Source organism: Pullulanibacillus pueri, from assembly GCF_014639255.1.
GTDB classification, from domain to species: Bacteria; Bacillota; Bacilli; order Bacillales; family Sporolactobacillaceae; genus Pullulanibacillus; species Pullulanibacillus pueri.
Map to the genome: position 1 here is coordinate 1 of NZ_BMFV01000006.1, position 57,671 is coordinate 57,671.

At 41.7% G+C, this 57,671-nt stretch carries 50 protein-coding genes; 12 read left to right on the top strand and 38 right to left on the bottom strand.

Translation table 11 applies throughout. The features are described from left to right. Positions 1-102 precede the first annotated feature (102 nt). The 5 genes from IEV91_RS05360 to IEV91_RS05380 all read right to left on the bottom strand — a co-directional run bounded on the left by IEV91_RS05360 (position 103) and on the right by IEV91_RS05380 (position 3,683). Positions 103-291, bottom strand: coding sequence for an SE1561 family protein (locus IEV91_RS05360; RefSeq protein WP_188496392.1), 189 nt, complete (start codon positions 289-291; stop codon positions 103-105). A 75-nt stretch (positions 292-366) separates the two neighbouring features. Beyond that, on the bottom strand, positions 367-1,224 hold the full coding sequence (locus tag IEV91_RS05365) for a YfkD famly protein (protein WP_373284396.1): 858 nt from the start codon (positions 1,222-1,224) through the stop codon (positions 367-369). 148 nt (positions 1,225-1,372) lie between these two features. Further along, positions 1,373-1,924, bottom strand: coding sequence for a Rossmann-fold NAD(P)-binding domain-containing protein (locus IEV91_RS05370; protein WP_188496393.1), 552 nt, complete (start codon positions 1,922-1,924; stop codon positions 1,373-1,375). Positions 1,925-1,936: 12 nt separating this feature from the next. Further along, on the bottom strand, positions 1,937-3,280 hold the full coding sequence (locus tag IEV91_RS05375) for an MATE family efflux transporter (RefSeq protein WP_229745419.1): 1,344 nt from the start codon (positions 3,278-3,280) through the stop codon (positions 1,937-1,939). A 19-nt stretch (positions 3,281-3,299) separates the two neighbouring features. Beyond that, positions 3,300-3,683: an OsmC family protein gene (locus IEV91_RS05380; protein WP_188496394.1), complete on the bottom strand. Its 384-nt coding sequence runs from the start codon at positions 3,681-3,683 to the stop codon at positions 3,300-3,302. A gap of 141 nt (positions 3,684-3,824) precedes the next feature. On the opposite strand from IEV91_RS05380, the gene IEV91_RS05385 reads away from it, so the two are divergent. Both IEV91_RS05385 and IEV91_RS05390 read left to right on the top strand, forming a co-directional pair. Continuing rightward, on the top strand, positions 3,825-5,039 hold the full coding sequence (locus tag IEV91_RS05385) for an MFS transporter (RefSeq protein ID WP_188496395.1): 1,215 nt from the start codon (positions 3,825-3,827) through the stop codon (positions 5,037-5,039). A gap of 81 nt (positions 5,040-5,120) precedes the next feature. Next, a complete protein-coding gene (locus IEV91_RS05390) occupies positions 5,121-5,579 on the top strand; it encodes a TlpA disulfide reductase family protein (RefSeq protein ID WP_188496396.1) in 459 nt (152 codons plus the stop codon). 364 nt (positions 5,580-5,943) lie between these two features. Here the strand turns inward: IEV91_RS05390 and IEV91_RS05395 are convergent, their stop codons facing one another. The 7 genes from IEV91_RS05395 to IEV91_RS05425 all read right to left on the bottom strand — a co-directional run bounded on the left by IEV91_RS05395 (position 5,944) and on the right by IEV91_RS05425 (position 14,355). After that, positions 5,944-6,732 (bottom strand): SDR family oxidoreductase, encoded by a 789-nt coding sequence (locus tag IEV91_RS05395; RefSeq protein WP_188496397.1) that lies wholly within the window; start codon positions 6,730-6,732, stop codon positions 5,944-5,946. A 14-nt stretch (positions 6,733-6,746) separates the two neighbouring features. Then, positions 6,747-8,762, bottom strand: coding sequence for an FAD-dependent oxidoreductase (locus IEV91_RS05400; protein ID WP_188496398.1), 2,016 nt, complete (start codon positions 8,760-8,762; stop codon positions 6,747-6,749). Between the two features lie 2 nt (positions 8,763-8,764). Beyond that, positions 8,765-9,901, bottom strand: a complete 1,137-nt coding sequence (locus tag IEV91_RS05405) for an acyl-CoA dehydrogenase family protein (RefSeq protein WP_188496399.1) — start codon at positions 9,899-9,901, stop codon at positions 8,765-8,767. 21 nt (positions 9,902-9,922) lie between these two features. Further along, complete coding sequence (locus IEV91_RS05410; RefSeq protein WP_188496400.1) at positions 9,923-11,509, bottom strand: AMP-binding protein; 1,587 nt, start codon at positions 11,507-11,509, stop codon at positions 9,923-9,925. Further along, on the bottom strand, positions 11,503-12,837 hold the full coding sequence (gene aroA, locus IEV91_RS05415) for a 3-phosphoshikimate 1-carboxyvinyltransferase (RefSeq protein WP_188496401.1): 1,335 nt from the start codon (positions 12,835-12,837) through the stop codon (positions 11,503-11,505). Before aroA ends, IEV91_RS05410 begins: the two co-directional genes overlap by 7 nt. A gap of 215 nt (positions 12,838-13,052) precedes the next feature. After that, entirely contained in the window at positions 13,053-13,472 is a 420-nt protein-coding gene (locus IEV91_RS05420; RefSeq protein ID WP_188496402.1) for an acyl-CoA thioesterase, read from the bottom strand. A 394-nt stretch (positions 13,473-13,866) separates the two neighbouring features. Next, positions 13,867-14,355: a VanZ family protein gene (locus IEV91_RS05425; RefSeq protein WP_229745420.1), complete on the bottom strand. Its 489-nt coding sequence runs from the start codon at positions 14,353-14,355 to the stop codon at positions 13,867-13,869. A 462-nt stretch (positions 14,356-14,817) separates the two neighbouring features. Here IEV91_RS05425 and IEV91_RS05430 point away from each other — a divergent pair, with 462 nt between their 5' ends. Next, entirely contained in the window at positions 14,818-16,737 is a 1,920-nt protein-coding gene (locus IEV91_RS05430; RefSeq protein ID WP_373284399.1) for a heavy metal translocating P-type ATPase, read from the top strand. 318 nt (positions 16,738-17,055) lie between these two features. Continuing rightward, positions 17,056-18,279 carry an MFS transporter gene (locus IEV91_RS05435; protein WP_188496404.1) on the top strand — a complete coding sequence of 408 codons (1,224 nt, stop codon included), beginning with the start codon at positions 17,056-17,058 and terminating at the stop codon, positions 18,277-18,279. Positions 18,280-18,324: 45 nt separating this feature from the next. Here IEV91_RS05435 and IEV91_RS05440 read toward each other — a convergent pair whose 3' ends face one another. The 8 genes from IEV91_RS05440 to IEV91_RS05475 form a co-directional block, all read right to left on the bottom strand. Further along, positions 18,325-19,185, bottom strand: coding sequence for a putative RNA methyltransferase (locus tag IEV91_RS05440; protein WP_204871253.1), 861 nt, complete (start codon positions 19,183-19,185; stop codon positions 18,325-18,327). A gap of 140 nt (positions 19,186-19,325) precedes the next feature. Beyond that, the gene (locus tag IEV91_RS05445; RefSeq protein ID WP_188496405.1) at positions 19,326-20,906 is read right to left on the bottom strand and encodes an FMN-binding glutamate synthase family protein; all 1,581 of its coding nucleotides are present in this window, start codon (positions 20,904-20,906) and stop codon (positions 19,326-19,328) included. Positions 20,907-21,009: 103 nt separating this feature from the next. After that, the gene (locus IEV91_RS05450; protein ID WP_188496406.1) at positions 21,010-22,653 is read right to left on the bottom strand and encodes an acetolactate synthase large subunit; all 1,644 of its coding nucleotides are present in this window, start codon (positions 22,651-22,653) and stop codon (positions 21,010-21,012) included. Positions 22,654-23,032: 379 nt separating this feature from the next. Next, positions 23,033-23,878, bottom strand: a complete 846-nt coding sequence (locus tag IEV91_RS05455; protein WP_188496407.1) for a YihY/virulence factor BrkB family protein — start codon at positions 23,876-23,878, stop codon at positions 23,033-23,035. Positions 23,879-23,953: 75 nt separating this feature from the next. Continuing rightward, on the bottom strand, positions 23,954-24,646 hold the full coding sequence (locus tag IEV91_RS05460) for a YtxH domain-containing protein (RefSeq protein ID WP_188496408.1): 693 nt from the start codon (positions 24,644-24,646) through the stop codon (positions 23,954-23,956). Between the two features lie 301 nt (positions 24,647-24,947). Further along, positions 24,948-26,084, bottom strand: a complete 1,137-nt coding sequence (locus IEV91_RS05465; protein ID WP_188496409.1) for a conserved virulence factor C family protein — start codon at positions 26,082-26,084, stop codon at positions 24,948-24,950. Positions 26,085-26,093: 9 nt separating this feature from the next. Then, the gene (locus tag IEV91_RS05470; RefSeq protein WP_188496410.1) at positions 26,094-26,591 is read right to left on the bottom strand and encodes a low molecular weight protein-tyrosine-phosphatase; all 498 of its coding nucleotides are present in this window, start codon (positions 26,589-26,591) and stop codon (positions 26,094-26,096) included. Between the two features lie 44 nt (positions 26,592-26,635). Further along, positions 26,636-27,043 (bottom strand): secondary thiamine-phosphate synthase enzyme YjbQ, encoded by a 408-nt coding sequence (locus IEV91_RS05475; protein ID WP_188496411.1) that lies wholly within the window; start codon positions 27,041-27,043, stop codon positions 26,636-26,638. Between the two features lie 245 nt (positions 27,044-27,288). Here IEV91_RS05475 and IEV91_RS05480 point away from each other — a divergent pair, with 245 nt between their 5' ends. From IEV91_RS05480 to IEV91_RS05490, 3 genes are all read left to right on the top strand, one after another. Continuing rightward, a complete protein-coding gene (locus IEV91_RS05480; RefSeq protein WP_188496412.1) occupies positions 27,289-27,621 on the top strand; it encodes a BsuPI-related putative proteinase inhibitor in 333 nt (110 codons plus the stop codon). 100 nt (positions 27,622-27,721) lie between these two features. After that, positions 27,722-29,512 (top strand): M3 family oligoendopeptidase, encoded by a 1,791-nt coding sequence (locus IEV91_RS05485; RefSeq protein WP_188496413.1) that lies wholly within the window; start codon positions 27,722-27,724, stop codon positions 29,510-29,512. 257 nt (positions 29,513-29,769) lie between these two features. Continuing rightward, a complete protein-coding gene (locus tag IEV91_RS05490; protein ID WP_188496414.1) occupies positions 29,770-30,573 on the top strand; it encodes an arginase family protein in 804 nt (267 codons plus the stop codon). A gap of 114 nt (positions 30,574-30,687) precedes the next feature. Here the strand turns inward: IEV91_RS05490 and IEV91_RS05495 are convergent, their stop codons facing one another. Beyond that, positions 30,688-31,203 carry a type 1 glutamine amidotransferase domain-containing protein gene (locus IEV91_RS05495; RefSeq protein ID WP_188496415.1) on the bottom strand — a complete coding sequence of 172 codons (516 nt, stop codon included), beginning with the start codon at positions 31,201-31,203 and terminating at the stop codon, positions 30,688-30,690. Positions 31,204-31,500: 297 nt separating this feature from the next. Here IEV91_RS05495 and IEV91_RS05500 point away from each other — a divergent pair, with 297 nt between their 5' ends. Further along, a complete protein-coding gene (locus IEV91_RS05500; protein ID WP_188496416.1) occupies positions 31,501-33,105 on the top strand; it encodes an APC family permease in 1,605 nt (534 codons plus the stop codon). Positions 33,106-33,276: 171 nt separating this feature from the next. Here the strand turns inward: IEV91_RS05500 and IEV91_RS05505 are convergent, their stop codons facing one another. Next, positions 33,277-33,861, bottom strand: coding sequence for a Maf family protein (locus IEV91_RS05505; RefSeq protein WP_188496417.1), 585 nt, complete (start codon positions 33,859-33,861; stop codon positions 33,277-33,279). 332 nt (positions 33,862-34,193) lie between these two features. Here IEV91_RS05505 and IEV91_RS05510 point away from each other — a divergent pair, with 332 nt between their 5' ends. Both IEV91_RS05510 and IEV91_RS05515 read left to right on the top strand, forming a co-directional pair. Beyond that, positions 34,194-35,702 (top strand): sodium-dependent transporter, encoded by a 1,509-nt coding sequence (locus tag IEV91_RS05510; protein WP_188496418.1) that lies wholly within the window; start codon positions 34,194-34,196, stop codon positions 35,700-35,702. A gap of 1 nt (position 35,703) precedes the next feature. Next, complete coding sequence (locus IEV91_RS05515) at positions 35,704-35,814, top strand: methionine/alanine import family NSS transporter small subunit (protein WP_188496419.1); 111 nt, start codon at positions 35,704-35,706, stop codon at positions 35,812-35,814. Positions 35,815-36,100: 286 nt separating this feature from the next. Here the strand turns inward: IEV91_RS05515 and IEV91_RS05520 are convergent, their stop codons facing one another. From IEV91_RS05520 to IEV91_RS05575, 12 genes are all read right to left on the bottom strand, one after another. Next, complete coding sequence (locus tag IEV91_RS05520) at positions 36,101-36,919, bottom strand: carbohydrate ABC transporter permease (RefSeq protein ID WP_188496420.1); 819 nt, start codon at positions 36,917-36,919, stop codon at positions 36,101-36,103. Continuing rightward, on the bottom strand, positions 36,920-37,822 hold the full coding sequence (locus tag IEV91_RS05525; RefSeq protein WP_373284400.1) for a carbohydrate ABC transporter permease: 903 nt from the start codon (positions 37,820-37,822) through the stop codon (positions 36,920-36,922). A gap of 162 nt (positions 37,823-37,984) precedes the next feature. Beyond that, on the bottom strand, positions 37,985-39,265 hold the full coding sequence (locus tag IEV91_RS05530) for an ABC transporter substrate-binding protein (RefSeq protein ID WP_373284397.1): 1,281 nt from the start codon (positions 39,263-39,265) through the stop codon (positions 37,985-37,987). Positions 39,266-39,420: 155 nt separating this feature from the next. Further along, positions 39,421-40,980: a response regulator gene (locus IEV91_RS05535; protein WP_188496421.1), complete on the bottom strand. Its 1,560-nt coding sequence runs from the start codon at positions 40,978-40,980 to the stop codon at positions 39,421-39,423. A 33-nt stretch (positions 40,981-41,013) separates the two neighbouring features. Then, positions 41,014-42,483 carry a sensor histidine kinase gene (locus IEV91_RS05540; protein ID WP_188496422.1) on the bottom strand — a complete coding sequence of 490 codons (1,470 nt, stop codon included), beginning with the start codon at positions 42,481-42,483 and terminating at the stop codon, positions 41,014-41,016. Next, complete coding sequence (locus tag IEV91_RS05545; RefSeq protein WP_188496423.1) at positions 42,476-43,483, bottom strand: sugar-binding protein; 1,008 nt, start codon at positions 43,481-43,483, stop codon at positions 42,476-42,478. The genes IEV91_RS05540 and IEV91_RS05545 overlap by 8 nt, the downstream gene beginning before the upstream one ends. A 393-nt stretch (positions 43,484-43,876) precedes the next feature. Then, a complete protein-coding gene (locus IEV91_RS05550; RefSeq protein WP_188496424.1) occupies positions 43,877-44,251 on the bottom strand; it encodes a DnaJ family domain-containing protein in 375 nt (124 codons plus the stop codon). A gap of 81 nt (positions 44,252-44,332) precedes the next feature. Beyond that, complete coding sequence (locus IEV91_RS05555; protein ID WP_188496425.1) at positions 44,333-45,670, bottom strand: bifunctional folylpolyglutamate synthase/dihydrofolate synthase; 1,338 nt, start codon at positions 45,668-45,670, stop codon at positions 44,333-44,335. Continuing rightward, on the bottom strand, positions 45,667-46,968 hold the full coding sequence (locus IEV91_RS05560; protein ID WP_188496426.1) for a bifunctional folylpolyglutamate synthase/dihydrofolate synthase: 1,302 nt from the start codon (positions 46,966-46,968) through the stop codon (positions 45,667-45,669). The genes IEV91_RS05555 and IEV91_RS05560 overlap by 4 nt, the downstream gene beginning before the upstream one ends. A 116-nt stretch (positions 46,969-47,084) precedes the next feature. Then, positions 47,085-47,576, bottom strand: coding sequence for a hypothetical protein (locus IEV91_RS05565; RefSeq protein ID WP_188496427.1), 492 nt, complete (start codon positions 47,574-47,576; stop codon positions 47,085-47,087). Positions 47,577-47,925: 349 nt separating this feature from the next. After that, positions 47,926-49,284, bottom strand: coding sequence for an MFS transporter (locus IEV91_RS05570; protein WP_188496428.1), 1,359 nt, complete (start codon positions 49,282-49,284; stop codon positions 47,926-47,928). 240 nt (positions 49,285-49,524) lie between these two features. Beyond that, positions 49,525-50,304: a DUF4931 domain-containing protein gene (locus IEV91_RS05575; protein WP_229745421.1), complete on the bottom strand. Its 780-nt coding sequence runs from the start codon at positions 50,302-50,304 to the stop codon at positions 49,525-49,527. 349 nt (positions 50,305-50,653) lie between these two features. Here IEV91_RS05575 and IEV91_RS05580 point away from each other — a divergent pair, with 349 nt between their 5' ends. Together IEV91_RS05580 and IEV91_RS05585 are read left to right on the top strand one after the other, a co-directional pair. Next, positions 50,654-51,265, top strand: a complete 612-nt coding sequence (locus IEV91_RS05580) for a biotin transporter BioY (protein WP_188496429.1) — start codon at positions 50,654-50,656, stop codon at positions 51,263-51,265. A gap of 88 nt (positions 51,266-51,353) precedes the next feature. Then, the gene (locus tag IEV91_RS05585) at positions 51,354-51,668 is read left to right on the top strand and encodes a CHY zinc finger protein (protein WP_188496430.1); all 315 of its coding nucleotides are present in this window, start codon (positions 51,354-51,356) and stop codon (positions 51,666-51,668) included. A gap of 53 nt (positions 51,669-51,721) precedes the next feature. Here the strand turns inward: IEV91_RS05585 and IEV91_RS05590 are convergent, their stop codons facing one another. The 4 genes from IEV91_RS05590 to IEV91_RS05605 form a co-directional block, all read right to left on the bottom strand. Further along, positions 51,722-52,048, bottom strand: coding sequence for a periplasmic substrate-binding domain-containing protein (locus IEV91_RS05590; RefSeq protein WP_188496431.1), 327 nt, complete (start codon positions 52,046-52,048; stop codon positions 51,722-51,724). Continuing rightward, a complete protein-coding gene (locus IEV91_RS05595; RefSeq protein WP_188496432.1) occupies positions 52,045-52,872 on the bottom strand; it encodes a sugar phosphate isomerase/epimerase family protein in 828 nt (275 codons plus the stop codon). Before IEV91_RS05595 ends, IEV91_RS05590 begins: the two co-directional genes overlap by 4 nt. Positions 52,873-53,212: 340 nt before the next feature. Then, entirely contained in the window at positions 53,213-55,462 is a 2,250-nt protein-coding gene (locus IEV91_RS05600; RefSeq protein WP_188496433.1) for a DUF5689 domain-containing protein, read from the bottom strand. Positions 55,463-56,075: 613 nt separating this feature from the next. Then, positions 56,076-57,263 (bottom strand): class I SAM-dependent methyltransferase, encoded by a 1,188-nt coding sequence (locus tag IEV91_RS05605; protein ID WP_229745423.1) that lies wholly within the window; start codon positions 57,261-57,263, stop codon positions 56,076-56,078. Positions 57,264-57,671 lie beyond the last annotated feature (408 nt).

Consider the following 57,671-nt stretch of genomic DNA (forward strand, 5'->3'; position numbering starts at 1 on the left):
AGCGAGCGTTCTGAAGCGTAAATCCACACCTTCCTGATGACCAGAATTTTATACATTCTTATATTTTAATAAAAGACCCTCACCATCGTGAGAGTCTTCGCATTATTTGCCTTCCCAGTCCTTAGCAAACCGAGAAACCTTTATGCCTAATTTATTGAGCATTTCTAAGATATTCTGTAAGTCAGATGACTCAGCTGATTCATCTAATGTGCTTACAACATTTTGCAGTAATTTCACACGGTTTTTGATGTATTGAATTTGTTCTTCTTTTGTTTCAACTGATTTGCCCACTTTGTTTCGTCCTCTTCACCATTGGTTTTCTTTTCACATTAGCAAACTTCCCAATGGTTGTGCAACTCACCGGAGTTAATTGGAAACAAAATAACGGAGAGATACATAATCCTGAATGGGAATCCAAGCTCCGATGCCTTGATGGGTAACGTTTTTGACCTCAATGGATTTATGTCCTCCATTGAGTACTAAATACACTTCTCCATAAGTCACTTTACCCTTTTCATTGACTGCGGGTACATAACCAGAAAGATGGCCGACCTTTTTGGTTTCAACATGATAGACACGATCAATTTTGGTGCCAACACCTACATAAGTTTCAAATGCCAGTGGCAGGTTCGTCTTCTCAGCCGCTTCAAGCATCATGAGTTTTTTGACTTCCTTCTGGTTAGGGACTTGTGCAGTCAGTCCTCCGCTCACCTTTAATTGACGTTCTTGATTATAGCTTAGATTTTGCATCTGTTTACCGCCACGGTTATCGAGTAGGTTTTCATTCACCTTTTTATATTCCCAATTCACTGTTGTTTTACTGGATTGATAATTCAAAGCCCAATTTCCTAAATAAATTCTTGCTCTGTAACCTAAAGAAAGCTTTGAGGTGTGAATCGAGGACTCATTTAGGAGACGAATCAATGTTGGATTTTCAATTTCAACCTTTGATGTGTTAAAAAGCTCCTTGGTCATAGCACTCGGTTGCAGTTGTGGTTCATTCTGATTAGGGTTCGGGTAAGTATTTTTTTGAGCAATATCCACCACTGAATCGGGTTTTTTAATCATTTGGTCATCATTAGATTTTGCTTGCTTTTTAGATGAGTGGTCTTTCTCCTCTTGATGCTGTTTATTCTCTTTCTTCGGTTCGGGATTTTCCTTTGCTAAGGCTGGCACACTTATTAATGAAGTCATGAGACAGGCAATTAATATTTTCTTCAACACAGCACAATCTCTCCTTTTCATAAAATCAACCAGCCTTAGTTTTTTCGGACAAAGAGAGATTTATCCATAAAGAGCAACAAAAAGAGGTTATCCCAGAGAAATTAACGTGAGGATGTTTTTTCTTACTTGAATCCAACGACCCTATTTATCAAGAAGGACGTTGGTTCCATGGCTCAACTTGACCAACAATCGTACGCTCATGTCCACATTGAATGGCCTGAATCACCCCTTCGGATATTTCTCTGTTCGAAAGCCAGCGTGAGATGCCGTTTTCCTGCTTAAATCCCAATATAATGTCATGATAACGACAACCTTTAGGAAGAAGAGGGGTCCAGTTTTGACCGGGCCGACTCGCACGACTGCCTTTCACGTGATAGAGCGCCCAGTTTTCCTGATTCAACTGATCAATGTGACAGAGTATCTTCGGGATGGTTTCCGCCACTTCACGATGCATCCAAAGCACGAGCTTATGTATTGGCCCAGATTGTTCCACTGCCAATTCGATGTTTTCTAATACAGTATCTGTAGCGTTCCAGTCTAAAACTAATGTTCGGAGCCGATCAGGAAAGTCAGAAAGCGCGTGTAATTTTTGTGCTTTCTCATGAGTTCTGGAAATGCTTGTAACTTGCCAGCCGTGACTATTCATCCAGAGCGTTGCCGTACTTAACATTCCTGTGGCCCCAATGACTAAAGCATGCATAAAGTTCCCCCTCTAGTTCTCCTCTTGAAAAATACGAATCCCTCGCCATCCGCCCTTCCAATAGTAAGCAATAGCGAACACACTGCTTATCATAAAACTGACACCGATCCCCAATGCCATTCCCCCAGAACCGAGCCAATGTCCAAAAAGAAAAGCCAGCGGATAACGCAATATCCAAAAGGAAATCAGATTGAGGATAAGAATTTGAAACATGGCTCCCGCAGCCCGTACAACACCATTCAAGACAAAATTGATGCCTAAAAAGGGATAGAAGAAGGCAATGCCATGTAAATAATGGGTCCCAAAAACCACAGCCTCTGGATCATTTGTAAACCATTTGATGAGATAAGGAGCAAAACAGAAGACCAGCGTTCCAATCATTAGCGATAAGGTAAAATTAAAAATAAGCGCATAGCGTGTGATCCCCGAAACACGCCCCCATTCCTTTGAGCCAATGTTTTGCCCAGCCATGCTTGTCACTGCTACGCCTAAGGTCTGGATCGGAATCATGATTAAATTGTCAAGCCGCTGAGAGGCACCATACCCAGCAAGAACCCCTTGACCAAAATGAGCTGCCACACTTGTAATCGCTGCTGAGCCTCCAGAAATCGCCACCATTTGTAACCCTGAAGGTAACCCTAGCTTCATCAATAATTTAAAGTTTGACAGCGTCGGCAATTTTGGAATCGAAAAAGGAACCTTTGCCCTTTTGATTGAAAAATATAATCCATATAAAAAGGCAACGCCTTGAGCAATCACCGTCGAAAAGGCGGCGCCCTCAATGCCCATATTGAAGCCATTAATGAAGATAGGTACAAGTAAGGCATTGAGGACAACCGCGATAAAAACAAAACGAATAGGCGAACGACTATCGCCAAGTGCCCGCAAAACAGTACTTATAAAATTATAGCCGAATAAAAACAAGATGCCGGTAAAATTAAGCCGTAAATACATGACCGCTAAAGGTAAAACGTCCTTAGGCGCACCTAAGAGATGTAACATAGGTGCAGCAAAGAGGATGCCCAGAATACCGAGAACAATGGCGAAAAGCCCTAAAACAAAAACAAAGCCATTGAGGGCCTCTTTTAAACCTTCCTCATCAGCAGCGCCTTTTTTCTGTGAGAGCACTGTCAACGTTGCATTATTCACGCCAATGATAAAGGAAAGCACCGTAAAAATAACCGGTCCAGAAATTGCTAGGGCTGCTAGAGCTTTTGCACCGAGCAAATTCCCTACCCAAAGACTATCAATAAACTGGTACGAGGCCTGCAAAATATTCGTTAAAAAAATGGGCACCGCAAAACTCACCATTTTTTTCGGGAGACTCCCCTGAGTAAAATCAAGTTGCTTCGCCAAGCTTTAACACCTCTTCACCCTACTCAATCATTTCAAAGGACTCGGTAATTTCAATGGCATCCTGGACAGATTGCACCATAGAACAATACTTGCGAGTAAGATGAACTATTTTTTCCAGTGCCGCTTCGGTCAGCCCTGGCGCTTTAACATAGAAAGTAATGTGCATCTTTTCAATACGATCTGCCTGATCGGGGTTGCGCTTCACCTCTGCCGTTATGCGAATATCCTCTACTTCCTTGCGTTTTTTCTTCAATATTTTTTTCATCACGGTCCCACTACAGCCCACGATAGAAGCGACCATTAGCTGATAGGGACGAAATCCTTGCTGCTCATCAGCCGATATATTTAAAGGTCCAAACTCCGTTTCTAAACGAAACCCTTTTTCCGTCATTTTAAATTCCACAACTTACATCCTTTCCAATCCAAGTTCTTTTGTTTATGATAACCAATAGGTGCTTCTTTGTCAGTTAAAAGGCACAACATCTTTCATTGGTTTAACAATTGATCAACACTAACAGACTATTTCATCATACGGAGATTAACTATGACACACACAAGCCATTCCAACTATCGCCTTATTGTTCTTGTAGGGGCAGTTCTTGTATCTGGGGCAGCCCAGGGGATGCTTCTGCCTTTATTATCCCTTTTACTTGAAGACCATCAAACCTCAGCAGCCCTCAATGGCCTCAATGCTTCCGGGCTCTATATTGGTGTCTTACTGGCTTCTCCCTTTATAGAGAAACCGATGCAGAAATATGGCTATAAGCCGATCCTCATGGTCGGGCTTGGGATCACCGCCATTGCCCTGATGTTTTTTCCGATCTGGGAAAATTTCTGGTTCTGGTTTGCGCTAAGATTGTTTATTGGTATTGGCGATAACATGATGCATTTTAGTGCGCAGGTCTGGATCATGGTGACCAGTCCTAAAGAAAAGAAAGGCCGCAATGTCGCGATTTATGGCCTTGCCTTCGGAGTAGGCTTCGCGATTGGACCATCACTTTCTCGATTGCTTTCATTAGGGATATACTGGCCATTTATGATGGTCTCGCTTGGATGTCTCTTATTCTTTTTAGCAGCCCTTTTATTGACAAATGATTATCCTGATCACGGAAAGGATCAACCTGAAAAAGCCGACCAGCGCTTTACTCAGCTTAGCCGCTATAAAAAGGTGATTCGTTTAGGTTGGTCCGGCCTTTCTGCCACTTTCGCTTATGGCTTTTTAGAGGCTTCGCTTAATGGAAACTTTCCTGTCTTTGGCATTAGGAACGGATTCACCGTTGATCAGATCGCCTATCTCTTACCAATCTTTGTAATCGGCAGTCTTATCACTCAAGTCCCCATGGGAAGCCTTGGAGATCGCATTGGTCGTCGCAGCCTGATTCTCTGCGTCACACTTTTCGGAGCTGTCGGCTTTATTGCCGCCATTTTTCTTTCCAACTCCTTTATTAGTTTAGCTGTCGTTTTCTTACTCTCTGGCATGTTTGTCGGCTCTTTATATTCTACAGGAATGACTTATATCAGTGATTTGTTGCCCAATAGTCTCTTGCCTATCGGGAATATTTTAGCTGGGGTATCCTTTAGTTTCGGAAGTATGCTGGGACCTTTTATTGGCGGACTATTCATTCGCTGGCTTCCCGATGCTTGCTTTTTTGCCGGAATTGCTAGCGCGATGCTAATCGCTTTTTTCTGTACCTTAGGAAAGAAACGTTCTTCTTCACAACCGCTAGCGAGTTCTTTCAACGATAAGCTAGAGCTATAGACAATAGCCGCTGGTGAGCATACGTATAGTAAGGAGCGTTTAGGCTTTTTTTGAATAGGCTAAAGATAAGGAGCTGATGTCATGCGTATAAGAGAAAAAATGCCTGCCATCCCAGGGGCAGCGACTTGGATCAATCATGAGGTGAGTCGAGAGGAACTGATCGGAGAAAAGCCGACCCTTGTCCATTTCTGGTCAGTCAGTTGTGACATCTGTAAGGAAGCCCTACCAGTGATTAATGGCTTTCGCGACGCCTTTAAAAACAAATTAAACCTTCTCGCCGTGCATTTGCCTTTATCAGAAGAGGACCTTGATATTGAGCAAGTGAAGGTGATTGCGAAACGTTATAACATCACCCAACCTATTTTTGTGGATAACCGTCATCAATTGACAGATGCCTTTGCTAATGAGTACGTCCCCGCTTACTATCTTTTCGACACCGAAGGACGCCTACGCCACTATCAAGCTGGAGAACACCGTTTAAAACGCCTAGAAAAACGCGTCCACCGCATTCTAGAGGAAAATAAAAATGGGCTGTTTTAAGAAACGGTGAACTTATCCCTTTTCACATGGGCTCCATTCGCGTGTGTTGCTGTTGATATAGATTGCACCGCACTCACAAATGACAACCATAACTAACAAAAGGCGCACGAATCAAGGCTGAAACTAACATACCAGCGCTCGGCATGCACATAAGAGCGCGGCCCGAGGAAAGCGAGCGTTCTGGAGCGGAAATCCACACCGTCCTAATGAACAAAATGCATACTTTTTTTCTTTAGAAAAACTTAACGCCTGCCAAGTCTTAATGCGATCTTTCAAAGCTCCCCTAAGTTATAACGCTGACATTATAAAAACACCCCTTACCACGCTGGCGTGATAAGGGGTGTTTTTGTTGCTAACATTGTGTTTAAAACTCTGCTTCAGGTGGATAGTGGTTATTAATCGTGAGTCCGCCATCAATTTTGATGACTTGTCCAGTAATGAAACTGGAAGCACTACTTGCAAGGAAGAGGGAAAGATTAGACACATCCTCTGGTTGTGTAAATCTCCCTAAAGGCGTCTTAGCAATAACACCTTTACGATAGGTCTCAAAACGATCGCCTGCATAGAAGGTGAGGGAATCGGTTTCGACAACGCCTGGTGAAACACAGTTTGCCGTAATACCTTTTGGTCCTAATTCCTTTGCAAAATAACGCGTTAAGGATTCTAAAGCCGCCTTGGCAGAACCGATATTAGCATAACGCGGGAGCGTCAGTTCACTACCCATACTTGACACAGTAATGATACGACCTTCGCGTCCTTCCATTAATGGCACCGCACGTTGTACTGCTTGAAGGGTACTATTAACAACGACTTGATAGGTTTTGGTAATATGGTGCGGTTTGATATCAAGAAGATCTTTAAAAGCAGTGGCAGCAGCATTCGCGATAAAAATATCAAGAGCTCCCCACTGTTTTTCTATGTAATCAAACATGGCATCAATATCTTCGGAGGAATCCAAATCTGCCTTAAAAATAAGGGCTTGTCTTCCCAAGCGACGGACTTCTTCAGCTGTTTGTTCCGCTGCCTCGCCCTCACGGCGATAATGGATAACAATATCTGCCCCTTCTTCTGCAAACTTCAATGCTGTTGCTCGTCCGATTCCACGGGAGCTTCCTGTAATTAATGCTTTTTTCCCTTTTAATGTGTCACCCATACGACTCTCCCTTTCTAACTTTTTGTTTGGACTTTTTCACGTCCATGATCGTAGACCAGGCGATATGCTTGTTGAATCGCTTTAGCTGCATTCAGTTCACTTGCATCATCACTTCCGCCAACAAGTTGGGTAGGAACATGATCCTTTATGGCTTGATAGAGAGGAGCATTTGCGATTTGCCCTGTGCAAAGAATGACCTGATCTGCTTCAATAAATTGTCTATCCTCTTGACTTTCTACCCATAGACCTTCAGGCGTTATTTCCTTACACTCATAGCCTTTTAAGAGATCAACACCTAATCTTCTCAGCTCAGAAAGCAAAACCCAGCGTGTGGTGGGCCCAATCCCTTTCGCCGCTTTTACTGATCTCGAAACTACTGTTACATTAACCCGTTGGCTTGAGTCGAGTTCAATATGGTAGTCAGCAAAAAAATGTTTCACAGCACCAGGGACTTCATTCCGCTGCGCGATAAGGTGAGCCACATCTGAACCAATGCCGCCCCCACCTACAATCGCAATATTCTTCCCTAAGGCAACCTTGCCCGTTAAAATGTCTGAATAAGTGACCACATGAGGAAGATGAACCCCTTTGATCTGTTCAGGAACGTACGGCACTACCCCTGTTGCCAAATAGACGCGATCATAGTTTTTTAATTCATCTATCGTAGGTTGAGTCGCCAAGTTGATCTTCACTTGGAGACGCTCTAGAGACGTTTTATAAAAGCGAATCGTTTCCCGAAACTTACTCTTGCTCGGAATCTGCGAGGCGAGATAGAAATGACCACCAAGATGGTCCTTTGCTTCAAATACCGTCACATTATTCCCTTGTTCAGCAGAAGCTTTAGCCACAGCAAGCCCGGCAACACCACCGCCAACGACTGCCACATTTTCTACCTCGTGACTTTTTTCTTCAAGTGACCATTCCCACTCATGCCCTGTTTTCGGATTGACTAAGCATCCTACGGGAAGCGGCGGATGTCCTAACGTATGATCCAGACATTGCTGATTACAGGAAATACATAAATTAAGCCCAGCATGATCCCCTGCTTTGGCTTTCTTAGCAAATTCGGCATCTGCCAGCCACGGCCGTGCCGGAGCTACGAAATCCATTTGTCCTTGTTTCAACACTTCCTCCGCAACGTCAGGCGTATGAATGCGATTGGCTCCAATGACAGGGACATCCACGGCATCACGGATGGCGGACACTACATGAGCAAAGGCCGCATCAGGGACACTGGCAGCCACAGTAGGAATCTTTGATTCATGCCAGCCTACTCCTACATTTAAGGCATCAACACCCTTTTCAACAAGTTTCTTCGCAAAGAACTGTGTCTCTTCTCGTGTTGTGCTCCCTTCCATATAATCTTCTCCTGACATCCTATATATAACGGGAAAACCTTGTCCGACTTGTTCCCGAATGCCAGAGATGATGTCGAGTGGTAGGGTCATTCTGTTCTGAAAACTGCCACCATATTGATCCGTGCGTTGATTCGTCAATGGTGAAAGAAATTGATTTAACAAATAACCTTCAGAGCCCATTAATTCAACGGCATCAAATCCTACAGATTGAGCAAAAACTGCCCCATCAATAAAAGCGGCTTTTATCTCTTGAATGCCTTCCAACGTAAGTGCCTTTGGTGTCTCTTTCGTTATGCGAGACATAATAGCACTTGGGGCTACTGGCGCAAGACCCGTTTCCGAGCTCTTCGCATACCGTCCATTATGCTGCAGCTGTAGTGCTATTTTCCCTCCAGCTTGGTGAACAGCCTCGACAATGTCTTGTAGCTGATGGCGATGATCGTCATCCGTTAAACAATACATATGATCACCACTACCCTCTGGAAGAACCGCTACGCCTCCAGTGATCATCAGAGCAGCTTCTCCTTTGGCTCGTTCAACATAGAACGCTTTGACTTGATTGAGCTGCTCTCTATCTCCTTCAATCCCGAGATGCATGGAACCCATTAAAATCCGATGGCTTAATTCAAGAGAGCCTATCTTTCCCTTTTCAAAAAGTCGTGTGTGGGTCATAATTATTCACCCTTTGTTAGAAAATGCTTGGCAATGACCACTTTCTGCGTTTCTGCGGTGCCTTCTTCAAACCACTGCAAGCGGCTATCACGGTAGATTCTTTCAATCTCGCTTCCTTTGAAGTAACCAATACCTCCGAAAATTTGCAAGGCCTTATCAGTCACTCGCTTCAGCATGTCAACACTGTAAAATTTAGCCATGGAGGCTTGTGCAGGTTCGAGTGTCTCTTGATCCTGCAGCATGCCAGCGTTTTTGCATAAAAGACGAGCTGCTTCAATATCTGTTGCCATCTCCGCAATATAAGATTGAATGAGCTGACGCTTACTCAATGGTTTACCAAAGGTCACCCTTTCATTGGCTCGATCAATCGCCAAGTCTAAGGCCCGCTGAGCAAGGCCAACACATGTCATGGCTACAGAAATCCGACTGGGATCGAGAAAACCACTTAAAGCCGCAATGAGACCCTGTCCCGGTTCACCAAGGAGATTTCCCTCTGGAACACGGGCATTATTTAAAATCAGGTGCGCATGGCCTGTCCCTTTTTGTCCCATGGTTTCCGGCATTAATTTGATGGTCAATCCTGGCGTGTCTCTAGGCACCATTAAAGCAAGAGTGCCCTCATAGCCTTTGGTTCCTTCAAGACGAGCAAAAAGGAGAAAATAATCCGCAAGGTCTCCAAAAGAAATCATCCACTTTTCTCCATTGACGAGGTAGTCCGATCCTTCTTTACGCACAGTGGTTTTAATATCTGCACCAGAGCCACTATTGGGTTCTGTCAACGTAAAGGTTGTTGTGATCTCTCCTTTGACAAGTGGAATCAGAAAGCGTTCCTTTTGCTCCTCATTGACAATTGGCAAAAGCGGACGCCAAATCCCATTACATACATGGACGATCACACGTATAGACCCATGGGACTGTGAAAATAGTTCAATGATTTCAAGATACTGAGAGAACTTAAGACCTTGTCCACCAAGAGTGGTAGGAGCTGCAAGGGTTAAATATCCTCGCGCTCTTAGTTCATCCCAGACCGCTTTTCCACATTGACCTGTCTCTTCAATCCTCTCGGATAGCGCGCGAAGAGGTCCTCTGACATACTCCTTAACTTCTGCCTTTAATTGTTGAAACGCAACGTCGTTCATGTTCTCACACCCTACATTAGACTAGGCTTTTGCTGCAACCTTTTCGGCAATCATATTCCTTAATACATACTTTTGGATCTTTCCTGAAGCTGTTCGTGGTTGTTCATCAATGAATTCGAGATGCTCTGGCCAATAAATCTTGGCTACACCTTTAGCTTCTAAGAAAGAGGTGATGTCCTGCAACGTAAAGTCGCTTTTTTCTTTAAGTGTAACAAAAGCACAAATGCGCTCACCTAATCGCGGATCTGGCATCCCGACAATGGCAATATCCTTAATATTTTCATGACCATATAAAATATTTTCAAGTTCTACGACCGGAATCTTTTCTCCTCCACGATTGACGATATCCTTAATTCGACCAGTGAGATTAAGGTAACCATCTTCATCCATCGTGGCAAGGTCGCCAGTGATAAAAAAGCCTTGGTCATCAATTGCCTCTTCATACCACTCATGATGATCCAAATAGGTTTTAAAGAGTGCTGGAGATTTTACGCGATACATTCCTTCTTCGCCACGAGGCAGTTCATTCCCTGCTTCATCAGTCACTTTCATCTCTAATCCTTCGATCACTCTTCCATCAGATCCCCACTCTCTATCATCATCGGAATAAGGAGAGCCAACGGCGATCAGACAAGATTCTGTTGAACCCCAACCACCAATAACACGACACTCTAAGGCCTCGGTAGCATCATGCGCCAGTTGTCTTGGGACTGCAGCACCTGTTGCTACAAAGATTCTTAACCCTTTTGGTGGATGAGCATCACGAGAAATGTCTGCTAAAAATGGCATCGCGGCTTGAACAAAGGTCGCCCCATAGCCTTCAATAGCCGTACGTGCAGTATCGACATTCCAAACCGCTTGAAGAATTTGTTTGGCTCCTAATGATAGTGCCACGATCATGCCATACAACAAGCCTGTTTGATGGGCTAGTGGTGAAGGCACCCAAATATTATCCTCTGAGGTTAGGCGTAAGGTTCTTGTGTGGGCATGCACCGCAAAACTTAATGCGCCGTGTGTGTGGATGACCCCTTTAGGCTCACCAGTAGTTCCTGACGTAAAAAGAAGTTGAGCATTGGTATAAGTCGTCGGATGCAGTTCCTTTAGAGCCTCCAGATTAGGCTCTTCTTTTGCTAAGCCCCCTAATCTGTTTTCTTTATCATGAGGATCTCTCGTTGTGACAACAACCGTAGATTCTAAATATTGGAGTGATGGTGCCATACGATCAACCATGGGTTTGTATTTAAAGTTGCGGTATTCCTCTGGAACAATCAAAATTTTACTCTTTGATTTATTAAGAATAAAGGAGACTTCATGGTCCCGAAGTGCAGGTAAAATTGGGCAAGAGGTTGCACCGATTTTCCAAACAGCTAAAGTCGTTACGACAAATTCCCAGCTATTCGGCAAAATATAGGCAACAAAATCCCCAGGCTTAATCCCTTTATCAAGAAGACCTTGGGCTGTGCGATTGGCCAGCTCCTCGAGTTGGCCATAATTAAGAATAATAGGTGTATCGTTGCTTAAATCTACTATAGCTTCTTTTTGAGGATCAACAGTCTTAAGAGTCTCTAAGAAAAGGGGCTCTTTATCAAGAATCAATGATTTTACCATGCTGGAACAGACTCCTTTCGATTGACTTTTTGATTTTGTTCAATCTTCATATCTAGTCCTAATTGTGACATATGGTCGAGGAACTCAGGATAGGAGATTTTATAAGCATTTGGGAATGTAAGGTCACTCGCTCCCTCAGCTCGTGTTGCAGCCAAAGCAAAGGCCATTTCCACGCGATGGTCATTATAGGTTGAAATAGAAGCGGCAGTAAGAGATTCAACACCGTTAATAATGAGATCATCACCAACTTCTTGAATATCTGCACCCATTTTATTTAATTGCACCATCGCTTTGACGCGGTCAGACTCTTTTAAACGTCCCGGTCCGATATTCTTCAAGATCGTTTGCCCTTTGGAAAGAGCTGCTAACACGCTCATTGCAGGAATGAGGTCAGGGATATCCTTCATATCGATTTCTAAATCTGCAGTGGGCCGAATCCCATCATGTTGGATACGGATACTGTCATTCTCTTTATCTACACTTACAGGTACACCCATTTGTTGAACAAGTTCTAATACTTTTCCTTCAGGGTGAGAGCCTGCTTCAGAAATTCCCTCTAAAGTTAAATCACAAGGATGCAAGGCTGCTAAAACTAATAAGAACGCTGCAGAAGAGAGGTCAGGTTCAAGAGAAAGATCACATGGCTGATAGGCCTGGTTTGCTGGAACCGTCCACATTCTGCCATTTTCATGTTCAATTACCTTGACACCGAATTGACTCATCATGTCAATCGTCAAGTTAATATATGTTTTTTCAAATAAAGGCGGAATGGCTTCAATAACAGTGTCTTTAGAAGCAAAAGGCGCAAGAATGATTAAACCAGAAATCCATTGGCTCAAAGTGCCTTGAATTTTGATATGCCCACCTTCAGGCAATCCTGGATAAACGGTAACCGGTAAACGATCATTTGTGGACTCTAGCTTTACGCCCATTTCGGACAAGGCGTTAAGTAAAGGTCCCATTGGCCTTGCTTTTAATGCCTTATGGCCATCATAAGTCACTGGGCTTCCAATAGAACGCGAACCAAGTCCAAGTAAAAATTGTGATGTCGTACCTGAACTTCCGACTCTAACAGTCCCGTTTCTTGGAAGATATTTTCCACCTTCAACCACATAACCATCCTTCGTTTTTGTCACGGTGATCCCTAGGTCTTTAAGTGAATTGAGAGAATCTTTAATATGTAACGCGCCTGACTGTCCTGTAATCGTTGATTTCCCATCAGCTAAGGAACCAAAAATAAGCGCACGGTGTAAATGATACTTCGACGATGGAACACGAACGGTTCCTTGAATTTTTCCTTCGTTCTTGTTAACGATTAATCTTGCCACTTTACATACCCCCAAGATAATTTCTAGATTGGATTGCTATTTAGTTGTGAAATTTTGGGTTAACCGAAATATTGAGTTTTCTTTAATCGCTATTGCTATTTTATGATATACAGTAGCGTATAGAACTAACAATTAGTAGCTGGTTACAAAAAATATTATAGTACAAAAACGTGACAAGAAAAAAGCAATATGCTCTTTTTTTAAAAGATTCATTCTTAGCGAAGCTCTGGAACACCTTTCGGACCTTGCTGGTGCTTTAAAAGTTCATGGCGAATTTTATCCTCTAAGGGTAGTGACGTCTTGTTTTTAAAATCATATTGAAGTAAAACGGCATTGCCTCGTGCCTTCCAATGCCCAGACTCATCATGAATGGCATGCTCTACAACAAAGCTTGACCGTCCAATCCGACTAATCCAGGAGACAACGGTAACCGTCTGAGGAAAATGGATCTCTTCAAGAAATTCACAACGGGTAGAAGCCATAATAATATTCCAATTTTCGAAACTTAAATTTTGATTAAAGAGTTGAAAGAGCTCACTTCTAGCTGTCTCGAAATATGTAAAATATACTGCATTATTGACGTGTTGAAGAGCATCACAATCACTAAATCTTACTGATAAATCATATGTGTACATCTTACGACCTCCCTATAAAAAAATAAACTACTCTCCCATTATAACGCTTGAGTATGATCCGTCTATTTAAAGTCAGTAAAATCTCTATTAAGGTTTTTGCATGAGAAACTTGGCTCCACCAAGCCTTAATAGCGAAAGCCAAAGTTGGCTTCGTTGAGTTATCCATTCTGAGATTAAGGTAAACGGGCATCAGAAAGGCGCCTTGGCGACCGTTTTCAGTACAAAAGAGAACAAATGGGTTTTAATCAACTTAAATGTAGTGAGACGACTCACTTTGTCTGTAACCTATCTCCTCAATTTATCTACGAATATTTTAGAGAACAGTTATCCACAAGCTGATCATTTTATAATCTCCTAAACAAAAAAAGCACTCCAATTTGGAATGCCAAAAAAGTTAGGCCCCTCCCCTGCCTTTACGAAAAACAAGAGTAAAGAGCTTATACACAAAATGAAAAAAGATCCAGCCAAAAATGGCTCCGACAGTATTTAAAGCAATATCATCCACATCAAAAATTCTTTCCGCAAATTCAAACTGGCACGTTTCGATTACAACACTCGTTAATAAGGAAATAGTAAAACAACTTGAAAAGTAGCGTAGGTGATGAAACAACGTTGGAGCTAAGAACCCAAAAGGAAAGAAAAGCACGACATTTCCTAAGATGTTTTTCAGAATAAGCCAAATATCTCCACTGTTAAGCATTAATTTAATGCTGTCAAAAAAGACTAAATTAAACGATTTTCCATACACGTAATAATTATAAGTAAAAAGTGTCACGTAAATCAGCGTCATGATGTACGTGAAGAATAGCCCCGCACAAAAACGTTTGACTCTCCTTTTTACTAGTGGTTGTATGTCATCCATTTCTGCACTCCATTTCGCCATACTCGGCACTTCATTCTCCTTTGTTCTATTATATAGGAATTTCTTTCTAACTTTCCTGTTATCACTTTAATTTAATACAATTGAAAACTTACTTGTCCCATTGAAAACCTGGCTTTTCCAGTTCCAATCGAGGAAGACACATATTTTATGCCTTCGGTGCCTCTAAAAAAAACGAACAAAAACATACTTTCGAAGAACAACTAAGGAAATTGGATTGGCCCTCTCACGTGAGTTGATTCCTATAACAGCTTATGTTTTTTTACGGCTTTAAAAACACACCCTAACATTTTGGGCATAGAATAGGAAACTCATACTTCCCTTTTCTTATAATCATGTTATAATAATAATTAATAAAAGATGATAATTATTATAAATAAGGATTCAACAACAAAACCCTTATAAATCAAAGGATATACATATTTTTTGTTAATTGATTTTGAAATACATTCTCAATTAGAAAGGATGTTAAACATGGCTGAACTCAGCATTCATTCCAGACAACAAAAACACACATACAATTTTTTATTTATTAGGAAGCATTATGAAATGATCCTCGCGATAATAGCAGGTTTACTCATTCTATCAGGGTGGCTTCTTGAACATTTAACCGATCACTCTCAGTGGTTTATCTTCCTTCTCGCTTATATCATCGGCGGTTATGCTAAAGCCAAAGAGGGTTGGGAGGAAACGGTACATGAACGGAAATTAAACGTTGAACTCCTCATGATATTGGCCGCTATTGGTGCGGCTTGTATCGGGAATTGGCAGGAAGGGGCTGTCCTTATCTTCATCTTTGCGCTTAGTGGAGCCTTGGAAAGTTATGCAACTGCGCGAAGCTCTCATGCCCTCTCAGAATTATTGGCCTATAAACCTGAAACAGCGCGTCTTATTCTTAATGGCTCTGAGACCCTTGTTCCTGTTGAACAATTAACAATTGGTGATAAGATCCGAGTCAAACCTGGAGAGAGAGTCTCAGCAGATGGAACCATTATCAAAGGTGAAACAACGGTCGATCAATCGACAATTACGGGTGAATCGGTACCGGTGTATCTCAAAACAGGTGAAGATATGATGGCGGGAACAATGAACATTGAGGGCTCCGTAGTAGTGAGAGTGAATAAGAGGAGTCATGAAACAGTCTTTAGTCGAATTCTACAGATGGTGCAAACCGCTCAAGAAGAAAAAGTCCCTGCACAACAATTTATTGAAAAGGTCGAGCCGCACTATGTTAAAGCTGTGCTACTATTTACTGCCATAATGCTTGTCGCGCCCCCTTTCATTATGGATTGGACTTGGCACCTCACCTTCTATAGAGCGATGATTTTACTCGTTGTCACCTCTCCTTGTGCCTTAGTGGCTTCAACCATGCCTGCAGTTCTTTCAGCCATCGCTTTTGGAGCGCGCCAAGGCATCTTGGTCAAAGGAGGCGGCCATCTTGAACTGTTTAGCAGTATAAATGCTATTGCCTTTGATAAGACAGGTACTTTAACGGTAGGCCGCCCTGAAGTCACAAGGGTGCACGTTGAACCCTCTACAGATATTCAAAGCTTTCTCGCTATTGCCGGCAGTATCGAACATGAATCAACTCATCCTTTGGCAAGTGCTATTGTACGTTATGCTGAGACACAATTGGGACATAAGGCATGGGAGACAGCGCTCCAAATCCAAACAAAACCCGGTTTTGGGGTTTCAGGAATTATCAATGGTATTTCTTATAAAGTCGGTAAAGCAGCTTATATCGGAGAAGAAATCATCGAAACCTTTCTACAGGATACGGTGAAGCGACCAGAGACCGACCAAACGGTGGTCTATGTAGCAACTAAAGACAAGGTTTTAGGCTATTTTGCCTTAAGAGACCAAATGCGTAAAGAAGCCCAGGAAGCGATCAACACGCTTAATCATCATGGTATTGCAACCATCATGCTCACAGGTGATAATGAGAGAACCGCTCAAGCCATTGCTCAGGAAGCGGGTGTGACGGATGCTATTAGCAATTGTCTTCCTGATAACAAAGTGACGCATATTAAAGCATTGCAGAAAAAGCATGGCAAGGTCGCTATGATCGGTGATGGTATAAACGATACTCCAGCTCTTGCCACAGCCGATATTGGAATTGCTATGGGTGGTGGAACGGATGCTGCCTTAGAAGCTGCAGACATTGTCCTTGTCAAAAACGATCTTAAGAAAATGGTTAACCTCGTTCATTTTTCAAAAAAAATGAATCGCATCATTAAACAGAATGTCATCTTTGCGCTTGCCATGATTGCCTTTCTTATTGTGAACACATTCCTAGGTGACCTCAGTCTCACTCTAGGAGTCATCGGGCACGAAGGCAGCACCATCCTGGTCATATTAAATGGACTAAGATTGCTCCGTGGATAGTTCACATGATAAGGCTGACTCGGGAATGGCTCGGAACTTAAATTTAAATTTGAACTCCTTTTCTTTTAGGTGACTTAAATGAACAACGAAAATGGGCCCATAGTATATGGTGCTCATTTTTTATTTCACTTCAATACGAGATAATGCTCTTTTCTTTTACTACCTCCGTTTTCGCTTCTACTTCAAAACTAGAATTTCATTGCTCTCTTAAAAGCGCTATTTATTTTTTGCCAATTCAAACTAATCCTTAAGAGACTGTCATAAGATAGTAAAAATAAACTAAGGTGAGTTATTAAAGATAAATGGGGGGAGTCGATCATGCGGTATTCTAAAACATTTGGCATAGGATTGGGATTTTTCGCTTTATCCTTGGTATGGGCGATTTACAATACATTTATGCCTTTGATCCTCGGGGATTTTATCGAGAGTAATGGGATTCGCGGGGCGATCATGGGGCTAGATAATCTCATTGCTGTGATTTTGATTCCAATTATCGGAACGTGGTCAGATCGCATCACCACTCGATACGGTCAACGCTTACCCTTCCTCGCTGTTGGGATGCCCATTGCTGCTCTCTCTTTTATTCTCCTTCCCTTTGGCACCGTATCCCTTGCTCGCTTACTGGCGATCGATGTCATTTTTCTCATTGCGATGACGATTTACAGAGCCCCAGTGATTTCACTGATGCCTGACCACACCCATCCAGAACACCGTTCATCCGCGAACGGTATTATTAATTTCATGGGTGCGATAGGGAGTATTTTGGCGCTTTTTGTTATCGGAAAGCTCTTTGATCTTAACCCGCACTTTCCCTTTATCATTTCAGGTATCATCCTGCTGTTTTCCTTTTTTCTGCTTTTCTTTATCATCGATCGCAAACCTGCCTTTGCTTCTAAAGCAACAGACCACCAAGAGGCCATGGGGTTCTCGTCTCTCTTTAAAAGCTATACTCTACTTGGCAAGCCAGAACATCAGGGAGCACTCTATATTTTTATCGCTATCTTTTTCTACTTTATTGGCTACTCAGGTGTAGAGTCTCAGTTCAGTATTTACGCAACCGAATATTTACATATTACCGGTGGGGAGGCCTCTTTAACGCTTGGTTTCTTTAGCTTATCCCTCGTCGTTTCAGCTATTCCTGCTGGATTTATAGGGTCTAAGTTTGGCAAGGTACGGACAATGTTGACCGGTTTGATCTTACTCGCTGTACTCTTTCTTTTACTGATTCCCTTTCAATCATTGCTCGTCATTCGCATCACGTTACTGATTGCTGGCTTTGCCTGGTCGTTAGTCAGCGTCCCCGCCTACCCACTTGCAGCTGATCTCGGCGGATTAACAAAAATCGGCTTTTTCACTGGTCTCTACTACTTCTTTTCCATGGCCTCAGCTGTCATCGGTCCTCCGTTACTCGGTTTTATTATGGACTTGTTTGGCTATCCTGCCTTATTTATAGCCGCACCAATCTCCCTCGTTATTGCGTTGTATTTTTTAACTTTTGGCAATAAAAAATTGAAATTAGCTCGAAAAACAAGCCCAACATAGATTCAGACAATTGTGTAAGAAATAGAATAGCCAACAGCCCCTCCTCTATTCCTTTTTGCGATAAACCAGAATACCAAACTCGATTTCTGTCTCGAGTTGAGATACATTTTCAAGCTTGCGTTGATTTTTTTGTCCAGATTTATAATAATACGGGGTCATAGAAAAGAGATTGAGAATATCCTCATGAGTCGGGAGATAAATTTTGTCCCTGATGTCAAATCGCTCTAGGAGCTCAAAGCCGTCTATCTCGTTGCTATCGATCTCATTGAGATAAGGCTGATCATAAAGGACCTTCTTTAATGCCCACAAATGTCTTTCTAGTGGGATCGCCCGCACAAGAACCCCCTGTTCCTTTAATATTCGCCTCGCCTCTTCTGGGCTAAAGGGAGCAAACAAGGATAGGGCAAGATCACAGGCATTATCACCTATAGGCATATTAAAGGCACTTGCAACAGCGAGTTGAAGCGCCTTATTGCGTTTCGCCCCTGAGTCAACTGCTGGTATAGAGATATCGATCCCCATCATGACTGGTTGTATCTCATGGTCTTGTAAATAGTCATAAATATTGGCGGAGTACCAGCATTCCCCGCAACCCATATCCAAAATAACAGACTCATTCTTGACATTCCTATGTACAACTTCTGATAACTTTTGTAATAGGACCTTGTAATAGCCCTTATCAAGAAAGGCCTTTCGAGCACGAACCATGAACTTGTTATCCCCGTGAGATTTATCCTTCTTTTGTTGTGACATCAGTAGATTCACATAACCACTTTTCGCCATATCAAAATTGTGGTTGTTCCCACATCTATAGCTTCTCTTTTGTTTCAATAATTGCTCCCCACAAGTAGGGCATTTAAAAAGACTCATATTAATCTCTCCATTACTCAAATATAACCATGTCATCCATCCATACTCTCCAAATTGACCCTAGGCATACTGCTAGTATTTTAAGTTGGTTGCCTGATGACCGAAAATTTATGCTTTTAAAAAGGAGAAACCCGCCAATGGTTTCCCCTACCTTAAAGCTCATCTATACTTATTTTCTATGAAGGTTGCTTTAACCCTTCATAAAGTTGATCGAGTGTAAGGATTCTACCTTTCTCATCTTGATAAGCAATATTTTCTTCAGTGAATTCTGTTGGTGACGTGAGCCCGGCTGCCGCCGCTGTCGTAAACAAGCCTTCTCTTATGGTTAACACATAATTGGCCACACGATATTTTTTCTCATCGATCACTAGCGCCTTTTGCAGCTTCGGATCTGTAGTTGCTACACCTACAGGACACGTATTGGTATGGCAACGCTGAGCCATAATACAGCCCGCTGTAAACATAAAAGCACGCGCAATGTTCACAAGATCAGCGCCCATTCCAAGAACAACCGCGATACGGTCTGGAGTAAAAAGCTTTCCTGAGGCAATGACCTTTACCCGGTCACGAACCCCATGTGCTTTTAAAGCTTGATGCAAGGTCATGACCGCAGGTTTTACCGGTAAACCTACACTATCAGCAAGCTCCTGATAGGTGGCTCCTGTACCGCCTTCACTTCCGTCGACAGTGATGAAATCAGGCCCTCGCCCCGTCTCTTTCATGTAATTTGCAAGATGATGAACATCATTGTGATGTCCAACGACCATTTTAATGCCTACAGGAAGTCCTGAAACCTCACGAATTTTATCGATGAGATCAAACATCGACTCAAGATCATGAAATTCTTTAAAACGATTAGGACTGTCTACCGTCTTCCAAGGTTCTACGCCACGAATCTCAGCAATTTCAGGCGTTACCTTACTGCCATCTAAGTGACCACCTCTTGCTTTAGCCCCTTGTGCTAGCTTCAATTCGATGGCTTTGACCTGCTTAAGCTCCGCTTTCTTTTTCAACTCATTAAAATCAAGCTCGCCCTCGGGGGTACGAACCCCAAAGAGCCCTGGGCCAATTTGCATGATAATATCAACATCCCCCTTTAAATGATAAGGGGATAACCCACCTTCACCGGTATTCATCCAAGTCCCTGTCGCCATACCAAGACCTATTGAAAGTGCCGTTACCGCGCGATCGCCTAAGGAGCCGTAACTCATCGCAGACATCCCAACAAGTCCCTTGACCTTAAAAGGATGACGAGCATTCTCACCAATGACGACCGCATTTTCATCCGTAAGTAGCCATGGTTTAGATTGTGCTTCTTCCATATGCTCCTTGCGTTTAAACAAGTCGTCTTCTTCAATTTTATATTTTTTCGTATCAATCATGCCGCTGTTATCAACCTGAAGTTCATCCGACTGTTTGGGAAACATAGCATTACGAATAAAATAGCCTTCACGGTCAAAATCCCGTTTAGACCCAAAGCTTAGCATATTGTTTTGATACTTTGCAGGGATGATGACATTTTTATAATCTTCCCTTGAAAAAGGTTTCCCTGAATTATCATCGTCAAATAAATATTGGCGCATCTCCGGCCCGATTTTCTCAAATATGTAACGTACCTTCCCTAATAAAGGATAATTGCGAAGGACCGCATGCTGGGGCTGCTTCGCATCAAAGTAATACAAATAAGCCACCATACAAAGAGGTACAACAATAATTAACCCCACTAAAATAAGCAAGGTGATCATTAATCCACTCATATAATTCCCCTCTCCCAGCTATCTTTTTTCTCATCTTGGGGTAAAGGTCTCCCTTCTTTTCCCCCGCATGTCAACTCTTCTTTTACAACCTTACAACCTTTTCTTAAAAATCACAATCCAATTGTGCTAATCGTTTCGTTAATTTCATGTTCTCTGAATAATCAACAGGACATTCGACGACTACTGGTCCATCATGTTCCAACGCCTCTCTTAATATACTTTGAAGCTCTTCGGTCCGTTCAACGCGAAGGCCTTTTGCTCCAAAGGATTCAGCGAGTTTAACAAAATCAGGGTCACCAAATTCGATGTGCGAGGTGCGCTGAAAAGCTTTCCTTTGTTTCCACTCAATTAAACCATAACCATTATCCCGCCAAATTAAAATTACGATAGATAGATTAAGCCTTACTGCCGTTTCAAGCTCCATTCCTGTCATTAAAAAGCCCCCATCCCCACACACGGCAACAACCTTTTTATCAGGGTGGGTTAGTTTCGCCCCAATGGCGCCAGGAACGGCAACCCCCATTGATGCTAATCCATTAGAAATGAGACATGTATTCGGCTGGTAACAATGAAACATTCGAGCCATCCACATTTTATGTGCCCCGACATCGGATAATGCAATATCCTCTGGATTCATCACTGTCCGCAGATCATGAATAATCTTCTGAGGCTTGACTGGGAAATGAGTATCCTCCGCAAAGGAATGAAACTCCTCAAGTATTCTGTCACGGACTTTTTTTATGATTTCTGGTGCTTGATCTCGCTTGGGGACAACCTCAGTCAAAGCGGCAAGATTTTTTTTAATATCACCGCATAGTGTCTCTACCACTCGATAGGAAGCATCAACCTCAGCATTTTTCGTGTCGATATGAAGAACAGGAATTTTTCCTGATGGATCCCAACGTGTCGGGGGCATTTCGGCCATATCATAGCCAATTGACAGGATAAGGTCTGCTTGATCTAACACACAGCTCACATAATCTTTATCCGAGAGGCCTACGGTCATCAGACTCAACGAATGCTCCCATGAAATCGCGCCTTTCCCCATAAAGGTTTCGGCAACCGGTGCTTGTATTTTCTCAGCAAATCGCACCAATTCTTCACTTGCATGTAACCGAGTTACACCGTTTCCGACAAGAATAACGGGAAATTCAGCAGTTTTAATAAGTTCAGCTGCCCCTTGAATACTTTCATGTGTACCCATAGGCTCATCATTATCAGCAATCGCCAAGGCTGCTGAGGTGGCCTCACTTTCAGCCTTAGCCACATCCTCTGGAAATTCAATCAACGTTGCACCAGGCTTTTCATCCTTTGCCACTTTAAAGGCCTTTCGAACAATTTCCGAGATAGTCTCAGGTGTTGGAATTCTTGCTCCCCACTTTGTTACAGGGTTATACATGGACACAAGGTCATACGCTTGATGAGACTCTTTGTGCAAACGATTCATATCGGCCTGCCCCACAATGGCAACCATCGGTGTTTGATCCATGTTTCCTGTTGCAACACCGGTAACCATATTGGTGGCTCCCGGTCCTAGAGTCGATAAGCACACACCGGGTTGTCCCGTTAATCGTCCCATCGCACTGGCCATAAAGGCTGCACCGGTTTCATGCCGTGTCGTGATGAATTCGATGTTTGAATCAAGCAAGGCATCCATTACATCGATATTTTCCTCACCAGGGACACCAAAAATATAGTGTACACCTTCATTTTCTAAACACTTAACAAAAAACTCTGCAGAACGCAATACACTTCACCCTTTACGATTAAAATCTCGCTCCTATTATTCCCTTACCCGCTACTGATTACTAAAAACCATTTCATTTTAAATATAATCAATGAATGCAGCCATTTTAGTCATTGGCTTAATTCGGAACGTTTGTTGCTATAAATTGCGACATAACAGGGAGATGAGCCTCGCACGCACTAAAGAAGCAGCCGATTAACAGTGCTGCGTCGCACATAAGAGTGTGAGCTGACTAACAAAAGAGGCCGTCGTGCGCACTAATGACTGCCTCAACTCACAAATCGTGCACATTTCAAAGGTAAAACTCACAAATGAGCGTTGCGCCCGTACTAAAGATCCTATTGTTGCTCGCATAAAAAATAAGCCCACCGAAGTGAGCTTATTTGTTGTTGAAGAAATTTTTATCTTTCCTACGTAAAGTGAGGGCGGCGTTAATTTCGCCTCCGAGTATGAGAATAAACCCTGTGAGATAGAACCAAACCATTAAAACAATGATTGCCCCTAATGTCCCATAAGTGGCTGAATAGCTGTTGAACTCTTTTACATAATAGGAAAAAGCAAAGGAGACCACTTGCCATAGAACCGCGGCAAAAATAGCACCAATGATCACGTCTGAACCTTTAAGCCTTTTATTTGGAGCAAATAAATAAATACCCGCAAATACGGCTATGATCACGATAAAACTGAAGATAAGTCGAATATGATCGAATAAATTAACCAAATTGATAGGCACATTAAAATGTCCAAAAATCATCTTCCCTAAAGCAGGACCAAAGACATTCAGTGCTAGTGCAATAATGAGGACAAAAATCATCGCAACGGTTAATAATATCGCCAAAGCTCGCGATACAATATAGGATCGGCTTTCCTTGACATCATAGGCTCGGTTTAATACACGGATAATAGCATTGATAGCCGTTGACATCGGCCAAATTGTTGCAATAACACTAAAAGACAAAATGCCTGAATGCTTATTAAGTACTGTATTTAAGTTATCATGGATAATACTCCGTAATTCTGGAGGAGCAAATCTCCCAATAAAAGGTAATATTTGCTCAGATGTGATCCCGAAATAAGGTAAAATTGAAAATGTAAAAATGAGGAGGGGAAATAGCGACAACATAAAGAAATATGCCAGTTGTGCCGCTAAATCAAAGACCCGATCCTCAAAGATACATTTTATAAGATATTTTAAAAACCCGAAGATTCTATGCCGTTTCCCCATAAAAAAGCCCCGCTTTATAAGCATCTAGAGGGTTTCTTGCCATATTCTAGATTTTTCTACCCACTAGTCATTTAATTAATATTCATCTTCTAAGTCATCTAATCCCTTACTTGCAAAGGATGTTGTTGTTTGTGCATCATAAAACGAAGGTTCATCCTTTTTCTGAGATGAAGTTGTGCTCGTGTCACTCATGGATTGACTTTGACTGGACGTATGCTCTTGACTAGTTGTTTGATTCGTTGTTGTTTGTTTTGCTGTGTAGCTTGTCAATGATGAAGGTCTTGCACTTGTTCCAGACTGACTCGTGCTACTGCTTTTATTATAACTTGTTGTCGTCGTACTATCATTCCCCGTCTGACTCGGCAAAGAAGATGAAGTTGTGCCGCTTAAGGTGTTTGCTTGTTGCATAGGGTGTTTTAGCTTATTGGCAATGGCTGATATTTCACTTCCAGCCTCCATAGCATACTGATATGCTTGTTTGGAGCTAGTTGTGACTCCGTTCATTTTATCGGCCATCTCATTAAGGTCTTGCGATATATCCTGAGCCGCCATTTTGATGCTGTCAGCCTTTTGCTTTATATAATTCGTTACACTTGAAGGGTCGCTTTTCATGGTCTGAAACAGTTTAACGCCACCTGTTGTGGTCGACCCCAGTCCTTTTGCTATTTTTGCTCTTGTTCCACGATCAAATAATGAGATAGCGGCGCCTACCAAACCACCCACCAACATAAATTTCCCGAGTTTACTTTTGTGATAAGTCGTTTCCATTGTTGCGCCCCCTTATATTTTTTGCAACCATAGATGGCTACATCCTCTATTTTGTGCAAAAGGGAAAGCAATATAAGGATTCCTCTCTGGTAAAATTGGGTGCTTATTGATGGGACTTCCTTGTCGCTTAAAAATCACTTTTTCTAAAGCGTAAGAAAGTGTGGCCGAAGAAGCACTTTAAATCCAAGCAGACAATCCTTTTATAAACTTGAAACACTTGGTAAAGGAGAACGCCTAGTCCCTCTCTTTTATGACTCTCTTACTTTTTTAGAAAAAGCCCCAGAACACACTGGGACACGATTTACTTTTTTGACTGACGCGTTTCAGTCATTTGCTTCCAAACAGAACCTTTGGCAGTCTCCCCACCTTCGATACGTTCAATAGCCATCTTTACTTGTAGAGCGACTTCAAATTCTGAATCGTCTTGGGCTTCCTTCAATGCCGGAAGCGCAGATTCATCCCCGACTTCATACAGAAACATAGCCGCACGCCAACGAACAATTTTACTCGGATCTTTTAAAGCCTTGGCCATTTCTCCAATAGCTGCTGGATCCCCTATATCTGATAAAGCATCGCCCGCGGTCCTTCTCACTGTAACTGTCCGATCATGTAAAGCTTCATAGAGGTAAGGCAAGACTTTAGGATCTTCTAGCATCCCTAAATAGACCGTTGCTAATCGCCTTATAGCTACTTTTTCATCATGTAATGCTTTTTCCAAAATAGGGAGATCTTCCAATGTAGGATCCATCCGATCCAAGGCCGCGTAGCGAAGTTTCCAATCCGATTCCTCAAGATCTTTAAGACTGGCCTTGCGAAAAGGCGAGTTCTGACTTTCTTCCTTATCCTCCCCGTGAACTGCTTTATTCACTAAAAAATTCAAACGTTCCTCGTCGTAGGCTGCGTTCAGTTCCTCAGCAACATCCTTCTCAATTTCTTCAACTTCACCATAGCGTGGAGATTGCTCCACCCAGCGTCGGTCAAAAATCACATTTTCTGAGGCGGATTGGGCTGTCATGACAGCATTCATGAAACGCTCAGGTAAGCCGATCCTAATTTCTTCTCCATCAGCTTCAAGTTTTGCTTGCATGGGAATATCACGAAACATTTGAATAAAGACACGCACTTCACCATAGCCCTCTTCTTTGACTCCTTCTTTTTCTGTAGACCCTTGATCAATGATGCCTTCACCAAATAATTCACGTACTTTTGGTAAAATCTCTTCCCAAACATTTTTAGGATTGCGTTCAAGCGCAATAAAATCAGCGACCCTATAAATCCCTTTGACCCCATCTATCGAAAGGAGAGCATTTAAAAAAGGCGGTGCCTGTTCTTTATTGGCCTGGGTGAAATTCAAGCTTTCTCCCATTGGTAAGGTTTCACTCACATTTAATTTCATGGAGTTCGGACTTGGGGTCGGTTCAATTGAAATGAGCTTCATCTGTAGATCTCACTCCCCTTTTTTCATATTATCAAGATGAATATGATTTTCCTGGCATATGTAATCAATTAAAGCATTGGTTCCTTCATCTACAAGGTTATAGACCTGTTCAAAATTCCCCGAATAATAAGGATCAGGAATATCTCTTAAGGATTGCCCGGGGAGAAAGTCGAGAAGACGAAAGACTTTCTTATTAAGCGACTCAGGGATTAACTTTTTAATTGCTTCTATATTCCCCTTATCCATGGCAACAATATAATCATACGCTTGAGCGTCCTTTAATGTAAAAAGACGTGCCTCCATATTATCAATAGAAATACCATGTTTTAATAAAATATCTTGAGTGCGCTGATGCGGGGGATTCCCAAGATGCCAATCTCCAGTCCCTGCTGAATCTGCTGCAATCCTCTCATGAAGTCCCATTTGCGTGATTTTATGTCTAAACAGCGCTTCAGCCATTGGCGATCGGCAAATGTTGCCCAAACAAACGAACACGACACGAATCATGTTGGAAAACCTCCTTTATGCCAATAATAGCATATAGCCTCCATTTATGAAGAGGCGGCTTGAATGTGAGCAACAAACTTCCGATGTCTTGGACCATCAAATTCGCAAAAATAAACGCCCTGCCAGGTCCCAAGAACAAGAGCCCCATTTTGAATGAGGAGGGCTTGCGTTACTCCAATTGTAGAGGTTTTCATATGAGCGGCCGAATTTCCTTCATAATGGCGGTCTCCGGAATCCTCCCAAGGATAGATGGCTTCCCAACGCCTTAACATATCATGCTGAACATCAGGGTCGGCATTTTCATTAACTGTTATTCCTGCCGTAGTATGTAGGGAGTGAACAAACAAAACACCTTCTTGGATATTCTGGGCCTGAATCCATGTATTCAATTCATCTGTAATATCGATCATTTCATCATGCCTATGGGTTTGTAGTGAAAAAGTTTTAAACATACTAATCCCCCCTAAAGGAGCTAAGTACAATGAAAAAAGATGACTCTTCTCCCTCTTTTTTTAAGACCAAAAAACAAGAAAAGCGGGCGGTCTCCAGCATTTATTCTTGGACTTTTTTGTTTCTTTTTCTTAGTATACTCTTAATAATATCAAGTGCATGTGGAATCACCAAACTAAATACTCATGCCAACGACGAGCCTTCCTCACCGGTCAGCGAGCCATTACATCAAGGGAGTGAAAATCATATGACAACCGTTCTACAAACGACAGCCATCGAAAATGGTATTAAGCTCTTCTTTACCTTAAAAAACACCACAGAAGACGCCATCACTTATACCTTTAATACGAGTCAACGCTTTGAAGTTGAGGTTAAAAACTCGGAAGGAACCACTGTTTACCGTTATTCTACCCATCGAATGTTTACCCAAGTTCTTGGAAAGCTAAACTTAGACAAAAATGAAGAAAAAACCTTTGAAGCAACAGTAACCCCCTTAAAGCCTGGGGACTATATTATTCGAGTTTGGCTCACAGCTAACGAAGACCAACCTGAAGCGCGTAGTCACTTTTCCATAAATTAAGCGGACAATCGTCCAATTTTAGACTATTTTTGCTATACTTAATAGAGTTATATTTAAGTCTACATTCTGATCTTATATTTTTTCAATTGGAGGTTCGTTTATGTCAACATTAAATCAAACGTGGGACCTTGATGTCTTTTTTACAGGAGGCAGTAATTCCTCCGCATTCAATGACTTTTTAGCCATATTAGAAAAGGACACCCAAGATTTCTATGCCGTACTATCGTCTAGTTCCGCCCCTCTGACATTAGAGGCGTCTAGTGACTGGTTAAAAAACCTTAATACATACCAAGATTTAGCCAAACGTTTGGTGGAAGCGAGTGCTTTCACGAGTTGCTTGCGTGCCCAAAATATGCAAGACAAACAAGCCGATCTCTTAGGAAATACAGTTCAAAGTCTTTTTGCGACCTTTAAGTCCTGCGAAACCTTGTTAGATACCCAGATTGCCGCTATTCCAGAAGCAACATGGGAAGCTTTATTAAAGACGGACGAATTAAAGGACGTGCAATTCCCTTTAAATGAAAAGCGTCATAAAGCAAAAGAACTTCTACCTGCAGATCAAGAGCAACTCATTAATGTGCTTTCGGTTGATGGCTATCATGCTTGGGGGGATCTCTACGATACGATTGTCGGTGAGATGGAAATACCCTTTGATCATCCAAAAAAGGGCCAGCAAACCCTTTCGGTTGGACAACTTGCCAATTTGATGAATGACGGGGACCGTTCTGTTCGTCAAAAAGCTTTTGCTGCTTGGGAAGAGGCTTGGCAAAAACAATCGGAATTTGCCGCGAGTGCTCTCAATCATTTGGCAGGCTTCCGATTAGGCGTATATAAGCAACGCAACTGGGACGACATCTTAAAAGAACCTTTAGAGTATAACCGGATGTCCGGTAAAACGCTGGAAGCTATGTGGAAAACCATTACCCGCTTTAAGCCACAAGTCGTTAAGTATTTACAGCGGAAAGCAGAACTTTTAGGCCTTGAAAAACTTGACTGGCACGATGTCGAAGCCCCGTTATCCAGTGAGGATAAAGAAGTTTCCTATGACGAGGCGGCAGCCTTTATTGAAAAGAACTTTAATCAATTTAATCCTGCTATGGGTGCCTTCGCTAAACACGCATTAGAACATCGTTGGGTTGAGGCTGAAGATCGTTCTGGCAAACGTCCTGGTGGTTTCTGCACAAGCTTCCCATTGACACAGCAATCACGTATTTTCATGACCTATGGCGGGAGTGCCTCCAATGTTTCAACGCTTGCCCATGAATTAGGCCACGCTTATCATCAGCATGTTATGAATGATATTCCTTATTTAAATCAAGATTATGCGATGAATGTGGCTGAAACAGCGTCAACCTTTGCAGAACTCATCGTCAGTGACGCCTCCATTAAAGCGGCTGAAAGTAAGGAAGAACAAGTCGCTTTACTTGAAGATAAATTGCAGCGTGCTGTGGCCTTTTTTATGAACATCCACGCCCGCTTTTTGTTTGAAACTCGTTTTTATGAGGAGCGAAAGAACGGCATTGTCAGTGTTGATCGTCTAAATGAATTGATGTTAGAGGCCCAAAAAGAAGCTTATTGTGAGGAACTTGGAAGTTACCATCCTTCCTTCTGGGAATCGAAACTCCATTTTTATATTACAGGCGTTCCTTTTTATAACTTCCCGTACACTTTCGGTTACATGTTCAGTACAGGCATTTATGCTCGCGCCTTAGAAGAAGGTCCAACGTTTGCTGATAAATATGATGCCCTCTTACGTGATACAGGCGCCATGACTGTGGAAGAACTCGCCTTAAAACATCTAGGTGTGAACTTAGAACAAGATATCTTTTGGGAAGAAGCCTGTGAGCAAATCGTAAAAGACGTTGATCAATTCCTCGAGCTTACCAAATAAGCATTAATTAATAAAAGAGCACTTCAGTTCAATGACTGAAATGCTCTTTTTCTTTCCTACCAAAAAGGCATCATGGCTTTTCATGTCTCTTTCTATAGCTTTGGATCCTTTTTTATGCTTTTCGTTAACACCTTAAATTCATCTTTATTGATAAAAAAGTATAAAAGGTATAGGCTTGTCATATAGTCGAAATAGACTAATAATTCCAAGCCGCTATTTTAATTTTATGCTCTAATCTATGATTTAAGGAAGTGAACATGATGAATCATCCAAAAGTCACTTTGTTGAATTTAGATGGAACCTATGAAACTCAAAGACAGCTCCAAAAATTATATGACTGCCAATCCATCGAATTAAGTGATATAAAAGGGAAGAACCTATATTGTGATGATCTTGCCTTTCAACAGCTCACAACTCGTATTGCAGCTCATCCTGTCACCCCTATTACCCTTTTAGGTAGTGGAAATTACCACTATCTCAGCTACTATTATTTATCACAAATTCAAGACCCTTTTACTTTAATTCTCATCGATCATCATACCGATATGTACGAACAAGAACAATGGCTGACTTGTGGTTCCTGGGTGGCACGAGCCCTAAGAACATTACCACAACTTGACCAAGTGATCATGGTGGGGGTTGAACCTGATTCCATCACCTCCATTCAAGAGGATCTCAGATCTCGTGTCCATCTTCTAGAAGAACACACTTTAAAAAAAGACCTCTATAACCTGAACGCTCTAATGACGACCTCTTCAATTTATTTAAGTATTGATAAGGATGCCTTTTCTGAAGCCGTTGTCAAAACCAATTGGAGTCAAGGGTGCCTTACCCTCGATAGTATTCAACCTTTACTTTCTTACCTAACCCAACACTTCAATCTTATCGGTACTGACATCTGTGGAGAGTGGCCGGTCGCTCCTGAAAAACGCCTACTTTCAATGAATCAGATCTACATCCAAAAAAATGAAAAGGCCAACCTCGACCTCATCCATAGAATCCAACACACTTTCTTTGATTCAGATGGAATCACGCGCTCACGTCAAGCCGAACCTTTATGACCATTATGAGCACGATTTATCCATCTTTTTTAGAAAAGAGTCCAGCACACCCTATCTCGAAACCTCATATCCATAGAAAAAGGCAGCCCATATGGACTGCCTTTTTTTCATATATTAGCCTTCTAAAATTTTTAATGCTTCGCGATTGAAAGCTGGAAGATCATCTGGTGTACGGCTTGTCACAAGTTGATTGCAGCATACAACCACTTCTTCATCTACAAAATTTGCGCCGGCATATTCCATGTCCACTTGGATGGATTTATACCCCGTCGCTTTCCGTCCCTCAAGGGTTTTTGCTGTAATAAGCAATTGAGGGCCATGGCAAATGGCAAAAACCGGTTTTTTATCATCCATAAAGGCCTTCGCAAATTGAACAAAACGATCATCCGCTCTTAGGAGATCTGGTGAAAAACCTCCAGGAATAAGGAGGGCATCAAAATCTCCTGGTGTAACCTCATCAATCGTTTTATCTACAGGGACAGCTTCACCGTGCTTCCCTTTTAATGTTTTACCCTGTTCGTTCTCGATGACAACAATTTCATGTCCCGCATTTTTAAACGCCTCTGCAGGACTAGTAAATTCGGAGTCCTCAAATTCATCTGTAAGCACAACGGCAATTTTCTTTCCCATTATGATCGCTCCTTCACATGAAAAGTGTTATTTTTAGATATTCTGTTGTAGTCATTATTTTAATCACTATTAATTTAACCAACAAGTTTTCTGCTTAATCTTCTTTTCCCCGCATTCCCTCCTCCTCCTTTCCACATCATCTCAATGTACTGTTGAACATTAACCTTCGTTTGATATTTTTCCAATTTACCCCAGACCAATATATTAATATATTTGCACTGAATACATTGATTAATCTGATTATTAAACATATACTTTAAAAGAATTACTATAAAATTTACAAAAGGAGGAAACTATTTGGAACAAGGACAATTTAAGAAAAAGTTGACTTTGTTAGACCTCACCTTCTTAGGATGTGGCTCTATAATCGGATCAGGCTGGTTATATGGTTCGATGAACGCTGCAAGTCTTGCGGGATCTCTTGCATGGATCTCTTGGATAATCGGAGCTATTATTTTTATGCTTATAGGACTTGTTTACGCCGAGCTATCCGCTGCATTACCAAGATCCGGTGGCTTTCTTCGTTATCCTGATTATTCTCATGGTTCCATGGTTGGCTACCTTGCCGGTTTCGCTTCATTACTAGGATACACAAGTGTCATTGGGGTAGAAGTTGAAGCTGTTCGTCAGTATGCCTCAGCATGGCTTGGCGGCATGCAAGACGCTAATGGTAATCCCACCATTTTAGGATTTCTTGTGCAGGCAGCACTAATAGTTCTTTTCTTTCTCATTAATTATTGGAGTGTTAATTTCTTTGGGAAAGTCAATACCGCTTTAACCTTTTTCAAATTTGTCGTTCCTATTCTCATTGTTATTATTTTACTATTAAACATGCACCCAAGTAACTTTTCTGCTGGTGGTGCTGATCCTGGTGGTATCCACGGTGTCTTCAAAGCGGTTGTCGCCGCCGGTATTGCCTTTGCCTTTCTTGGTTTTAGACAATCTGTAGATTTTGCAGCAGAAGCAAAAAAGCCACAAACCAGTGTCCCGTGGTCTATTATTCTATCTGTTGTGCTTTGTCTCGTTCTTTATATTATTTTACAAATTGCCTTTATCGGTGCCGTTCCTGCCAATGTTATTAATGGAGGCTGGGCAAGCATTGATTGGGAGTCTCCTTGGGTAAACTTGGCTAAGCTTTTAGGAGCCTATTGGCTAGCCACATTAGTATCGATTGATGCTGCCATTTCTCCAGCGGCCACTGGGAATATCTTTCTTTCTGGTACCGCGCGCGTGATGTTCGCTTGGGCGAAGAACGGATATTTTTATTCCATCTTCCAGAAGGTCGATAAGCGGACAGGGTTACCTCGAGGCGCATTATGGTTAGCACTTATTATGGGGATAGCATGGACACTTCCTGGACAATTCCAATCATGGAGCGGATTGGTCGGTGCGGTCACCTCAGCCTTTGTGCTCACCTATATGCTTGGACCCATTTCTCTTGCCTCATTTAGAAAAACAGATCCGGATTTACCACGCCCATTTAAGTTAAGAGGGGCAAGCGTGATCTCTCCTCTTGCGTTTGTCGCAGCCTCACTTGTCGCCTATTGGAGCGGTTGGGCCACAATGGAAATCCTGATTGTCTTAATGGTCGCATCTCTTATCCTCTATTTAGCTTTTGTTGACAAGGATAAGAGACTCAGAGCGACCTTAAAAGAGGATTTCAAAGCAACGATTTGGTTGTTTGGTTACTACGCCTTTATGTTAATCATTCTCTTTATCGGTTCATTTGGGCCTACCAATGACGATGGCGAAATGCCACACCAATTAATTAAAGGACCATGGGATAGCATTATTCTCGCAGTCGGAGCCCTAGTCATCTACTATTGGGGCGTTGCCAGCGCTTTGAAAAAATCACGCATTATCCTTGAGGAAGATGAGGTTTCAGACGTACAAGCGTCATAAGAAACACTCAGCTTCAATCATGGTAAGGACTTTAGAACAGAAACGAGCACCGCTTATTCTAGCGGTGCTCGTCCTTTTTTAAAAGAATAAGAAAGTAAAGCCATCAAGAAATAAAGAGATCGGTAGAAAAATTTGTCTTCATGGATAAGGACTTGGTGCCAGCCAATTTTTTTATAAAATCTCTACACCAAATGCCTTCAGCATATCAGAAAGTAAGGATAATGATAATCCGACAACATTGAAGTAATCTCCTTCGATTCCTTCAATAAAGGTTGCCCCAATCCCCTGTATTGCATATGCGCCTGCTTTGTCCATAGGTTCTCCTGATTTGATATATCTCCAAATGGTGTCATTATCAATATGTTTCATAACGACCTTTGTCCTTTTCCATCGCACCAGCTGCTTTTGAGACTCATAATCAATACAAACGAGACCACTATAAACGTCATGTGTCCTCCCTTGTAAAGCATTAATCATAGAAAAGGCTTCCTCTTCATTTCGGGGTTTCCCCATGATCTCACCGTCTAAAACAACAACAGTATCACCGCCAATAATAATACCCTCCTCTACTCCCTTCACATGGTGAAGTGCATTTAAAGCTTTCCTTTGGGCTAATTCCATAACGACTTCTTCCACTGAAAGAGAGTAAGCAAAGGTTTCATCGGTCTCAAACTTGGCTATTTTGACAGGAAAGCCTAGTGATTCTAAAAGAGAAATTCTACGCGGCGAAGAGGATGCAAGGATTAAGGGCTTCATTGGACTCTCTCCTTTTCAAGTCATGAACTTTTTATTTCCTTTTACTATAACAGAATTTTTAAGGTTAAGAGAAGCCGAGCCTAGACCCTTATTAAGACACTGAAAAAGCTTTTATTCAAAATTTACCGCCTATAAGCAAGTGGACTGAAGTGCCCCCCTCCTCACTATCCATAACAAGCTTTCAAGAATCCAGATACGTTTTTCGAACAAGCGGGTTTTTTCTATATTTTTTCATAATTCTATTTACAGAGTAAGTCACTTCTTGTATACTAACTCTTATTCTAAGAGTAACACAAAAGGCAATTTTCTTAACTTTATAAGGAGGTACTACAATGAAGAGCAGAGAACAATGGGGATCACGAGCCGGTTTCATTCTGGCTGCTATCGGTTCTGCTATCGGACTCGGAAACATTTGGCGTTTCCCGGCCGTTGCTTACGCCAATGGCGGAGGGTCTTTTTTCCTTCCATATTTGATCGCCCTATTAACAGCCGGTATCCCCTTACTCATTCTTGAATTCACAATGGGACACAAATACCGTGGGTCGGCACCGCTCACATTAGGTCGAATCTCACGCAAAGGCGGCGAATGGCTAGGCTGGTGGCAAGTGGTTGTCTCTTTCGTTATTTCCAGCTATTATGCAGTCATCGTGGCTTGGGCTGTCGCCTATACATGGTTCTCTTTTAAATTAGATTGGGGATCCGATACAGGGGGCTTTTTCCAAAAAGATTATGCGCAATTTGCCACAGTAAGTCCAGGAAGTTTCGGGGGCATCGTCTGGCAGGTTTTCCTTCCCCTTATCCTTGTGTGGATCGTTGTTTTTATCGTGCTATTTAAAGGCGTGCGCAAAGGGATAGAAAAGGCCAATAAATTTTTTATCCCTCTATTAGTCATTCTTTTTGCTATTGTTGTCATCCGGGCGGTCACCTTACCTGGTGCTGCGGAAGGACTTAATGCCTTCTTCACTCCGGATTGGCACAAAATTTGGAGTGGTAATGTTTGGGTTGCCGCTTATGGACAGATTTTCTTCAGCTTGTCTATTGCTTTTGGGATTATGGTCGCTTATTCCAGTTATCTTCCAAAGAAATCCGATATCACCAATAATGCCTTTATAACAGGGTTCGCCAACTCAGGGTTTGAACTCCTTGCTGGGATAGGTATTTTCTCAGCACTAGGCTTTATGGCCCAAACGCAAGGGAAAGAGGTGGGAGATGTCGTCGAAGGTGGCGTTAATCTTGTTTTTGTCGTCCTCCCACAAATTATAAATACATTGCCGGCTTTAAAAGTGCCTTTTGCGGTCTTATTTTTCCTATCGATTATTTTTGCCGGGCTGTCTTCCTTAATCTCCATTGTGGAAGCTTATGTTTCAGCGGTACAGGATAAATTCCAAATGTCTCGTAAGACAGCAGTGGTGATTGGTGCAGGTCTTTCAGCTCTGATTTCTCTTTTTTATGCTTCACGAGGTGGACTCTATTTCTTAGACACTGTTGATCACTATGTCAATCAATATGGCATTGCTCTCGCTGGACTTGTCGAGGTCATTTTAATCGCTTGGGTCTTTCGGAAGCTTGATACGTTTCAAAAGCACGCCAATGCCATTTCTGATATCCGCCTTGTCTTCTGGTGGAAGGCTTGCTTAGGTGTTATCACACCGCTTGTACTTGGCTACATGATGGTGAAGAGTGTCATTGAGGACATCCAAACACCTTATGGTGGTGGGGATTACTCCATTCCATTCTTAATGGTTTCGGTTATTGTGACAGCACTCACAATGATTATTGGTATTATTCTCACACCATTTAAGTGGAAAAGGACATTATCAGAAAAAGAGGAGGCCAGCTAATATGTCAGGAAGCGCAATAACGATGATGATCATCGGTATGGTCATTCTCTGGGGTGGTTTAGCCGCAAGCATTTTCAATGTTGTCAGAGTCTCTCGAAAGCAAAAGTCTTAAATAAATGAGTTGCATTGGTGGTACGCTCTTTAACCGCCATGTTGATTTCTTATAGTGTTAGAAAATCTGGGTGAAAAAGCATACCCGGCACTCATTCAGTTGGGCATTAAAATGTTTTTTACCAAAAGGCATCGTCAACACCAAGTGGATTGGAGCGGAAATCCACACCGTCCTGATAACCATAATGTTATACATTCTGACGTTTAAAAAAGCTCACCCTTGTGAACGGCACCCAAGATGTTAATTCGTCTAACATCTGGAGCCCTCACTCGGGTGAGCTTTGTTATTAACCCTTAACAGAACCTGCAAGCATGCCACGGATAAAGTATTTCCCTAGTAAGATATACACTAAAAGCGTTGGCAAGGCGGCCAGAATCGCGCCTGCCATTTGCACGTTCCACTCAACAACCTGACTACCTGCTAAATTTTGTAAAGCGACCATGATCGGTTGCTTATCAGAGGAAGTCACGGTGACAGCAAATAAAAATTCATTCCAAATATTCGTAAACTGCCAAATGGCCACAACAACAAACCCAGTAATCGATAACGGCATCACCACATAACGATAGATTCTCAAGAAGCCTGCCCCATCAATTTGTGAGGATTCGATGAGGGCATCCGGAATGCTGGCATAAAAGTTTCGAAACATAAGCGTCGTAATGGGAATACCATAAACGACATGGACAAGAATCAACCCTGGTATTGTATTATAAAGGCCGATATTCCTTATAAACTGAATCAAGGGGATGAGAATACTTTGATAAGGAATGAACATCCCAAATAAAATGATAGTAAAGATCCAGTCCGCCCCTTTAAACTTCCATTTTGAAAGCACGTAGCCATTAAGTGAACCCAATAAAGCAGAAATCAAAGTGGCTGGAACAACGAGATAGATAGAGTTTAAAAAATTGGGTGCCAGCTTCGAAAAAGCTTGGGCATAACCGCCCCAATCGATCGTCGATGGCAATTTCCACATCGTATCGAGTGAAACTTGATCGAACGGTTTTAAACTCGTCACGAGCATGACATAAACGGGGATAAGAAAACAGACCCCCATGACAATAAGAAACACATAAACGAATGTCCGGGATAATCGCCCTGTCATTTAAGCGTCCCCCTTCCGGCTCTTAATAAGATAGGGTACGATAAAGATGGCCACTAAAAGGAGCATGATCATAGCAATCGCCGCCCCCTGTGCATAATAATTAGCCTTAAAGGTCGTCTCAAACATATTCACTCCGGGCATATCCGTCACATAGTTGGCTCCTGAGCCTGTCATCGTATAGATCAGATCAAAGATTTTAAGAGAAATATGGGCCATGATAATAATGACACTAAACATAATCGGTTTTAATTGTGGTAGAATCACTTTCCAATATATCTGCAATTCTGTCGCACCGTCCATACGGGCTGCTTCCCGCAGTTCATCAGGTATCCCCCTAAGTCCAGCAAGAAACATTGCCAGCGAAAACCCTGTTTGTTGCCATGTCGCCGCAATGACAACTGGAATTACAGCTGCTGGAATCCCAAAATCAATCATCCCTATATGAATATGAGGAAAGATGGCTGTCGACGTATACCATTTCAAATGAATCCCGAGATGTTCAAGAAATAAATTGACACCCGTCGATGGGCTTAATACCCAACGCCAAACAACCCCTGTAACAACAAAGGATAATGCCATTGGAAAAAGAAAGATATTTCTAAAGAGCGACTCTGCTTTTAGTTTTTGATCGATAAATATCGCGAGCACGAGTCCTAATATCACCACTGCGATAATGAAGAAAAGTGTAAAAAAGATTGTATTCCTAAGGTCAGCTTGGAATCTAAAATTCTTGAAAATATACGCATAATTATCGAATCCTGCAAAGGAAAAATCAGGGAGAAAGGAATTCCACTGACTCAAAGAAACGTAGCCAGTCCAACCAATAAACCCATAAACAAACACTGCAATTAATATGATTGACGGTAATATGAAACCAAGGGCAATCCATCTATCTGCATTCATGCGGCGCCTTCGCCGAGGCTTAAATGCCGGCTGATTTGAAAGTCTTGGTCTGCCTTGAGTCACCATATCTGACATGATAGCTTCCCTCCTAGTAAAAACATGAAGTCTCTTTGGCTATGAAAAGGAAGGGGAGGGACCCTCCTCTTCCTTTTTTCAGCTTTCCTATTTCAGTAATGAGCTTGCTTGCGTTAACGATTGAATAAAATTATCCACATTTTTCTGTGTGACAAACACGTTAACCGCTTCATCAACTTTAGTCATAAAGCCTTGAGGAGCTGCTGAACCATGCGCAAGACTCGGTGTTAAGCTATCTGTTTTAAAGTCATCCATGGCTTGTTTACTGTAATCATCGTATTTAGACGTGTCCCCATCAACATTTGCTGGAATTGATCCTTTTTTGGGATTAAAAGCATCCTGACCATCGACTGAACCGAGAACAGTCAAAAATTTATCAACTTGATCTGGATTTTTTACACCCTTGGGCTTACCGAAAGTATCGGCAACCACCATGAAGGAACCATCCGATTCTGGTGTTGGAACCGCACCAAAGTCTTCATTATATTTCAGATTTTTACTTGTAAAATATCCTTTAGCCCAGTCACCCATGATATTCATAGCGGCTTTGCCATCAGCAACAAGCTGTGAGGCATCCTGCCAAGCAAGTGAACTGTGATCGTCATTAATATAACCTATCATTTTCTTGAAAATCTCTGCAGATTTCTTAACAGCGGGATCATCAAATGTGACTTCTCCAGTCCATAATTGCTTATATTTGTCAGGTCCAAGTTCGGCTAGAAGAATATTTTCAAAGACCATGGTAGATCCCCAAACTTCTTTGTCACCAATCGCGAGTGGCGTAATCCCTTTAGCCTTTAACTTATCGGCAACATCGAAAAACTCATCGAAGGTTTTTGGGGGTTGAAGATTGTTATCATCAAAAACCTTTTTGTTATACCAAAGGACATTACCACGATGAATATCAACTGGGATGCCGTATATTTTGCCGTCTTTACTTACCATATCAATGAGGTCCTCTGGAAATTTTCCATCCCAGCCATTTTTCTTAAATAAATCATTTAAAGGCTCCATTTTCCCTGCATCAACATAAGCCATCAATTCAGCACCGCCATGCACTTGGAAGGTCGAAGGTGGGTTCCCTCCTTGCATGCGTGTCGCCAAAACAGCCTTGGCGTTAGAACCAGCACCACCAGCAACCGCTTCGTTTTTCACTTCAATATCTGGTTGCTTTTTATTAAAGACATCAATTAAAGCGTTCAATCCGTCTGCTTCCCCACCGGCTGTCCACCAACTAAAAATCTCTAACTTGCCTCCATCACTAGAATCACTGCCTTCAGAGGCCGCTGTATCAGACTTTCCACACCCCGTGAGGATCATAGCTAAAGCAAGGATAGAACCTAAAAGTACAGCAAGACTCCTCTTCACTGGTCTTCCCCCTTTTCTATTTTTAGCAGCGCCTTAAATTCACTTATGTAAGCGCTGTACTATAAATATAAGGGATACCATCTGACATTTGCGGAGCATCTCCTGCACTTTTTTGTTATCTTTCTTCACTTTTTTGCACAACGCTTACATTTATACTATTTCTCCTGCCGACGGTACTCCCGTGGCGATTGCTTTGTCCACTTTTTAAAGACACGGCTGAAATAATTAGGGTCATGATAGCCTACCTGATAACAGATTTCTTTTTGCGAAAGCTCTGTTGTCTTTAATAAATTCTGAGCGTGCTCAATCCTTTGTTTTGTCAAATACTCAATATATGTCATCTCATAGTTTTCTTTGAAGAGCTTACTAAAATAGTAGGGACTCAATTGCACATGATTGGCCACATCCTCTAGCGAGAGCGATTCAGTATAATGACTGTCTATATACTCTTTTGCTTGATATAACAGCCCCTCCATATCCTGCTCCCGCCAACTTGAAATCTCCTCAGCAATTTTCACAAGATAGGCTCGTGCTGTGTCTTTAAGTTGTCCCAATGAGAGAGAAGAGGGCTTAAGAAGAGGAAGTGAGATCCCCATATCTTTAAGCATGCGAGAAAGGACGACCCATAACTCCCACACACTCTCACCAATACGATCTATATCCCCTTTTAAATGTTCCTCTAATGTTAAAAAGTACGCTTGAAAGACAGCCGGTACATGCTCTACCTCTCCGTTTTTCACGGCCGTAATCAACGCTTGCTCCGTTTGAAAATCTATCGTTGGTTGCTGCTGATGTTTATTAAACGATGAATGGTAATAGGAAGATCTGACATTTTCGTTTGTATGTTCAAGAGCAATAAGCGCTTCATTATAGGAGGAAGCGAAATCATTGGCTGAAGCGACAGGCGTCCCCATGCCGACATTAATCTGAGCTTCACTGAAGTGCTGATCAAACTCGCGAAGAAAGGCTTTAGCCAATTGCACAGCCTCAGATTGATAAGTGACATCCGTTACTTTTTTTCTGAGAACAAACACAGGGATATGTTCTCCAGACATCGGCCCAACAAATCCTTTACCTTCCTGACGAAACCACTGTTTAATCCAGACATAGCACGCCCTTCGTCTTTCCAATGCTTCTTCGTGCCCTACTGATAAAAGCCGACAAACCAACGCATATATTTCTTGCGCCTCGGGATTAAATAGCGACTCCCACTCTTCATTTTCACTTTCTTGGACATGATCAAGTAAAAGAGCAGAGACCCATTCCGATTGGACAAAGGATAAAGCCTTATTATAGGAGGTTCTTAAACTTTGACTTTCCTTCTCCTGCTTCTCCTCAGTCTCAATCTCTTGTAATACTCTTTGCACCGTTTCTATGATTTCTGTTTTCCGACTGGGCTTGAGTAGATATTCTTTGACCCCTTCGCGCATGACTTGTTTCGCATAATCAAAAGTATTGTAAGCAGAGACCATGATGAATTTTATTTTTGGCCGTTCTTTACGAATCTGTTTAACAGCTTCGACGCCATCGATCCCCGGCATTTTGATATCCATCATAATAATATCAGGGGCTAATGCTTTAGCCTTTTCAATCGCTTGACGACCATTTACAGCTTCATCCACAATGTCAAGGTCATCAAAAGCCTCCCCAATCATCTTTTTTAAAGCCTCTCTTTCTATTTTTTCATCATCAACGATAAGTAATCGTTTAACCATAACCTACTCCTCCCCTACTGAATCCCCTAATCATTAAGCTAAAGACACTGCTGACACCCTGTTCTCTTGACTTTCTTGTTTTGGCAGCCTGAGTTGAATCGTCGTCCCTCTTCCCCGCTCGGTCTTGATCGTAAAAATATCTGTTTTTCGGTAAAAAAGCTGCAAACGTTTCATTACATTAATAAAACCTAATCCCGTTGACCTGCTGTGAGATCCAGATCCTGTATGGGGTGGAGTTTCTTCCAATCGAAGTAAGCGTGCCTTTGTCTCAGCATCGATCCCCTCTCCATTGTCCATAATCGATATAATAATGTTATCTTCATTGTCATGAACAACTAAACGAATGACGGCTCCTTCTTCCCGTGATTCCACACCATGAGTAAAGGCATTCTCAATAATGGGTTGGAGAATAAGATTAGGTACTGGGAATTCCAAACAAGCAGGATCTATATCCATTTCAAAACTGACACGCTCTCCAAACCTTGCTTTTTGAATAAAGAAATAGTCTTGAATAATCTCCACTTCTTTTTTTAATGTAGTCGGTCGATCTAAATTCCTAAGATTGTGGCGGAGCATCGAAGCTGTTGATGTTATTAAATCACTGGTACGATCTGCGCCTTCTAAATACGCTGTCTTAGAAATGACATTTAGGACATTAAACAAGAAATGCGGATTAATCTGACTTTGTAAATTTTTCAACTCCATTTCCTTCAAAAGCTGATCAAGCTGCGATTTCTTTTCAATTTCTTCAATGAGGTTTTTAATATTGCCTCGCATATCATTAAACGTTCGGGCTAAAAACCGCATCTCATCTCTCGTATTGGCTACCACTGGCGGGCCATCCATTTTCCCTTTCGATATCTCCTGAGCCGCTCTTGTCAATCTTCCTATTGGACGAGTTATCCCCCGGGAAAACCAAAGGGCAAACAAAATCGCAAGTAGAATCGTGGCAATAAACATAAAGATGCCCATGGATTGAAAGTAAGTATTCTTTTTATCTAAGTCATGATAAAGTCCTTTATATTGTGTGAGCTCACCATTAATTAACGTAAGCGTTGTATTCAAAATGTATTGCTTTATCTTCAAAACCTCGGATAAATGTTCAGAATAAACATCGATATTCTGCTTTTGAAAAGCATCCGAAACAATCCCGGACTCGTCTAAAAAACTGGTGATCATATTAATATAATTATCTACGACTAATTGATTGGCTTGTTCCTTAATAACCACTGAAAGTTTCTCCTGGTCTTCTCCTAATGTCTTCCTCGCCACTAAATAGTCGGCATAATATTTAGGATCATGTTCAACCATATAATCATTTAATGTTTCATAGACACTGTTCGCCTTTTGTGAAATATCATTGAGTAAATAGTAGCGCATTAAGAAATCATCATATTGCTCAATTGATTTTTGACCATTTTGAAATAAAAAATAGGCCACTGCATTCATCAGAAAAATAACAATAAGGAAAAAAATCATCAGCTTCGTTCGAATCCTAATCATTGGGCACACCTCTATTCGAAAAGGCAGCCTTGATCGGCAAATCCTTAGCCGTAATCACCTGCGTCCTCGTGTGATTGACCGCCTTGACTTGCTTTCCCTTTAATAGATCCACCATCATGTTTACACTCTCATATCCCATTTGATAGGGTTCTTGACTGATTGTGGCATCAATATATCCCTTCTTCATCAGATTCTGTGTTTCATCTAAAGTGTCAAAGGCCATAATAAAGATCCCCTTTTTCAGATCCAACTGCTGAACAATTGCCGAAATGCCGATACCGTCAAGAGCACTCGTCCCAAAAAAGGCATTGATTTTTGGATGTTTCACGACCATATTGTAAGCCACCTCTGCCGCCTGGACTCTTGTAATATGGGACTCTTGGATATCAGCAATATGGACATGAGGAGCCTCAGCCACTGCCTTTTTAAATCCAGCAACGCGTTCCTTTTCATTGGCCGACTCAAAGTTCCCAGTGACAACCCCCACTTCCGCCTTTCCCCCCATAGCTTTAATCAGGGCTTTCCCCGCCATATAACCGGCACTATAATTATCTGTCCCAATGTAGGCATTCCTCCGACTATCCGAGTCATCTGAATCGATGGTAATAACAGGTATGCCTTTTTGAATGGCCTTATTAATGATAGCCGTCATATTTTTTGACCCAATCCCTTGAGTAATAATGCCATCTACTTTAGAGGCAATCGCGGTATCAATCTCATTGATATGGGCTTCAACATTCGTCTGAATCGGTCCACTATACTCAACGGCAGCCCCTATTTCTGACCCAGCAGCCTTTGCCCCTTTTTCAACTAAGTGCCAATATGGGTTATCCATCTCTTCCGGGATCAGAATAAAGTGATATTGCGGCTCTTTAATCTTACGGTCAGTTGTTAAGCGCGTATCGAAGTTAAACGCTTTCAAATAAAAATATAAAGAGAGCGAAAACGTAGCTATAAAAGAGATTACCAGTAAGAAAACAATCACCTTCCGTACTTTCATGACATACCTCTCCTTAATGGTGTTAATATTTTCATAATGCATGAATAATGGAGAGAGGTAAAGAACAGAATTAAGAAAAAAGGGAAAAAGCTGCTCCATCTCTTCCTCCCCACCCTATATTTTTCTTTATGAATTGACGGCTAGAATGAGAAAAGTTCATGATCATTTCGGAAAGAGATCCAGGAACGACGTTTAAGAGGAGGCATGTTCCCGCTAAGACTCGAGGTATTAAAGCATCATCTCCTTCAGACTCAGACTATCCATTCTGTGTAGACTGCTTATCCGAATGCCTGACTACTTCTGACTGTTACTTCTATGAGAAAGCAAAAAGCTGTCGAGGAATCTCAACAGCTTCTGCAACCTATAATTCTAAACAAAAACTTTCATTTATCCTTATTTGTATAACTTTTGATTAATCTTGTGCTCATATTTTCGGTATGTTGCTGTATGCTCAAGTTGTTTTTCATCAATAAGCTTTTGGAGGCGCACGGTTTTCTCGTTAAGCTTTCTCTCATAGACCGCTTTGTCTTCCTCATTATCACAGGCCGAAATGAGGTCGCGTAAATTCAAAATTTCTTTATTTAATTGTTTTTCATCTGTAATGATGCCAGCGTTTTTTAAGAGTTTATAACCAATACGTAAATCTTCAGGAAGAGCGGATAGATCTTCAAATTCTAATGGCTTGCCTTTACCCGGAAGATGCTTAAATTCACCCTCTTTTATGGCCCTTTTAATTTTATCTTCTGCGATGATACTAATAGCATCCAAAATCTGATCCCTCCTTTTTATCATAGTTTACAATCTTTCCTTAACAATGTCGTTGGAAATTTCAACAATTATGTAAACGTTTTATTTCCCTATATTCAATAACGAATGACCATACACCTTCTTTACCTCACCGATTGCCGTTTGTGTCCCGACAATTAAGATCAGCTCAGGATGAAGCGCTTTTGCTGCTTTTATTGCTTCTCGGAGAGGAATGATTCTCACACTTTTCTGTTGTTTTCTTTTGGCAAGGGGCAATGCCTCTACGGGAAAAGTCTTATGAGAATGCTCAGGTTCAGTGATAATCAGCTGTTCGGAAAACTGTGCACAAACATCAATAACCCCTTCATAATCCTTATCATCTGAGACCGCAATGAGCGTTACGATTCGTGACACCTCTAAATGATCGATAAGCTGACTTAAATACATTGCGGATTCACGATGTATTGCACCATCTAAAAGTGTTGGTGGCTGCGTTGCAATGACTTCACATCTCCCTGGCCATTGCACCTTTCTAAAAGCTTCCCGAACAAGTTCGACATCAAGAGGATGTTCAGTTATCTCTTCACATACTTTGATCGCTAGTGCCGCATTTTCCGCTTGAAACGCTCCTAACAATGGGACAAGAAGGTCTTTATAAGTCATCCGCTCAGTCTTTACATCAAAAGAAGTCCCCGAGAACATCATCTTAACATTAGAAGGTGCAAAGGCCCGTTCATAATAAAAGACAGGACGTCTATGAAGACGTGCTTCTATTTGGTGCTGAACATTCTCCTTTTGCCGACCGATAAAAGCCGCTCTCGTTATGCTTTTGACAATACCTAATTTATGATCAGTAATTTCCCGAAGCGTTGGACCTAACTGCTTTACATGTTCTAAACTGATCGGTGTGATGACCGCCCACTCATTTTCTAGTACATTGGTTTCATCGTAGCGCCCGCCACGGCCACACTCAATGACCTGAATATCCGTCTTCTGCTCTTTAAAATAAAGACAAGCAATCGTCAGAGTGATTCCTATGGGACCTAAATAATGTTCCCGTGATAGCGAATTTGAAATCTCCTCTATGGGCTGAGCAGCCTTTCCCATAAGTCTGATAAAATCCTCCTCAGAGATTGCTTGTCCATCTACACGAATTCTTTCTGTGAAATGGACCAAGTGTGGGGAAGTAAAAAGCCCAACCTTCCATCCCATGTGACTTAAAAGAGCGGCGATCAATCGTGCCGTTGACCCTTTCCCTTTACTCCCTGTAACTAGAATGGTCCGCAGCCCTTTATCCGGGGAGCCAACCGCATCTAACAGCTGCCGGGCCAAGGAAATATCCCTTGTCAGCGCATCATCGGCCTCTAATATAAATGGCTGTGCATTTAAAAAGGACTGATACACCAGATCCTCAGCTTCCTTAATTGTATGAATGGTCATTCCAGAATCTCATCTCCTGCCTCCAAGAGCCATTTTCGCATCTCTCCGACTAAATAGAGTGAACCTGTAACGAGCAAGGTCTCTTCTGGCCTGAGCCTCGAGTCCACAACACCCATCGCCTCAGCCACACCCTCGGCATATATATAGTCAAGATTAACCTCATGAAAAGCAGCTTCCACAGCTTCCTTGCTTTGTCTTCTTTCCACAAAAGGCGAAGGGACCACAATATATCGGGCTTGAGGAAAATGCAGGGCTCGTAGCATAGCCACAATATTTTTCCGCGAAGCAAAAGAAACCATAATTAATTGGGGCAAAATGCTTCGTGTCTTCAGATTGTGGCTTAAGGTTTTGAGTTCAAAAGGATTATGCGCACCATCCAAGTAAACCGCACATTCACGCCGGCTAAACTTCTCTAATCGTCCCGGCCAAACCGTCCTTCGAATGCCTCTGATAATCGCCTCTTCGGAAACATTGAAGCCTAATGTACTTAGCGCTTCCATCACCCTTATAGCATTCGCTGCATTTTGATATTGATGATCTCCTAATAAACTGGGCGTGAGTGAATCGAACTGCCAATGTGAGCTTTTATAAGTAAAGCCTTCCTCTCTCTCTACGCAATGAAAATCACGCCCGATAAATGCAAACTGACGACTCAGCTCCCTTTCAAGTGTAAAGAGCTCCTGGCGCGCCGTTTCATTAAACATGCCGCAAATCACCGCGGCTGTTTCCCGTTTGATGATGGCAGCCTTATCTCGCGTAATCGCCTCAATGGTATCACCTAATAAATGCATATGATCTAAAGTGATCTCTGTTAGACAAGCAATCATAGGTTTAAATACATTGGATGGATCACTGGCCCCGCCCGCCCCGTTTTCAAATACAATGAGACCTATTTGATGCTCTAGGAACCAAAGTAAGGCAATTAATATCATTAAATGCATGTGACCAACATCTTGAAGATCCCGCGGCCCTAGAGTATTTTTTATCCGCAAGACAATCCGTTGAAAGTCATCACTCTCCATTCGTTCGCCATTTATAACAAAGCGCTCTTCATAATCAATAAGATGGGGGCCTGTAAATAGTCCATAGGAAATCTGAGCCTCTTTCAATATGGATGCCATAAAAGCAGCTGTTGATCCTTTGCCACATGAGCCGGTAATTTGGATAATCTTAAATTGTTCGAGATCGATGTTAAACAGTTGAAGCAAGTGCTCCATCGCCCGTAGATGCCTACCATCTCGCGGCGTCTTTTTCTCATAAAAGGATTCTAAAAACGCATGGACTTCATGTTGTACCACAGTGAGTCTTCCTTTCAATATCCGAAGCTATAGTTCTCACTCATATTAGCGCGTCACAGCCCGATACGCAATTAAAAAATGTAAAGCTTTTCTCGCTTTTATGCCCATTGAAGGCTTCAAGACACTGGCTCTTTTTTATTGAGCCTCCTCCGGTTACTTATCCAATCCTTAGAGAATTGAAAAGCATATAAAAGTAACGCTCTACAAAAATCAACGATAAGGTATTGAAATTTCGTTAATTTTACTAAGGAAAGAATTTTGTGCTGGCTCGTAAATTTCAGCCCTCCCTTAAATATGAACCAATAATGAAGAAGGGAATTGGACAATAAGTACAGTAGGAATCTCCCGTAAGTCAATCGCAGCATCCAAAAGCTCATAATAAAATAAGGGCCTAGATTGAGCATATCCATACTATTTAATGGGCGAATGCCTTTGTAAAATTCCCACCAGTTTTTCTTTCGACCAAAGACATCAATCCCTTTGGTGAAAATGCACATCAAAAGAGCCGATAAAAAATATTTTTTTATATTCTTTCGCCCCAGTAGAGGTAAGGTTAACCACGGGACAATGAGCATGGCCAGTAAAAGAAGTTTTTTTGAACTTTTCATCTCGTAGCCTCCAGTAACATGCTCCATGATTTTATAGGCGTAGCGTCTATGAAAATAAACTGTGTGACATAGCATATGTTATTTTATTGAAATTTAACCTTTTCCCAAATCGAGATCTTGTTGGCTTAATTCGTAAACCGAGGTGCACGAAACAAGGTTGAAACTAACAAAACAGCGTTGCGCGCGCACCAAAGAAGTCGCTGATTCACAAAAAAGGGTCTGCACCCACAAATGGCTGCTGCCACTAAATCTTTATCGAAGAAGTTCCTTCCTCTTTCGTCTATCCTATACATTCATTTTCAAATAAAGACGCCTCCCCTGTTATACAAGGAAGGCGTTATGTCTATGTTTATGCCACACGTTTTTTACGCTTACTTGGCAGGCGCAAACTAAGAGCAAGGACCAAAAGACCCCCTACTATACACACATAAACAACAGTGTGCAAATGGGCAATATCTAGATGCTCACTAAATAATAAACCGAGAATCGTTGAAGAAGATATCGAACCAAGATAACGACTGGTCTGAAACAACCCAGACGCTGCCCCCGTTTCTTCAGGGGTCACATTATCATACAAAGCGGTCTGCATTGAAATATTGTTAAAGCCATTACTCATCCCTAGGATAATCATAATAATAATTAACCACCACAACGGTGAATGGTTTCCTATGGTTAGTAGCAAGATCGTCCCTAAGAGAATGGTCACTGCTCCTGATATGAGCGGCGGTTTAGAGCCACTTTTATCAATCCACCGCCCGGCAATTGGTGCAACAAACACCCCACATCCAGCCATGGCCAACATAATTAATCCTGTTTGCCCTTCACTATAGCCACGCACGTCTTGTAGGAAAATCGGAAGACCAAAGAAATAACAATAAAAAACTAAATTGATACAAATATACTGCAAGTAAACAAACGAAAGATTCTTATTGCTTTTTAAGGTTTTTAAATCAATAAAAGGTTCCTTCCGATGTTTTTCATAATAGTAGAAAACAATAAACCCTGCTAAAGCTATAGGAAGTGACCACCAACGGATGCTCTCCCCTAATGATAAAAGAAATAAAATAAAGGTAACCATCGCCACAGCAAACAGTGCAATCCCGACAAAGTCAATACGACTTAGATCAATTTTTTCCATTTTCTTATTAGGTAAAACAAATAATGCTAACACAAAAGAAACGATAATAAACGGAAAGTTAACTAAAAAGATTGACTGCCAATCCAACGATTCAATGAGAAATCCCCCGATAGATGGCCCAAAGGCCGCTGAAATGGAAGAAAAAACGGTAAGTGTAGCTAGGGCTTTTGCTTGACCTTCCGTAATGTACTTTCGCACCATTGACATGCCACTTGGGAAAAGGGTCGAGCTACCTATAGCTTGTAAAACGCGGCAAACAAGCAACCAGCCAAAGTTAGGAGAAAAGGGAGCAAGTAGCGATGCTAACGCGACAATAGCCAGCCCAATTAAAAACAAGCGCTTGGGTCCAAACATATCGCTGAGCTTTCCAAAAACAGGCTGACCGGCAGCACTGGCTAAGTAGAAGGCCGAAATCAACCAGGATGCTGTCGCAACGGATAAAGCAAACTCGTGTTGCAAGCGTACAAGTGCAACTGAAATCATAGAAGAATTTAAGGGATTGAGAAGTATCCCCAAACCGATTGTTAAGACGAATAACCACGGCTTCGGCTTTTGCAGAACTTTGACCATAAAAAATCCATCACCTTGTCTGAGTATGAAATAACATTCAGCCCTATAATCACCGAATGTGGGTTAAAGCATAGTGAAACAATCACAGGCAGACACCTATACTTTCCTTCGGTTTTTAACCTTGGAATCCAGCATAGGTTTTTCTGCCCACCCGCAGCAAATTTCCAATAGTACTATCATACGCAAAAAAAGGTGATGGGAAAAGTCAAATGCTTAATAAATCCTCCTTATTTCAGTTCATTATTCTTCTTTATAGGAGTAAAAATAGCGTTCTTGCAGGTCTTTAATCATCCCTGAAGTATCTGTATAGGTTTGCCTAAGTCCATACCCCACATATAAAGGTGTGGTCACGTATCTCGGCACTATTTTCACGAAGAATTTATTTAACCAATGATAAAAAAACAAATTATAGCTTTGGCAGCTCCCGCCATTGAACCGATTCACAATATAATGGCACATAGACTGGATGGACCGCGCCGCTTCATCTAACACTTCTAAATCATCAAAGATAATATTAAATTCAGTAAACCCAATCATAGGGTGAGTAGAGAGATTCACCTCTACCCCATCGGTTTTATTAATCTCGGTCCCAATGAAATATTCTTCTTTGAGATTCTCCCTATAATCAACACTGTCCATGCCAATGATTTGCATATGAGGATGACGAATCGACCCTCCGGATAAAGGTCCGTGATTCTTAAAGAAGAGCACCGATTGATAGGCTCCACTCTTTTCCATCTCCAGCCACTTCTCAAAAGCGAACGTCATAAGCTTATATAAATGAGGTAAATCATAATTCGAAAAATCAGAATTGCATATATCTGTCTCGATAAGAACCGTAGGAAACGTATCCGAAACAACCGGATATTTATTTTTTACTAGAATTATAGAATCCCTCTTATCCAGGATTTCATCAAGCTGTTCAATATCACAAAAAGGACAAAGACTATTACGATGAATGCTATTCGGTTTATCCTTGGCGATCATCGGATTAAATTGTAAAATTTGTTCAACAGTCAAAAAGATCACCGCATTTCTTTAAATTTATGCCTCAAACGGGCCATACTTTGACACTTCCAAATCATCATCAAACGGCTATTTGCTTCATCCTATACTCTTATTATAAATCTATTTTGACTCTATCTAAAAGTAAATTGTTTGTATCTTGAAGCATTTATGGTTCCCCCTTAACACCCACCGACCCAAACCATATGAGTCAAATGATCTAACCGTCGTTTTCCCTTTTTGATCCTTTGCTTTTGTATGATAATGGGCAAATTATTTGTTAACCTAAACTTATTATAGGTTGACAAATAATCAATAGGTTTTTATGATAAGGATAAGCTAAATATTAAGGAAGGTGTGAAAGATGAAGCAGACCAAAAGAAAACTAACGGCGTTGGATATGACTTACGCTGCCATGTTTGCAGCACTGATGGCGGTGGGGGCCAACATCGCACAATTTATACCGCCCATTGGTGGCGTTCCTATTACTCTGCAAACCTTTGTCGCACTACTAGCAGGGACTCTTTTAGGTAGCCGTTTAGGCGCTATTTCTATGACTGTTTATATGCTTGTAGGACTGGCAGGTATTCCAGTGTTTGCAAATTTCACAGGGGGATTATCCACTTTAGTCAGTACGAGCTTTGGATTTGTTCTAACCTTTATCCTCCTTGCCTATGTTGAAGGAAAGATCATCGAAAAGAGTAAAACACGAGGTTTTATGATTTTTCTAGTCGCGAGTGTCGTAGGGTTAATGCTCAATTATTTTTTAGGGACCACTTATATGTACTACGCCTACAAATTGTGGGCACATAGTCCAGAAGGTGTTTCTATTGTTACATACAAAATGGCTTGGGGATGGATGCTCGTTCCCTTACCCAAGGATGTTATTTTGACCATTGTGGCCGCTGTTGTTTCACCAAGGATTTATAAAGTTATTAACAAGGTCCAGGCTGGAAAAAGCAAACGGATTGCATAGAAGAAAGCCTGTGTGACTTACTCCAATATGAAGTGACTTTGTGGCCAGAGGTCTGCTACTGATTCTAAAAAACAAAGGATGAAAAAAAATGCCCAAAGTTTATGGAGCTCTCGTTGATGCAGAAACGCGTTGTCGACATTACGCTTCCGAACGTGATATTATCGCCATCAAGTTTAAATGTTGTCAAAAGTATTATCCTTGCTATCACTGTCACAACGAAGCTGAGGATCATCCCATCGAGGTATGGGAAAAAGAATCCTTTGCCGAAAAAGCCATTCTCTGCGGAGTCTGCAAGTATGAGCATACGATCCATGAATACTTAGACACCCAGCATTGTTTAAATTGTGGCTCATCATTCAATCCTGGTTGCGCCCTTCACTACCCTATATACTTCAAAATATAAAAACACCATGGCTTCTTATCACTAAGTAGCCATGGTGTTTTTTCTTGCCCTTATCACTCTTTAAACCAGAGACGATCAAAGTCGATCCAACCTTCTGCATTGATATCGACATTTTGTAAGGTCTCATGTTTATTAAATATTGCCCGGTTCCGGTAGAGCGGGAAGATATTCAGCGTTGCACACAGCACCTGATCAATATCTTTTAATATCTTTAGCCGGATTGCCTTCCTTTCCTCTGCAGCCATTATCCGTACATTTCTATAAATGTAAGCCTCCGTATCAGAAGCTATATGCCTTTTAATCACACTATTCTCCGCCAATAACAAATGACCATAACTTAGCTCTGTTTGCTCTGATAAAGTCGCACTATCATGAATCATATCGGCTTCATCTTTAGTAGCTCTTGTAGCCAGTGTAACCCTTCTCTAACAAAAGCATCGCCTGGGTTAAGATGAGGCGTATGCTCTAATACAAAAACGACATCAGGTGACAGAGAAAGCTGCTCGATCACTGCCTTTAATGGGACATGCTGACCGTCTTCTTCATGCGAAGGATGGATCGGGACCCAATAATATTTATCCCCTCTGTATTCAATGTTATGGAGATGAACAATCTTTACATAGTGTCTCCATTTTTTGAGGTAGTCTAGAAACTTATCACCAGTGGCAAGGGCATAGTCTCCGACATCAATACAGAGCTTTAATCCATATTTGCCCCAAGTGTCAATCGGGAGACTTTGGAGTGTCTTAATCGCCAGAGCTGAACGTTCGACTCCGAGCTTAGGTTCGCAGACAATCATTATCCCGTGTTGACGTTGGATGTCACTTAGCCTTCTCAAAGCTTGTTCGAGCGTTTGGTGGCCCTCTTCTCCTAAGTCATGAATAAGAAAAGGAAAATGCACAAGAATGTAATCGGCCCCTAATGAAGATAGTCGCTTCGCCTCCTTCTCGAGCTGTTCCCACGCCACTTCAGGTGGGAACTTTACTTTTTGTAATAAGTCATTTTTGCTTCCACTTCTATAAATCGGAGCATGAACCCCAAAGGTCACATGCCTTTGATTATGTAACTGTAAAAACTTTTGAAACGCCTCTTCGTCAGGAAATTCGCCTATTTCGATATGACTGACACCATAATCAAATAGATTTTCTATTTGCTCGGGAGCTGACATAATCGTGCTTCCCGATATTCCAATGCTCCGTGACATGCGATTCCCTCCCAACCTCGTAAAAGGTGAAAAAATCATTACCCTTTTTCTACACTTTTTCCGGTCGCCTCTCCAAATTATGCTGGAAAAACGAGAGGAAGTGTAGCGATGAAAACCATTATGCTTATTTCGTTTACTAGATTTACTCTTGCGGCCTTTCGCCATGCTCTTTTATTTCTGTACGGGTTTATTGGTGCTAGGAGGATTAGGGAAATATTTTTATGTTCAACATGTTTACATCAAACATCAAATTTCAAAAATAGCTTGACCTGATTCCAGAGAAAAAGCACTGTAGGTTGAGACTTTGTCTCTTCTACAGTGCTTTTCACCTTCATCTACTTTAATAATGAAAAATAGATATGATGAGATTTAATAGTTTATTTCCAATATAGTTCAACCAATTTTTTATATTATTATTATCATGGCCTGGAGGGTTATGGTCTGGGAGCGCCGTAAAATCCTCTTCCATTCTTGGCTTTAATTGATAGGTCCCCTTGAAATTAGAGGCAATGCCAGTAATAGTGACATGAGCACTTTTAGCATACTGCTTTTTCCAGTCATTATAGTTAATACCGGTTCTGCTATCTACACGCACTCGTGTCGTTTGTTTACCACTTTTTGCATCAAATTCAAAGGTGCCATTACTATCTACTTGTTCAAGATTCTTGATCTTAACTTTTTCTAAGGTAATGAGCTGCCCTTGATTATCCTTAGTCACCGTAGTAGCAACTTTAGGTTCAGGCAGTTCTCCAGTCCCTTCTTTTGTCACTTTGATGATATTAGATAATTCAACTTCATCATTATAGGTTGTTTTCTCTGCTGTAAGTTTCACCTTGTCCCCTAATTTCAATTGACTGTCAGTATTTTCGAAAACGTAAATACCCCCAGTATCATCTTGTAAATAGAAGCCTTTTCCACCCCAAGTGCCGATATTTGAAGTCACCACACCTTCAACTGTCACAAGCTGACCATCAGATTGTGAGCGGGCTTGACCAATCGGAGATAGGTCTGGAAGCGTTGGCCCCGAATCAGGTAATGGTTCAGGATCAACATCTCCTAATGTCACGTCTTCTGTAAAGGCGTTGTCACCCGCTTGTTTCACACGAAGTCGAGCGGCTCCTGTTGACCCTGGTTTTACTTTTACATTTAAATCCTTATAAGCATAGCCGTTACTATCCGCTGTAACTGAAAATTCACCGCTATAGCCTGGTGCAGTGGCGCCTTCAAACTGCCCAATTTGAGCCCCACCTTGGGTCAAATACAAACCAACTTTAAGATTTGAGACCGTTTGCTTAGGATTTAACCCTTTGAGTTCAAGTCTGATTTGAAACTCAGACCCATTATTCGGAAGGACTTTTTGATGCACAAAATCATAAGTTGGCTGAGGAGCAGCCTCCGATGATGAACCATAGGAGCCTGGAGCAAAGGTGGTTGGATCCCACCACTTATATCCACTCGGAGGATTAGACCAAGGCTCTTTTTCTGGTTCCGTTGAGAGCGCAGGGTTGCTTTCAAAATCTTTTAAAGGCGTCTTCTCACTTAAGGTGACCTTCCCATCAAAACTTGTATAATCCTCTTGATCTGCTAACCATTTTACTGTATTTGTAAGAAAAACAGCATCTTGTCCTTCTCCCAAGAAACCATCGTAAGTTGTTTTCGTTCCACCATTGTCCTCGCGAAGATACTTTGTTGTTGGATCTTCTACTGGAGATGAATCACCAATAAAGGCCGCTTTTCCTTTTCCAACTTTAGAAATTGCTGCGAATGCTCCCTCGTCGATGCCGCCACCATCATAGACACCTTCATCTACTGCTGATCCCCAAGCTGGAGGATTTTTTGGCATATAAATTAAGCCTTTAGCAATATCAGGATTTGTAATAGCAAGAGTGGATCCCGCATGCATTTCAACTGTCGTGACACCTTCAGTAATCCCAAAGGAATCCTCTGGAGAAACAACCGTCTCACCACCTGTGATATCACCTAAAGCATTACTTCGAAACTTAAGCCCAAAATTATCAGATAACCAATCAGAGCTTGTGACCCCTTGCATAGCAGAGGATTGGGCTTCATCTGAACTCATCCCTTTAGTAGGATCATCCCAAGCCCCACGACGATAACCGTTATACACCTCGCCAGCATCCCAACGGTTTAAATTCCGATCTGAATTATAATGATCGCCAATAAAGAAGATGCTTCCACCATTTGTCACATAATCGAGCAAGGCTTGTTGCTCTGATGCTTTAAACGGTATGTTTGCTTCCCCTAAAACAAAAACCTTATACGCTTTTAAATCATCATAAGTAATGGGTGATGTCTTCCGAAGTTCTTGCACATCATAGCCTTCGTCAGCAATGGCATTGGCGAAGTCTGAAAAACCACCATCAATCACCCAATCTGCTGCTCCCGCCGTTTCTCCGTGAGTATTATCAAATAAAATTTTCCCTTTGTACTCGCCCTTATGCGCGATGGACGGGGCCGGATCGTTGGCGGTCTCTGCATGGACAACCGGCTTTTCTAGTGCAAAAAAGCTTTGCAATGGAATAAGCAGCATCGCTACTAACAGGATTTTAATCCATTTACTAGATTTCATCGTTTTCCTCCTCTATGATTTCTATGAAGAACAGGTCTTCCCCTTATATAGTACAGAGCGATTCAATAGAAAGATAGTAGATTTACAGAATCCTTACACGAATCACAAAAAACACATCTTTCCACCCGGATCGAAGGACCTAATAGAGGCATGTATAGAAAAACAGACTGGGACGAAACAAATGAAGTGAGCACAAATACCAAACGATTAAATTTCAAAAATACAACATTAAATTAGGAGCGCAGTCTAAATACGAAGACTCAAAAAAATCGTAAGAACCACAATTTTTTCTGCGAAGATTATTCTCCTAGTCGCTTTCCTTAGTCCAACGGGAACCAACGAGCGTTACTTCACGAATAAAATTCGAGTTATTCCGCGGAAGCTTACTACGAAGCCTATCTAGTAGACGCAGGAACAGGGAATTTGTGGTCTAAATATTTTGGAACACAGATCACCCATTCCAAAATTAGCTGAGGCTGAGGCCGTGCCCGTGGAAAGCGAAGTATTTTGATGGAGCGTTTCACCTGTATACAAGAACCCGAACTATTTAATTAATATTATTAAACAGTTCGGGTTCTTCTGTAATTAAAAAACTTCTCCCAGCCTCGACACTTTAGAGTTTCTCTGCAATGATAGTAAAAATTTTTGGAAGACCAATGTCATTTATCTTTATGTTCGGTTGTTCATCCAATTGTTGGATGAATAATCCCCCTTGCCCCACTGCGGTGACTACCTCACCCATAGTCCATTGGCGTTCATAGACATAAGCCGTTTCAGACTCATCTGTTAAGAACTTCGTAAAGGCGACTTCCGTTCTGATCAGCTCTTTGGAAAAATAATTCCCGGTCACCTTGTGTTTTCTACCTTTTGAACTAATCAACTTTGTTGAAACAGGATGAAAGTCTTGTAAAATCAGGCGTCCACCTTGTTTGAGCAGCCGCGTCACCACTTTGACTAATGGCTCTAAGTCTACGAAATAATGCAAGATACCCAGTTCCATCAAAACAAGATCATAGTCCCCGTTAAATATAGCTTCAGGAAGACTTAAGACATCTGAAACAATATATTCTAAATCTACGCCTACGGCTTGAGCCACTTCCTGTGCATAGCGAGCATTTTCTTCTGAAATATCAACAACAGTCGCCGTTGCCCCTAATAAAGCCATGGCAATCGCCTTTGTTCCATGCGAGCCGAGAAGATTAATCACTTTTTTACCTCGTAAATCCCCCAGCCAAGAACCTAGGGAAGAGAGTTTGGTGAAAGGGTGCTCAATCAACCCTTGAGCAACAGCCTCTGGAGGCCCGAACCTCTCTAACCAGGCTTGATAAGTGCCTTGCGTCCACGCTTGTTTAGCCACTTGACTATTTTCAGACTGCACGCGTTGCAAATAGGCCTTTATCGCTTGATAGCGTTCATCCTTGTGATCAAGATGCCGAAGATAATAATCGGGGCTCTTCACCCAAAACAATGTCCCCTGCTTTTCTACTGCCAAGCGATCAGGATCAGTGGCGATAACGGTATTATAATAGCAGCGCACCTCTACTTTGATTTGTTGAGAATGGAAAGTAAAAAAGTCAAAGTGCTTCTCTTTCTCAATAGCAGTTGTATTAAATGCTTCAAAAGCCTTATATGTATAAGTAAAAGTATCCCATTGAACAGCTAGAACAAGCGAATGTACAGGAACATCCACCCCTTGGAGCCATAATGCCGCTTCCTCCAAAAGACAGTATCGACTATTAGCTTGCTCCAAAGCATTGCTCACATCACGCAATGCTGCCATCATCTTGTTAGTTTCTCCCAAATCCGTTACTCCTTCACCTACGTTACTTTGTATAAGTAATACAATTCATTATACCAAGAAAAAAAGATTATACACCTTAAGGTTAGAAAAACCGAGCGAAATGGAACTTCACCCCAAAAAGTAAAGATCACTTTTCGGGGACCCCGACTACCACCCCAAAAAGTAAAGATCACTTTTCGGGGACCCCGATGGTGCGTCGAACGCCGACCTACCCACATCAAAAAATCGTAAGAACACGATTTTTCTGCAAGGACTATTCTCTTAGCAGCTTTCCTTAGTCCTGTAGGCATGAGGAAAGCGAGCACTCTGGAGTGATGATCCACATCGTTCTGATGACCAGAAATTCTATACTGATCTTCCAAAAATGAACCCTCTCGAATACATCTATTTTTAAGCACTTGTTTAATT

Bases quoted from the DNA above. Each gene is read 5' to 3' on its own strand.
- IEV91_RS05370 (WP_188496393.1), bottom strand. From the start codon at position 1,924: ATGCATGCTTTAGTCATTGGGGCCACAGGAATGTTAAGTACGGCAACG.
- IEV91_RS05385 (WP_188496395.1), top strand. From the start codon at position 3,825: ATGACACACACAAGCCATTCCAACTATCGCCTTATTGTTCTTGTAGGG.
- IEV91_RS05390 (WP_188496396.1), top strand. From the start codon at position 5,121: ATGCGTATAAGAGAAAAAATGCCTGCCATCCCAGGGGCAGCGACTTGG.
- IEV91_RS05395 (WP_188496397.1), bottom strand. From the start codon at position 6,732: ATGGGTGACACATTAAAAGGGAAAAAAGCATTAATTACAGGAAGCTCC.
- IEV91_RS05400 (WP_188496398.1), bottom strand. From the start codon at position 8,762: ATGACCCACACACGACTTTTTGAAAAGGGAAAGATAGGCTCTCTTGAA.
- IEV91_RS05405 (WP_188496399.1), bottom strand. From the start codon at position 9,901: ATGAACGACGTTGCGTTTCAACAATTAAAGGCAGAAGTTAAGGAGTAT.
- IEV91_RS05410 (WP_188496400.1), bottom strand. From the start codon at position 11,509: ATGGTAAAATCATTGATTCTTGATAAAGAGCCCCTTTTCTTAGAGACT.
- IEV91_RS05420 (WP_188496402.1), bottom strand. From the start codon at position 13,472: ATGTACACATATGATTTATCAGTAAGATTTAGTGATTGTGATGCTCTT.
- IEV91_RS05425 (WP_229745420.1), bottom strand. From the start codon at position 14,355: ATGGCGAAATGGAGTGCAGAAATGGATGACATACAACCACTAGTAAAA.
- IEV91_RS05430 (WP_373284399.1), top strand. From the start codon at position 14,818: ATGTTAAACATGGCTGAACTCAGCATTCATTCCAGACAACAAAAACAC.
- IEV91_RS05435 (WP_188496404.1), top strand. From the start codon at position 17,056: ATGCGGTATTCTAAAACATTTGGCATAGGATTGGGATTTTTCGCTTTA.
- IEV91_RS05440 (WP_204871253.1), bottom strand. From the start codon at position 19,185: ATGACATGGTTATATTTGAGTAATGGAGAGATTAATATGAGTCTTTTT.
- IEV91_RS05445 (WP_188496405.1), bottom strand. From the start codon at position 20,906: ATGAGTGGATTAATGATCACCTTGCTTATTTTAGTGGGGTTAATTATT.
- IEV91_RS05455 (WP_188496407.1), bottom strand. From the start codon at position 23,878: ATGGGGAAACGGCATAGAATCTTCGGGTTTTTAAAATATCTTATAAAA.
- IEV91_RS05460 (WP_188496408.1), bottom strand. From the start codon at position 24,646: ATGGAAACGACTTATCACAAAAGTAAACTCGGGAAATTTATGTTGGTG.
- IEV91_RS05465 (WP_188496409.1), bottom strand. From the start codon at position 26,084: ATGAAGCTCATTTCAATTGAACCGACCCCAAGTCCGAACTCCATGAAA.
- IEV91_RS05470 (WP_188496410.1), bottom strand. From the start codon at position 26,591: ATGATTCGTGTCGTGTTCGTTTGTTTGGGCAACATTTGCCGATCGCCA.
- IEV91_RS05475 (WP_188496411.1), bottom strand. From the start codon at position 27,043: ATGTTTAAAACTTTTTCACTACAAACCCATAGGCATGATGAAATGATC.
- IEV91_RS05480 (WP_188496412.1), top strand. From the start codon at position 27,289: ATGACAACCGTTCTACAAACGACAGCCATCGAAAATGGTATTAAGCTC.
- IEV91_RS05485 (WP_188496413.1), top strand. From the start codon at position 27,722: ATGTCAACATTAAATCAAACGTGGGACCTTGATGTCTTTTTTACAGGA.
- IEV91_RS05490 (WP_188496414.1), top strand. From the start codon at position 29,770: ATGATGAATCATCCAAAAGTCACTTTGTTGAATTTAGATGGAACCTAT.
- IEV91_RS05495 (WP_188496415.1), bottom strand. From the start codon at position 31,203: ATGGGAAAGAAAATTGCCGTTGTGCTTACAGATGAATTTGAGGACTCC.
- IEV91_RS05505 (WP_188496417.1), bottom strand. From the start codon at position 33,861: ATGAAGCCCTTAATCCTTGCATCCTCTTCGCCGCGTAGAATTTCTCTT.
- IEV91_RS05510 (WP_188496418.1), top strand. From the start codon at position 34,194: ATGAAGAGCAGAGAACAATGGGGATCACGAGCCGGTTTCATTCTGGCT.
- IEV91_RS05515 (WP_188496419.1), top strand. From the start codon at position 35,704: ATGTCAGGAAGCGCAATAACGATGATGATCATCGGTATGGTCATTCTC.
- IEV91_RS05520 (WP_188496420.1), bottom strand. From the start codon at position 36,919: ATGACAGGGCGATTATCCCGGACATTCGTTTATGTGTTTCTTATTGTC.
- IEV91_RS05525 (WP_373284400.1), bottom strand. From the start codon at position 37,822: ATGAATGCAGATAGATGGATTGCCCTTGGTTTCATATTACCGTCAATC.
- IEV91_RS05535 (WP_188496421.1), bottom strand. From the start codon at position 40,980: ATGGTTAAACGATTACTTATCGTTGATGATGAAAAAATAGAAAGAGAG.
- IEV91_RS05540 (WP_188496422.1), bottom strand. From the start codon at position 42,483: ATGATTAGGATTCGAACGAAGCTGATGATTTTTTTCCTTATTGTTATT.
- IEV91_RS05545 (WP_188496423.1), bottom strand. From the start codon at position 43,483: ATGAAAGTACGGAAGGTGATTGTTTTCTTACTGGTAATCTCTTTTATA.
- IEV91_RS05555 (WP_188496425.1), bottom strand. From the start codon at position 45,670: ATGACCATTCATACAATTAAGGAAGCTGAGGATCTGGTGTATCAGTCC.
- IEV91_RS05565 (WP_188496427.1), bottom strand. From the start codon at position 47,576: ATGAAAAGTTCAAAAAAACTTCTTTTACTGGCCATGCTCATTGTCCCG.
- IEV91_RS05570 (WP_188496428.1), bottom strand. From the start codon at position 49,284: ATGGTCAAAGTTCTGCAAAAGCCGAAGCCGTGGTTATTCGTCTTAACA.
- IEV91_RS05580 (WP_188496429.1), top strand. From the start codon at position 50,654: ATGAAGCAGACCAAAAGAAAACTAACGGCGTTGGATATGACTTACGCT.
- IEV91_RS05585 (WP_188496430.1), top strand. From the start codon at position 51,354: ATGCCCAAAGTTTATGGAGCTCTCGTTGATGCAGAAACGCGTTGTCGA.
- IEV91_RS05590 (WP_188496431.1), bottom strand. From the start codon at position 52,048: ATGATTCATGATAGTGCGACTTTATCAGAGCAAACAGAGCTAAGTTAT.
- IEV91_RS05595 (WP_188496432.1), bottom strand. From the start codon at position 52,872: ATGTCACGGAGCATTGGAATATCGGGAAGCACGATTATGTCAGCTCCC.
- IEV91_RS05600 (WP_188496433.1), bottom strand. From the start codon at position 55,462: ATGAAATCTAGTAAATGGATTAAAATCCTGTTAGTAGCGATGCTGCTT.